Source organism: Zavarzinia marina, from assembly GCF_021568905.1.
GTDB lineage: Bacteria > Pseudomonadota > Alphaproteobacteria > Zavarziniales > Zavarziniaceae > Zavarzinia > Zavarzinia marina.
The window spans coordinates 1-55728 of record NZ_JAKGSB010000004.1 but is presented as its reverse complement, the minus strand read 5'-3'; the positions used below and the strand labels follow the sequence as shown (position 1 = coordinate 55728).

At 68.4% G+C, this 55728-nt stretch carries 56 protein-coding genes (1 of these 56 only partly in view); 25 read left to right on the top strand and 31 right to left on the bottom strand.

Annotated elements, in window-relative coordinates:
• The 3 genes from L2U69_RS11445 to L2U69_RS11435 form a co-directional block, all read right to left on the bottom strand.
• Nucleotides 1-661: the 5' portion of an NADP-dependent isocitrate dehydrogenase gene (locus L2U69_RS11445; RefSeq protein WP_236106981.1), read on the bottom strand. It extends 554 nt beyond the left edge of the window; the window shows 661 of its 1215 coding nt (coding positions 1-661); the start codon lies at nucleotides 659-661; its stop codon lies off the left edge, out of view.
• Nucleotides 662-770: 109 nt separating this feature from the next.
• Complete coding sequence (locus L2U69_RS11440) at nucleotides 771-1358, bottom strand: LOG family protein (protein WP_236106979.1); 588 nt, start codon at nucleotides 1356-1358, stop codon at nucleotides 771-773.
• A gap of 152 nt (nucleotides 1359-1510) precedes the next feature.
• Nucleotides 1511-2158, bottom strand: coding sequence for a TetR/AcrR family transcriptional regulator (locus L2U69_RS11435; protein WP_236106977.1), 648 nt, complete (start codon nucleotides 2156-2158; stop codon nucleotides 1511-1513).
• A gap of 119 nt (nucleotides 2159-2277) precedes the next feature.
• Between L2U69_RS11435 and L2U69_RS11430 the strand changes: the two genes are divergently transcribed.
• The 6 genes from L2U69_RS11430 to L2U69_RS11405 all read left to right on the top strand — a co-directional run bounded on the left by L2U69_RS11430 (nucleotide 2278) and on the right by L2U69_RS11405 (nucleotide 6938).
• Complete coding sequence (locus tag L2U69_RS11430) at nucleotides 2278-3288, top strand: NAD(P)H-dependent flavin oxidoreductase (RefSeq protein WP_236106975.1); 1011 nt, start codon at nucleotides 2278-2280, stop codon at nucleotides 3286-3288.
• Between the two features lie 64 nt (nucleotides 3289-3352).
• Nucleotides 3353-4162: a crotonase/enoyl-CoA hydratase family protein gene (locus L2U69_RS11425; RefSeq protein WP_236106972.1), complete on the top strand. Its 810-nt coding sequence runs from the start codon at nucleotides 3353-3355 to the stop codon at nucleotides 4160-4162.
• Nucleotides 4163-4333: 171 nt separating this feature from the next.
• Entirely contained in the window at nucleotides 4334-4714 is a 381-nt protein-coding gene (locus tag L2U69_RS11420; RefSeq protein WP_236106970.1) for a YciI family protein, read from the top strand.
• The gene (locus L2U69_RS11415) at nucleotides 4711-5973 is read left to right on the top strand and encodes an RNA polymerase sigma factor (RefSeq protein WP_236106968.1); all 1263 of its coding nucleotides are present in this window, start codon (nucleotides 4711-4713) and stop codon (nucleotides 5971-5973) included. Before L2U69_RS11420 ends, L2U69_RS11415 begins: the two co-directional genes overlap by 4 nt.
• Nucleotides 5974-6042: 69 nt before the next feature.
• Nucleotides 6043-6477 carry a VOC family protein gene (locus L2U69_RS11410; RefSeq protein WP_236106966.1) on the top strand — a complete coding sequence of 145 codons (435 nt, stop codon included), beginning with the start codon at nucleotides 6043-6045 and terminating at the stop codon, nucleotides 6475-6477.
• Nucleotides 6474-6938, top strand: coding sequence for an SRPBCC family protein (locus L2U69_RS11405; RefSeq protein WP_236106964.1), 465 nt, complete (start codon nucleotides 6474-6476; stop codon nucleotides 6936-6938). Before L2U69_RS11410 ends, L2U69_RS11405 begins: the two co-directional genes overlap by 4 nt.
• A gap of 34 nt (nucleotides 6939-6972) precedes the next feature.
• Here L2U69_RS11405 and L2U69_RS11400 read toward each other — a convergent pair whose 3' ends face one another.
• The 3 genes from L2U69_RS11400 to L2U69_RS11390 form a co-directional block, all read right to left on the bottom strand.
• A complete protein-coding gene (locus L2U69_RS11400; protein ID WP_236106962.1) occupies nucleotides 6973-7668 on the bottom strand; it encodes a glutathione S-transferase family protein in 696 nt (231 codons plus the stop codon).
• A gap of 17 nt (nucleotides 7669-7685) precedes the next feature.
• Nucleotides 7686-8681: a glutathione S-transferase family protein gene (locus tag L2U69_RS11395; protein ID WP_236106960.1), complete on the bottom strand. Its 996-nt coding sequence runs from the start codon at nucleotides 8679-8681 to the stop codon at nucleotides 7686-7688.
• 63 nt (nucleotides 8682-8744) lie between these two features.
• Complete coding sequence (locus L2U69_RS11390) at nucleotides 8745-9455, bottom strand: TetR/AcrR family transcriptional regulator (RefSeq protein WP_236106958.1); 711 nt, start codon at nucleotides 9453-9455, stop codon at nucleotides 8745-8747.
• A 147-nt stretch (nucleotides 9456-9602) separates the two neighbouring features.
• On the opposite strand from L2U69_RS11390, the gene L2U69_RS11385 reads away from it, so the two are divergent.
• Together L2U69_RS11385 and L2U69_RS11380 are read left to right on the top strand one after the other, a co-directional pair.
• The gene (locus L2U69_RS11385; protein WP_236106956.1) at nucleotides 9603-10706 is read left to right on the top strand and encodes an MBL fold metallo-hydrolase; all 1104 of its coding nucleotides are present in this window, start codon (nucleotides 9603-9605) and stop codon (nucleotides 10704-10706) included.
• 8 nt (nucleotides 10707-10714) lie between these two features.
• On the top strand, nucleotides 10715-12007 hold the full coding sequence (locus L2U69_RS11380) for a 2-hydroxychromene-2-carboxylate isomerase (RefSeq protein ID WP_236106954.1): 1293 nt from the start codon (nucleotides 10715-10717) through the stop codon (nucleotides 12005-12007).
• Nucleotides 12008-12023: 16 nt separating this feature from the next.
• On the opposite strand, the gene L2U69_RS19265 is transcribed toward L2U69_RS11380, so the two are convergent.
• Nucleotides 12024-12563: an HU family DNA-binding protein gene (locus L2U69_RS19265; RefSeq protein ID WP_408065813.1), complete on the bottom strand. Its 540-nt coding sequence runs from the start codon at nucleotides 12561-12563 to the stop codon at nucleotides 12024-12026.
• Between the two features lie 234 nt (nucleotides 12564-12797).
• On the opposite strand from L2U69_RS19265, the gene L2U69_RS11370 reads away from it, so the two are divergent.
• Entirely contained in the window at nucleotides 12798-13259 is a 462-nt protein-coding gene (locus L2U69_RS11370; protein WP_236106952.1) for a group II truncated hemoglobin, read from the top strand.
• A 30-nt stretch (nucleotides 13260-13289) separates the two neighbouring features.
• On the opposite strand, the gene L2U69_RS11365 is transcribed toward L2U69_RS11370, so the two are convergent.
• Together L2U69_RS11365 and L2U69_RS11360 are read right to left on the bottom strand one after the other, a co-directional pair.
• The gene (locus L2U69_RS11365) at nucleotides 13290-13817 is read right to left on the bottom strand and encodes an MOSC domain-containing protein (protein ID WP_236106950.1); all 528 of its coding nucleotides are present in this window, start codon (nucleotides 13815-13817) and stop codon (nucleotides 13290-13292) included.
• 174 nt (nucleotides 13818-13991) lie between these two features.
• On the bottom strand, nucleotides 13992-14231 hold the full coding sequence (locus tag L2U69_RS11360; protein WP_236106947.1) for a hypothetical protein: 240 nt from the start codon (nucleotides 14229-14231) through the stop codon (nucleotides 13992-13994).
• 350 nt (nucleotides 14232-14581) lie between these two features.
• On the opposite strand from L2U69_RS11360, the gene L2U69_RS11355 reads away from it, so the two are divergent.
• The 4 genes from L2U69_RS11355 to L2U69_RS11340 all read left to right on the top strand — a co-directional run bounded on the left by L2U69_RS11355 (nucleotide 14582) and on the right by L2U69_RS11340 (nucleotide 17665).
• Nucleotides 14582-15115, top strand: a complete 534-nt coding sequence (locus L2U69_RS11355) for a sigma-70 family RNA polymerase sigma factor (RefSeq protein WP_268967367.1) — start codon at nucleotides 14582-14584, stop codon at nucleotides 15113-15115.
• Nucleotides 15102-15890 carry an anti-sigma factor family protein gene (locus tag L2U69_RS11350; RefSeq protein ID WP_236106942.1) on the top strand — a complete coding sequence of 263 codons (789 nt, stop codon included), beginning with the start codon at nucleotides 15102-15104 and terminating at the stop codon, nucleotides 15888-15890. Before L2U69_RS11355 ends, L2U69_RS11350 begins: the two co-directional genes overlap by 14 nt.
• A gap of 47 nt (nucleotides 15891-15937) precedes the next feature.
• On the top strand, nucleotides 15938-16657 hold the full coding sequence (locus tag L2U69_RS11345; RefSeq protein WP_408065812.1) for a Bax inhibitor-1/YccA family protein: 720 nt from the start codon (nucleotides 15938-15940) through the stop codon (nucleotides 16655-16657).
• Between the two features lie 120 nt (nucleotides 16658-16777).
• Complete coding sequence (locus L2U69_RS11340; protein WP_236106940.1) at nucleotides 16778-17665, top strand: LysR substrate-binding domain-containing protein; 888 nt, start codon at nucleotides 16778-16780, stop codon at nucleotides 17663-17665.
• Here L2U69_RS11340 and L2U69_RS11335 read toward each other — a convergent pair.
• On the bottom strand, nucleotides 17646-18248 hold the full coding sequence (locus L2U69_RS11335; RefSeq protein WP_236106938.1) for a 2-hydroxychromene-2-carboxylate isomerase: 603 nt from the start codon (nucleotides 18246-18248) through the stop codon (nucleotides 17646-17648). The genes L2U69_RS11340 and L2U69_RS11335 overlap by 20 nt on opposite strands.
• The gene (locus tag L2U69_RS11330) at nucleotides 18245-18745 is read right to left on the bottom strand and encodes a cupin domain-containing protein (protein WP_236106936.1); all 501 of its coding nucleotides are present in this window, start codon (nucleotides 18743-18745) and stop codon (nucleotides 18245-18247) included. Before L2U69_RS11330 ends, L2U69_RS11335 begins: the two co-directional genes overlap by 4 nt.
• A 142-nt stretch (nucleotides 18746-18887) precedes the next feature.
• Between L2U69_RS11330 and L2U69_RS11325 the strand changes: the two genes are divergently transcribed.
• On the top strand, nucleotides 18888-19331 hold the full coding sequence (locus L2U69_RS11325) for a PaaI family thioesterase (RefSeq protein ID WP_329605395.1): 444 nt from the start codon (nucleotides 18888-18890) through the stop codon (nucleotides 19329-19331).
• A gap of 16 nt (nucleotides 19332-19347) precedes the next feature.
• On the opposite strand, the gene L2U69_RS11320 is transcribed toward L2U69_RS11325, so the two are convergent.
• The 10 genes from L2U69_RS11320 to fdhD all read right to left on the bottom strand — a co-directional run bounded on the left by L2U69_RS11320 (nucleotide 19348) and on the right by fdhD (nucleotide 30606).
• Nucleotides 19348-21117 (bottom strand): OFA family MFS transporter, encoded by a 1770-nt coding sequence (locus L2U69_RS11320; protein ID WP_236106934.1) that lies wholly within the window; start codon nucleotides 21115-21117, stop codon nucleotides 19348-19350.
• A gap of 153 nt (nucleotides 21118-21270) precedes the next feature.
• A complete protein-coding gene (locus L2U69_RS11315) occupies nucleotides 21271-21486 on the bottom strand; it encodes a formate dehydrogenase subunit delta (RefSeq protein WP_236106933.1) in 216 nt (71 codons plus the stop codon).
• 134 nt (nucleotides 21487-21620) lie between these two features.
• Nucleotides 21621-24467 (bottom strand): formate dehydrogenase subunit alpha, encoded by a 2847-nt coding sequence (gene fdhF / locus L2U69_RS11310; RefSeq protein ID WP_236106932.1) that lies wholly within the window; start codon nucleotides 24465-24467, stop codon nucleotides 21621-21623.
• Between the two features lie 10 nt (nucleotides 24468-24477).
• On the bottom strand, nucleotides 24478-26025 hold the full coding sequence (locus L2U69_RS11305; protein WP_236106931.1) for an NADH-ubiquinone oxidoreductase-F iron-sulfur binding region domain-containing protein: 1548 nt from the start codon (nucleotides 26023-26025) through the stop codon (nucleotides 24478-24480).
• Nucleotides 26022-26495, bottom strand: a complete 474-nt coding sequence (locus L2U69_RS11300; protein ID WP_236106930.1) for a formate dehydrogenase subunit gamma — start codon at nucleotides 26493-26495, stop codon at nucleotides 26022-26024. Before L2U69_RS11300 ends, L2U69_RS11305 begins: the two co-directional genes overlap by 4 nt.
• 107 nt (nucleotides 26496-26602) lie before the next feature.
• Nucleotides 26603-27502 carry a LysR family transcriptional regulator gene (locus L2U69_RS11295; RefSeq protein ID WP_236106929.1) on the bottom strand — a complete coding sequence of 300 codons (900 nt, stop codon included), beginning with the start codon at nucleotides 27500-27502 and terminating at the stop codon, nucleotides 26603-26605.
• Nucleotides 27499-28092, bottom strand: coding sequence for a molybdenum cofactor guanylyltransferase MobA (gene mobA, locus L2U69_RS11290; RefSeq protein WP_236106927.1), 594 nt, complete (start codon nucleotides 28090-28092; stop codon nucleotides 27499-27501). Before mobA ends, L2U69_RS11295 begins: the two co-directional genes overlap by 4 nt.
• On the bottom strand, nucleotides 28089-29288 hold the full coding sequence (locus L2U69_RS11285) for a molybdopterin molybdotransferase MoeA (RefSeq protein WP_236106926.1): 1200 nt from the start codon (nucleotides 29286-29288) through the stop codon (nucleotides 28089-28091). The genes mobA and L2U69_RS11285 overlap by 4 nt, the downstream gene beginning before the upstream one ends.
• Entirely contained in the window at nucleotides 29285-29782 is a 498-nt protein-coding gene (mobB, locus tag L2U69_RS11280; RefSeq protein WP_236106925.1) for a molybdopterin-guanine dinucleotide biosynthesis protein B, read from the bottom strand. Before mobB ends, L2U69_RS11285 begins: the two co-directional genes overlap by 4 nt.
• The gene (gene fdhD, locus L2U69_RS11275; RefSeq protein ID WP_236106924.1) at nucleotides 29779-30606 is read right to left on the bottom strand and encodes a formate dehydrogenase accessory sulfurtransferase FdhD; all 828 of its coding nucleotides are present in this window, start codon (nucleotides 30604-30606) and stop codon (nucleotides 29779-29781) included. Before fdhD ends, mobB begins: the two co-directional genes overlap by 4 nt.
• Nucleotides 30607-30799: 193 nt before the next feature.
• Here fdhD and aqpZ point away from each other — a divergent pair, with 193 nt between their 5' ends.
• The gene (gene aqpZ, locus L2U69_RS11270) at nucleotides 30800-31492 is read left to right on the top strand and encodes an aquaporin Z (RefSeq protein ID WP_236106923.1); all 693 of its coding nucleotides are present in this window, start codon (nucleotides 30800-30802) and stop codon (nucleotides 31490-31492) included.
• A gap of 22 nt (nucleotides 31493-31514) precedes the next feature.
• Here the strand turns inward: aqpZ and L2U69_RS11265 are convergent, their stop codons facing one another.
• Complete coding sequence (locus L2U69_RS11265; RefSeq protein ID WP_236106921.1) at nucleotides 31515-31715, bottom strand: heavy-metal-associated domain-containing protein; 201 nt, start codon at nucleotides 31713-31715, stop codon at nucleotides 31515-31517.
• A 139-nt stretch (nucleotides 31716-31854) separates the two neighbouring features.
• Between L2U69_RS11265 and L2U69_RS11260 the strand changes: the two genes are divergently transcribed.
• From L2U69_RS11260 to L2U69_RS11245, 4 genes are all read left to right on the top strand, one after another.
• Nucleotides 31855-33987 carry a heavy metal translocating P-type ATPase gene (locus tag L2U69_RS11260; protein WP_236106920.1) on the top strand — a complete coding sequence of 711 codons (2133 nt, stop codon included), beginning with the start codon at nucleotides 31855-31857 and terminating at the stop codon, nucleotides 33985-33987.
• Between the two features lie 15 nt (nucleotides 33988-34002).
• A complete protein-coding gene (cueR, locus tag L2U69_RS11255; RefSeq protein ID WP_236106919.1) occupies nucleotides 34003-34407 on the top strand; it encodes a Cu(I)-responsive transcriptional regulator in 405 nt (134 codons plus the stop codon).
• A 117-nt stretch (nucleotides 34408-34524) separates the two neighbouring features.
• Entirely contained in the window at nucleotides 34525-34944 is a 420-nt protein-coding gene (locus tag L2U69_RS11250) for a GFA family protein (protein WP_236106918.1), read from the top strand.
• Between the two features lie 50 nt (nucleotides 34945-34994).
• Complete coding sequence (locus L2U69_RS11245; protein WP_236106917.1) at nucleotides 34995-35831, top strand: enoyl-CoA hydratase-related protein; 837 nt, start codon at nucleotides 34995-34997, stop codon at nucleotides 35829-35831.
• 16 nt (nucleotides 35832-35847) lie between these two features.
• Here L2U69_RS11245 and panC read toward each other — a convergent pair whose 3' ends face one another.
• Nucleotides 35848-36708, bottom strand: a complete 861-nt coding sequence (panC, locus tag L2U69_RS11240) for a pantoate--beta-alanine ligase (protein ID WP_236106916.1) — start codon at nucleotides 36706-36708, stop codon at nucleotides 35848-35850.
• Between the two features lie 92 nt (nucleotides 36709-36800).
• On the bottom strand, nucleotides 36801-37277 hold the full coding sequence (locus L2U69_RS11235) for an SRPBCC family protein (RefSeq protein WP_236106915.1): 477 nt from the start codon (nucleotides 37275-37277) through the stop codon (nucleotides 36801-36803).
• A gap of 126 nt (nucleotides 37278-37403) precedes the next feature.
• Between L2U69_RS11235 and L2U69_RS11230 the strand changes: the two genes are divergently transcribed.
• The 6 genes from L2U69_RS11230 (at nucleotide 37404) to L2U69_RS11205 (ending at nucleotide 43621) form a co-directional block, all read left to right on the top strand.
• Nucleotides 37404-38465 (top strand): NAD(P)H-dependent flavin oxidoreductase, encoded by a 1062-nt coding sequence (locus L2U69_RS11230; protein WP_236106914.1) that lies wholly within the window; start codon nucleotides 37404-37406, stop codon nucleotides 38463-38465.
• Between the two features lie 61 nt (nucleotides 38466-38526).
• On the top strand, nucleotides 38527-39366 hold the full coding sequence (locus tag L2U69_RS11225) for a division plane positioning ATPase MipZ (protein ID WP_236106912.1): 840 nt from the start codon (nucleotides 38527-38529) through the stop codon (nucleotides 39364-39366).
• Between the two features lie 108 nt (nucleotides 39367-39474).
• Complete coding sequence (galU, locus tag L2U69_RS11220) at nucleotides 39475-40353, top strand: UTP--glucose-1-phosphate uridylyltransferase GalU (RefSeq protein WP_236106911.1); 879 nt, start codon at nucleotides 39475-39477, stop codon at nucleotides 40351-40353.
• Nucleotides 40354-40390: 37 nt separating this feature from the next.
• Nucleotides 40391-41710 (top strand): UDP-glucose dehydrogenase family protein, encoded by a 1320-nt coding sequence (locus L2U69_RS11215; RefSeq protein WP_236106910.1) that lies wholly within the window; start codon nucleotides 40391-40393, stop codon nucleotides 41708-41710.
• A gap of 19 nt (nucleotides 41711-41729) precedes the next feature.
• On the top strand, nucleotides 41730-43118 hold the full coding sequence (pgmG, locus tag L2U69_RS11210; protein WP_236106909.1) for a phosphoglucomutase/phosphomannomutase PgmG: 1389 nt from the start codon (nucleotides 41730-41732) through the stop codon (nucleotides 43116-43118).
• Between the two features lie 92 nt (nucleotides 43119-43210).
• Nucleotides 43211-43621 carry a phosphomannose isomerase type II C-terminal cupin domain gene (locus L2U69_RS11205; RefSeq protein WP_236106908.1) on the top strand — a complete coding sequence of 137 codons (411 nt, stop codon included), beginning with the start codon at nucleotides 43211-43213 and terminating at the stop codon, nucleotides 43619-43621.
• 162 nt (nucleotides 43622-43783) lie between these two features.
• On the opposite strand, the gene L2U69_RS11200 is transcribed toward L2U69_RS11205, so the two are convergent.
• The 7 genes from L2U69_RS11200 to fghA all read right to left on the bottom strand — a co-directional run bounded on the left by L2U69_RS11200 (nucleotide 43784) and on the right by fghA (nucleotide 55567).
• Nucleotides 43784-44242, bottom strand: coding sequence for a DUF983 domain-containing protein (locus L2U69_RS11200; protein WP_236106907.1), 459 nt, complete (start codon nucleotides 44240-44242; stop codon nucleotides 43784-43786).
• 26 nt (nucleotides 44243-44268) lie between these two features.
• Complete coding sequence (gene rnr, locus L2U69_RS11195; RefSeq protein ID WP_236106906.1) at nucleotides 44269-46560, bottom strand: ribonuclease R; 2292 nt, start codon at nucleotides 46558-46560, stop codon at nucleotides 44269-44271.
• Between the two features lie 5 nt (nucleotides 46561-46565).
• Nucleotides 46566-49253: a type I DNA topoisomerase gene (topA, locus tag L2U69_RS11190; protein ID WP_236106905.1), complete on the bottom strand. Its 2688-nt coding sequence runs from the start codon at nucleotides 49251-49253 to the stop codon at nucleotides 46566-46568.
• 166 nt (nucleotides 49254-49419) lie between these two features.
• Nucleotides 49420-50532, bottom strand: coding sequence for a DNA-processing protein DprA (dprA, locus tag L2U69_RS11185; RefSeq protein WP_236106904.1), 1113 nt, complete (start codon nucleotides 50530-50532; stop codon nucleotides 49420-49422).
• A gap of 74 nt (nucleotides 50533-50606) precedes the next feature.
• A complete protein-coding gene (locus tag L2U69_RS11180; protein ID WP_236106903.1) occupies nucleotides 50607-53516 on the bottom strand; it encodes an HD domain-containing phosphohydrolase in 2910 nt (969 codons plus the stop codon).
• Between the two features lie 152 nt (nucleotides 53517-53668).
• Nucleotides 53669-54652 (bottom strand): bile acid:sodium symporter family protein, encoded by a 984-nt coding sequence (locus tag L2U69_RS11175; RefSeq protein WP_236106902.1) that lies wholly within the window; start codon nucleotides 54650-54652, stop codon nucleotides 53669-53671.
• Between the two features lie 78 nt (nucleotides 54653-54730).
• Nucleotides 54731-55567, bottom strand: a complete 837-nt coding sequence (gene fghA, locus L2U69_RS11170; RefSeq protein ID WP_268967366.1) for an S-formylglutathione hydrolase — start codon at nucleotides 55565-55567, stop codon at nucleotides 54731-54733.
• Nucleotides 55568-55728: the final 161 nt, after the last annotated feature.

Sequence of the window (55728 nt, the reverse complement as noted above, 5' to 3'; positions counted from 1 at the left end):
GGCCGTCATAGGCCTTGAGAATCGTGTTCTTGGTCGAGAGATAGACCGGCCACTTGCGGATGAGGCCGTAGTTCATCGAGGCGCGGGCGAAATCGCGGATCGAGTCGTCGAGGTTGTACATCGCCATGGCGACGCCGGCGCCCGGGAAGTCGTAGACGTCGTGCTCGATCACGGTGCCGTCGTCGCCGACGAACTTGATCGTCATCTTGCCCTTGCCCGGCACCTTGAAGTCGGTGGCGCGATACTGGTCGCCGAAGGCGTGACGGCCGACGACGATCGGCTTGGTCCAGCCCGGCACCAGGCGCGGCACGTTCTGGCAGATGATCGGCTCGCGGAAGATCACGCCGCCGAGGATGTTGCGGATGGTGCCGTTCGGCGAGCGCCACATCTTCTTCAGCTTGAATTCCTCGACACGGGCCTCGTCGGGGGTGATGGTCGCGCATTTGATGCCGACGCCGACCGCCTTGATGGCGTTGGCGGCATCGACGGTCACCTGATCGTCGGTCTGGTCGCGATACTCGATCCCCAGATCGAAATACTGAATGGGGAGGTCGAGGTAGGGCAGGATCAGCTTGTTCTTGATGAAGGTCCAGATGATCCGGGTCATCTCGTCGCCGTCGAGTTCCACGACCGGATTGGCGACCTTGATCTTGGCTACCATGCAACCCATTCCTTCCATTGAGGCGCTGTTGTTATGCGCCGCACAATACACAAGGGAAGGGGGCTGTTCAGCCCCCTAATCGTCGAAGTCTTCAACTCTTCCGCGATACTCACTCGGCGACCGGCATGGAGACCGGCTCGGCGCTGATCCGCATCTGCGACAGGGTCGGCAGGATGTCGTCGACGCCGGGGACCACGGTCACGAAATCGCGGGTGTTGGGGCGGGCGAAACCATTGGTGATCACATGTTCGATCAGGCTGGCGAAGGGTTGCCAGTAGCCGAGCACGTCGACCAGCAGGATCGGCTTCTTGTGAAGCTGGAGCTGGGCCCAGGTGATCATCTCCACCGTCTCGTCCAGGGTGCCCATGCCGCCGGGCAGCACCGCGAAGGCGTCCGAGCGTTCGAACATCAGACGCTTTCGCTGATGCATGGTCTCGACCTCGATGGTCTCGGAAATGCCTTCCAGCTTGGCTTCGATCTTGGTCAGGAAATGGGGAATGATGCCGGTGACCTTGCCGCCGTTGTCGCGGGCGGCGCGGGCGACCGTGCCCATGAGGCCGAGGGCGCCGCCGCCGTAGACCAGTTCGATGCCGTCCGCCGCGAGCTTCCTGCCGAGCAGTTCGGCGGCATCGAGGAAACGGCTGTCGGGCGGGGTGGAGGCACCGCAGAAGACGCAGAGACTGTTGATGACGGGCATGATTCTCTCAGATTGGCCGGCGTCGTCGATCGGGCGACGCCGGCGTGACGGGTTCGTGCCGCCGGCGCCGGACGCGCGACGGTATTCCGCCTGACCATACACGGGCCCCGCACCAAAGCCAAAGGCAAGTGGCGCCTCGGGCGGCGCGGATTTCAGGTCGTCGCGGCGGTCTTGCGCAGCCCCGGGGGCAGGGGCACGGCGAAATGGTTCAGGACCGCGATCAGCGTCTCGTCGAACAGGCGGTCCGCCATCTCGCGGCCCCCGATCAACTGGCGCAGCTCGAGGCTGACGATGCCGTGCATGGTGGCCCAGATCGCGCGCATGACGAAATCGGCCTCCTCGGCCGTCATGCCGGGCTTGCATTCCATCAGGGTGTGGCGCATGGGTCGCGTGGTGTTCCAGGCGTGGCGCCGGCTCTCGGCCGAGGGCGAGAAGCCGGTGGCGGCATCCCCGAACATGACGGCATAGCGATCGGGCCGGGCCAGCGCATAGGCGCGATAGCCGCGCGCCATGGCCAGCAGGCGTTCCGGCGGGGCGCCGATCGCGGCGCTTTCGGGCGCGAACACCTCGAGCCCGTCGAAGGCATCGAGATAGAGCGCCTCGAGCAACCCTTCCTTGCCGCCGAACAGGGTATAGACCGCCTTGGTCGAGACGTTCACCCGCTCCGCCAGACGGCGCAGCGTCAGCGCGCCGAGGCCGTCCTCCGACAGGATCCGGGCGGCGGCCGCCAGAAGCGCGGCGCGCAGATCCTCCCGCATGTCGGCCCTTTGCTGGCGCGCGTCGAAACTCGCCGTGGTCAAGCTCGCATTCCCGATTCGATGATGTCCGTGGGACTTGTGGAAACGATGTTTCTCATGGTAACAGTGTTTCCATAGTCACGCAAAACCAAATCGGACCTACGGATCCACGGAGAGGAAGCATGATCATCGACCGTACCGACGGCATTGCCAATGGCCTGCGCCGCCGTCTCAGCCTGCCCGCGATCGCCGCCCCGCTGTTCATCGTCTCCAACCCGGATCTGGTGATCGCCCAGTGCAAGGCCGGTATCGTCGGCTCGTTTCCGGCGCTGAACGCGCGGCCGGCGGCCCAGCTCGACGAATGGCTGCACCGCATCACCGAGGAACTGGCGGCCTTCGACCGCGATCATCCGGACACGCCCTCGGCGCCCTTCGCCGTCAACCAGATCGTGCACCGCTCCAACGACCGGCTGCAGCACGACGTCGAGATGTGCGTGAAATACAAGGTGCCGCTGATCATCACCTCGCTGGGCGCGCGGGAGGACGTGAACGCCGCCATCCATTCCTATGGCGGCGTCGTCATGCACGACATCATCAACCAGACCTTCGCCAGGAAGGCGATCGAGAAGGGCGCGGACGGCCTGATCGCGGTCGCCGCCGGTGCCGGCGGCCATGCCAGCCAGCTCTCGCCCTTCGCCCTGATCCAGGAGATCCGCGCCTGGTTCGACGGTCCGCTGGCCCTGTCGGGCTGCATCGCGCGGGGCGATGCCGTGCTGGCGGCCCAGGCCATGGGCGCCGATTTCGGCTATATCGGCTCCGCCTTCATCGCGACCAGGGAGGCCAATGCCGCCGTAGCCTACAAGCAGGCGGTGGTCGATTGCGGGGGCGAGGACATCGTCTACACCAATCTCTTCACCGGCGTGCACGGCAACTACCTGCGTCCCTCCATCGTCAATGCGGGTCTGGATCCGGAAAATCTGCCGGAATCCGATCCCAGCAAGATGAACTTCGGCTCGGGCGGCAATACCGGCGCCAAGGCGTGGCGCGACATCTGGGGTTGCGGCCAGGGCATCGGCGCCGTCGACGCCGTGCTGCCGGCGGGCGAGTTGGTCGCGCGCCTGCGCCGCGAATATGACGCCGCCCTTGATCGCCTGAACGGTCTCGCCGCCGTGAAGCGCGCCCGCGCGGCCTGATATTGACCTCGCGGCGCCGCGTGCCATCCTTCCCCCTCGCCGACGAGAGCGCGAGGGGGAAGACGTGTCCGAGGAAGCCGCCGTTCTGTTCGATCTCGATGCCGAAGGCATCGCCACCATCACCCTGAACCGGCCGGCGGTCCGGAACCCGATTTCCGATCCGGACGTGATCGAGGCCCTGCTCGGCGTGCTCGACCGGATCGAACGGGACATGACCGTCCGGGTCGCCATCCTGACCGGCGCGGGCAGTGCCTTTTCCTCCGGCGGCAATCTGAAGGCCATGGGGGAGGCGGGCGGCCTGAACGATCCCCTGCCGGCCCAGACGCGGCGCAACTACCGCCACGGCATCCAGCAACTCCCGCTCGCCTTCGAGGCCCTCGAGGTGCCGGTGATCGCCGCCGTCAACGGCCCCGCCATCGGCGCCGGCTGCGACCTGACCTGCATGTGCGACCTGCGTATCGCCGGCGAGAGCGCGCGTTTCGCCGAGAGTTTCGTGAAGGTCGGCCTGATCCCCGGCGATGGCGGCGCCTGGCTGCTGCCCCGGATCGTGGGGTTCGCCCGGGCCGCCGAAATGGCCCTGACCGGCGACGCCGTCGATGCCGCCGAGGCCCTGGCGATCGGCCTCGTTTCCCGGGTCGTGCCGGACGACGAACTGATGATCGCGGCCCACAGCCTGGCGCGCCGCATCGCCGCCAATCCGCCCCATGTGGTGCGCATGACCAAGCGCCTGTTGCGGCTCGCCTGGCGCAGCGACCTCGGCACCGTGCTCGACACCTCGGCCGCCATGCAGGCGTCGGCTCACGCCACGGCCGATCACAAGGAAGCCGTCGCCGCCATGCTGGAGAAGCGAAAGCCCGTGTTCACGGGGCAGTGAGCCTCCCTTGGCTCGTCGCCCCGGCGAAGGCCGGGGCCTCGTGACCAGAAGGCGGCCGTCCGTCGAAAGATCCCGGCCTGCGCCGGGATGACGATTAGGGGGGCGAAAAAATCTCAGGGCCGGTGTCGGTTTCCGGCCGGCCGAACCGTCCTCGGATCAAGGGGGAAAGCGATGCTCTACACCATTCTCTGCTATCACGAGGAAGACGTCGTCTGGTCCTGGTCCGAGGAACAGGAGGCGGCGGTCATGGCGCGGCTGGCGGAGGTGCAGGCGCCCTTGATCGCGTCCGGCAAGATGGGGCCGTCGCTCCGCCTTTTGCCGACGACGACGGCGACGACGCTGCGCAAGACCAAGGATGCGCCCCTGGTGATCGACGGCCCCTTCGCCGAGACCAAGGAACAATTGCTCGGCTTCTACGTCGTCGACGTCGCGGATCTGGAGGAGGCGCTGGCGATCGCCCGCCAATTGGCGGGCGCCAATCCCGGCGGCGCCTATGAGCTGCGGCCGGTTGCCCTCTACAATGCCGACGCCAGGGCGGATCCCGCGCCGTGACCACCGATCCCGCCTGGATCGAGAATGCCATCGTCGGGGCGCGACCCCGGGCGGTCGGCGCGCTTCTGCGTTATTTCCGCGATCTCGACCTCGCCGAGGAAGCGTTTCAGGAAGCCTGCCTGCGCGCCCTTCGTCTCTGGCCCGAGAAGGGGCCGCCGCGCGATCCCGCCGCCTGGCTGATCATGGTCGGGCGGAACGCCGCCCTGGACGTGCTGCGCCGCAAGTCGCGCGACGTCGCCCTGCCGGACGAGGCGGCGATCTCCGATCTCGACGACGTGGAAACGCCGCTGGCCGAACGCCTCGACGAGTCCCGGTTTCAGGACGACGTGCTGCGTCTCATGTTCACCTGCTGCCGGCCGGAACTCATGGCGGTGCAACAGGTGGTGCTGGCGCTCCGCGTCGTCGCGGGCCTGACGGTCGCTCAGATCGCCCGTGCCTTCCTGGTCTCGGAAACGGCCATGGAACAGCGCATCACCAGGGCCAAGCGCCAGATCGCGGTGATGGGCATTCCCTTCGAGACGCCGGACGATACGGCCCGCGCGGAGCGTCTCGCCGCCGTCGCGGCGATGATCTATCTGGTCTTCAACGAAGGCTATTCCGCCGCCGACGGCGCCTATCGCGCGCGCCTCTGCGACGATGCCATCCGCCTCGGCCGGCTGCTGCAGCGCCTGTTCCCGGCCGAGCCGGAAGTGATGGGCCTGACCGCCCTCATGCTGCTTCAGCACGCGCGCCACGCCGCGCGTTTCGACGACGCGGGCGAGATCATCCTGCTCGAGGATCAGGACCGGGGGCGCTGGAACCGCAAGCTGATCGCGGAAGGCCTGGCCCTGACCGAAAAGGCGCTGCGCCACCGCGCCCCCGGACCCTATCAGATCCAGGCCGCCATTGCCGCCCTGCACGACAAGGCGGCGACGCCGGCGGATACCGACTGGGGCCAGATCGACCTGCTCTACGGCGTTCTCGAACGCCTGCAACCCTCGCCCGTGGTGACCCTGAACCGGGCCGTCGCCGTCTCCAAGTCGCGCGGGCCCGAAGCCGCCCTCGCGATGGTGGAAGGGCTGGGCGACAGCCTGGCCGGCTATTTTCATTTCCACGGCGTGCGCGGCGGCCTGCTCTGGCAGCTCGGCCGCCGGCTCCAGGCGCGCGCCGCCTTCGGCAAGGCGATGGCGCTGGCCAACACGGCGGCGGAGGCGAGTCATATCCGCGCCCATCTCGACCGTCTGAAGGCGGAAGCCGAGGCGGCGGGGGAGACCGGCTGATTTTTTCCGCGCCGTGTCGGATCGCGCGCCCCTCATCCGTCCTAGGAGCGGCAAGCGAAAGGAAACGCCATGTCCGAGACAGCAACGACCATGCCGCAGCCCGAAGTGAAGGGCGGCTTCGTTCCCTATCTGATGATCGACGGTGCCCTGAAGGCGGCGGATTTCTACGTACGCGCCTTCGGCGCCGAGATCGTCGCCAGCATTCCCCCCGACGAGAAGGGGCGGACCATGCATGTCCACCTCTATCTCAACGGCAGTTCCCTGATGCTGGCCGACGCCTATCCCGAGCACGGCGCGCCCCTCGAGATGCCGCAGGCCTTCGAACTGACGATCCAGGTCGACGACATCGATCCCTGGTGGGACCGCGCCGTCGCCGCCGGCGCGACGGTGCTGATGCCGGTGCAGACCATGTTCTGGGGCGCGCGCTACGGCCGGCTGCGCGATCCCTTCGGCGTCAGCTGGTCCATGAACCAGCCGATCGAGGGCGGGGGAGACAGGCGATGACCGCGACCGGCGAACGCAGCCTCGTCCTCGACCGGCTGCTGCGCGCGCCGCGCGCCGCGATCTTCCGCTGCCTGACCGAGCCGGCGCTGCTCAGCCGGTGGTTCGCGCCGCATCCGCACACCATAACGCGGGCGGAACTGGACGTCGCTCCGGGCGGGGCCGCCTTCATCGTCATGAAGCTGGAAGGGGGCGAGGAGATGCCGCTCCATTTCACCTATCTCGAAGTGGTCCGTGATCAGAAGCTGGTCTTCACCGATGCCTTCACCAGCGCCTGGGAGCCTTCGGCCAAGGCCTTCATGGCCGTGACCATCACCCTCGACGACGAGGGCGCGTCCACGCGTTACGTCGCGCGTGCCGCGCATTGGACGGCGGAAGACCGCAAGGCCCACGAGGACATGGGCTTTCACGAAGGCTGGGGCCTTTGCGCCAGCCAGCTCGAGGTGCTGGCCGCCGGACTTTGACGCGCTGGCGGCCGTGACGGCCCGTCGGCGCCGGCTATGTCTTGTCGCTTCCGGTGACGATGCTGCGGGCGGCGGTGGCGAAGTCCTCCGCCTCCTGGCCGCCCCGGAACAGGGCCGAGATATCGACCGGGACCTTGACGCCGCGGTCGACCGCCGGACGCTCCTCGATCGCCGCCAGCCAGCGTTGCAGATGGGGCAGGTCGTCGACCGGCACGCCCGACCAGGCGTGGATGCGGGCCCAGCAGAAATTGGCGATGTCGGCGATCGAATAGTCGCCGGCCAGGAATTCACGATCGGCGAGGCGTGTGTCGAGCACGGTCAGCAGGCGCTTCGATTCCTGCTGATAGCGGTCGATCGCGACCTGGATCTTCTCGGGCATGTAACGATAGAAGACATTGGCCTGGCCCATCATGGGGCCGACGCCGGCCATCTGGAACATCAGCCACTGGATGACGGTCGAGCGGCCCTTGGCGTCCGTCGGCATCAGGCGCCCGGTCTTTTCCGCCAGATAGATCATCAGGGCACCGGATTCGAAGACGGCGAAATCGCCTTCGTCGCGATCGACGATGGCGGGGATCCGGCCGTTGGGATTGATCGCCAGATAGTCCGGCGTCTTCTGCTCCCCGGTCATGATGTTGATCGGATGCACCTCATAGGGCAGGCTCAGTTCCTCCAGCGTGACCGAGGCTTTCCAGCCATTGGGGGTGGGGGCGGTGTAGAGATCGATCATCTTGTCCTCCCAGGCCGTCAGTCGGCGAGAATGGCGATGGCGCCTTCGCCCAGCACACGGGCGAGGCGGTTGCGGGATGCGGTGTCGAGGGCGGCGAAGGCCCCGCGCAGCGCGGCGAGGCATTTCACCTGATATTTGAACACCGGCTGGCGATGCTCGCTGCCGAGAATGTGAACCGACAGGTCCTCTTCCCCCGCCGCGATCGCGCGCGCATTGGCGGCGAGGAAGGGCAGATAGACTTCGGCCACCAGCCGGGCGAGGGCGGTGACGGCCGGATCCTCGTCGGCCGGGGTCGCCATCCAGTCACCGTCGAGGCCCGAGGTATCGTCGACGATCATCAGCCAGCGCCACAGCAGGGGCGCCTCGTGGCGCATGCGCGCGGCCGGCGTCGGGTCGATGCCGAGCTGCGACAATTGCCCGAACAGGCCGAAATCCGCGAGCGAGGGGCGCGAGCCGAAGAGGAAGCCGCGATCGGGCACCATGGCCTCCATGATCTCCATCACCCTGCCGTAGGTGGTCGCTAGTTGCGGCGCCTGTTCGGCGCCGCAGCCGACCAGATGCATGCGCCCGACCTGGCGTTCGCGGAACTGGGCGGCGCCGGCCTCGACGGCGGCGCGGCCGTGGCCCCGCACCCGGTCGTAGACGATGGCCTCGCTCATCACCCGCTGGTCGATCTCCGCCGTCCAGCGGTAGTGGAACATGACCTTGGTCATCCATTCGTCGGCGAAATCCTCGATCAGCAGGCAGAGGAAGCGGGCGACCGGCTCCTCCGGCAGAAGGGCGCGGCCGGCCGGCGCCTCGGCGCTGAAACGGATCAGCAGCGGTGTCGAATCATTGGCCAGGCTGCCGTCCGGGAACTCCACGATGGGGATCACGGCGGGCTTGATCCTGGTCAGCACCTCGCCGTGTTCGAGCCCCATCTGGACCCAGCCGTGGGGCACCCGCAGCCAGCGCAGCGCCGCCCGCACCTTCATCGAATAGGGCGACGCCAGCGCCCCATAGAGTTTCAGCATGTCTCTCCCCCTATGCGTTTCCTTCGCCGCCCGGTCTTTGCCGGTTGCACGGCCTTCTGGTGATCAGGGCGGCGCCGTCGCCGCCAGGCTTCGGTGCAGGGCGCGGCAGGCGGCGACGGCGGCGGCGATGAAGCCTTCGCGATCGAAGGCCTCCACGCCTTCACCCCGCCACGCCGAAAGCAGGGTCACCGTGATCTGCAGCATCACGCCGATGGCGAAGCCGCGCCGTGCCGGCGCGACATCGCCCAGATGGCGTTCCGCCTCGACGATCAGGCGCTTCATGCCGGGATAGTCCAGCGTGCGCGAGACTTCGAGAATGTCGAAACCGGGCCGCGACGTGAACTGGCGCAGGAAGCGCAGATAGGCCAATCCCTCGGGCCCGTCGCCGACCTCGTCGATCAGGGGCTCGATCAGGGCGCGCAGGCAGGTGACGAAGCTCGGCCGCGCCGTCGCCGAAAGGATGGCGAGGCGCCTCTCGTCTATGGGCCGCAGATAGCTTTCGAGCAGCGCCTTGTAGAGCCCCTCGCGCGAGCCGAAGTGGTATTGGAGCGCCGTCTGGTTGCGCTGGCCGGCGGCTTCCAGGATCTCGGCGGTGCTGACACCCTCGAAGCCGCGATCGCCGAAGAGTTGCAGCGCGCAGGCCATGATCGCCTCGCGCCCCGAGGCGGATTTTCGCGCGCCCGCCGCGTCCCGCTCGGCGGCGGGAGTCTTCGGCTTCCGGGCGCCGCGCCGTGGCCGCGCGACCTTGTCCCTGCTGTCGGTGGCGCCGTCCATGGCTCTGCGTCCCGTCCTCCTCCCCATCAGGAATAATGGACACCATTATGATGCGCAAGCGTTTAGGATGCCGTCGGCCATTGTAGCGCTTGCCAGCGCCGGACACGTCATTTAATGTCTTCGATTAATAAGGACATGGAGGAAGCGATGGCGCGCGGGGTTTACGTCGGCAGGACGTTCAGGGTCGTCATGTCGCTGGTGGTCGGTTTGGCGGTCCTGGCGGCGGCGGTCTGGCTCGTCGCGGGCGATCGCGTCGTGCTGGCGCTCGCCGGGCGCATGGCGGCGCAGAACATGGCGGCCGACCGGGCCGCCGAATTGCCCGACGGGCTGCACCTCGCCGTCTGCGGCGCGGGCGGGCCGATGCCCGATCCGCTGCGTTCCGGTCCGTGCCAATTGGTCATCGCCGGGCGTTCCGTCTTCATGGTCGATGCCGGTTCCATGGGCGCGCGCAATATGGTGCGCATGGGCATCCGCCCCGGCGGTCTGACCGCGATCTTGCTGACCCATTTCCATTCCGATCATATCGACGGGCTGGGCGAGGCCATGATGCTGCGCTGGACCGGCGGCCCGGCCAAGGTGCCGGTGCCGGTCTATGGCCCGCCGGGGGTGGAACGCGTGGTCGAGGGCTTCGATGCCGCCTATGCCCTCGATGCCCAATATCGGACCGCCCATCACGGCCCGGACGTGGTGCCGCCCGGCGGCGCCGGCGGCATCGCCCATGCCTTCGTCATGCCCGGACCGGGCGAGGGCACGACGGTCTATGAAGCGGACGGCGTGAAGGTCACCGCCTTCGCCGTCGACCACGCGCCGGCGGCGCCGGCGGTCGGCTATCGCTTCGACTATGGCGGGCGCAGCCTGGTGCTCAGCGGCGATACGGCGCCCAGCGCCAATCTCGAAGCCTTCGCCGAGGGCGCGGACCTGCTGGTTCACGAAGCCCTGTCGCCCCGCCTCGTCGCCATGCTGGGCGAGGCAGCGGGAGCGGCGGGGCGCGGCAATCTGGTCCATGTCATGGAAGACATTCCGGGTTACCACACGGCCCCGACCGACGCGGCGGCGATCGCCGCCCGCGCCGGGGTGCGCCGGCTGGTTTTCGTCCATGTCACGCCGCCGCTGCCGAATGCGCTGCTTCACGGCGTCTTCCTCGACGGCGTGGCGGATATCTTCGACGGACCGGTCGACATCGCCCGCGACGGGCTTCTCCTCTCCCTGCCGGCAGGCAGCGACGAGATCCTGTCCCGGCACTTGCTCTAGGTGCGGCGATGACCCTGAAAGCCCGGATCGGCACGGCCGTGTCCAGCCTGATCACCAGCGAGACGGGCGCGCGCCGCCGCCGCAAACTGCGCGAATGGCGCCGGCGCCTGTCGGGACACCCCCATGTCGTCCACTACTTCCACGACGTCACCGATCCCTATTCCCTGCTGACGGCCTTGGTCCTGCCGGACCTGGCCGACCGCGCGGGGGTTGCGATCGAGACCCATCTGGTGTCGCCGCCCCCCGACTGGGCGGCCCCGGAACGCCGCCTGCTGGACGATTATTCCAGGCGCGACGCGGCGGCGCTGGCGGCCCGTCTCGGCCTCGAGGTGCCCTCTTTCGCCGAGGCCCTGGAACCGAGGGCGGTACAGGCGGCGCTCGGGCGTTTGGCGGCGGCCCTGGCGCGCGGCGACTTCATCGAGCGGGCGGCGGCGATCACCGCCGGTGCGTGGCGGGGCGAAATCGCCGAGGACCGGGCCGACGGCGTCGCGGCGGCGCTGGCGGCGGGCGATGCGCTGCGCGAGCGCCTGGGTCATTATCTGGGCGCCACCTTCTTCTATGCCGGGGAATGGTATTGGGGGCTCGACCGGCTGCATTATCTCGAAAGCCGGCTCGACGACCTGGGGGCCGTCGGCGGCGCGCCGTCACCGCATTTTCCGCGCCATCGCCCGACCCTGCCGGCGGATTGCGCGGGCCGTCTCGCCGGGCGCGGGCCCGATCTCGAGCTCTTCTTTTCCTTCCGCTCGCCCTACAGCTACATCGTGCTGCCCCGGGCCTTCGCGCTCGCCGATCACTACGGCGCGCGGCTGCGGCTTCGCTTCGTGCTGCCCATGGTGACGCGGGGTCTGCCTGTACCGGCGGCGAAACGGCTCTACATCGTGCGCGACACCAAGCGCGAGGCGGTTTCGGAAGGCATGCCGTTCGGGCGTATCGCCGATCCGCTGGGCCGGCCGGTCGAACGCGGCCTCGCGGTCCTCGCCGGGGCGATCGGTCTCGACGAGGGCAAGGCGCGGCGCTTCGCCCTCTCCTTCCTGTCGGGTGTCTTCGCGGAAGGGGTGGATGCCGGCACCGACGACGGCCTGACACGGCTGATCGCGCGCGCCGGGCTCGATCCCGCGATGACGAAGGCCGCGATCGCCGACGAGACGTGGCGCATCACAGCCGAGGACAACCGCCGCGCCATGGTGGGCGCGGGGCTCTGGGGGGTGCCGTCCCTCAGGTACGACGATGTCGCCACCTGGGGTCAGGATCGCCTGTGGCTGATCGAGGACGCGATGGCGGCGATGGCGCGCGGCGGCTGAAACCAGCCGCCGGACGTCACTTCTTCTTCTTGGCGGCGGGCTTCTTCGCCTTGGGCTCGGCCGCCTTGGCCTTGGGGGGCGCGGCCTTCGCGGCGGCGGCCTTCGGCTTGGGGGCAGGGGCCGCCTTCGGCTTGGGCGCGGCGGCCACCTTCGGCTTGGGCGCAGCCGCGGCTTTCGGCTTCGGCGCAGCCGCGGCCTTCGGCTTGGCCGGCGCCTTCGGCGCGGGTTTCTTCGCGGCGGGCGCGGGCTTGGCGGCCGGTGCCGTCTTCGCCTTCTTGGGCGCCGGTGCCGCGACGGCCAGCGTGGCGGCCGGGCGGAAGGTCAGGCGCGAACTGGCCTTGATCTTGATCGCTTCGCCGGTCTGCGGGTTGCGGCCCTTGCGCGCGGGGCGCTTCTTCACCTCGAAGGTGCCGAGGCCCGGCAGGCGGATCTTCTCGCCCTTCGAGGTCCGGGTCGCGACGTATTCGATCACGCCGCGCAGCGCCTTGTCCGCCACCTTGGGCTCGAGCCCGGTGTGGGCGGCGTAGTCGTTGATGATGTCTTTGAATGTCGCCAATTGACCATCTCCTCCCAGAGACGCGACTCGGTGAATCATTTCATTCACCGGGACTGCATATTACATGCGTTTGTCATGTTCCAAAGCGCCCTATTGTGTGTCGGGTGACAGGAAAACCCGTGCCGCGGGGATTTCGGAACCGGCGGTGCCACCCTGTGACGAAAAGTGCGCTTCGCCGGGCGCCGCGATCTGCTAAGCAGTCGGCAGGATGAACCGCCGTCCGGGAGACCCGCGATGCAGCAGACGCCCTATGAACAGATCGGCGGCGAGGCCGGCGTGCGCCTTCTGGCGCGGCGCATGTACGAAGCCATGGACATCCTGCCCCAGGCCGCCGCCTGCCGCGCCATTCACCCGCCGGACATGAGCCGCGCGGAAGAGAAATTCTTCGAATACATGACCGGCTGGCTGGGCGGGCCGCCGCTCTATACCAGCAAATACGGCCATCCCATGCTGCGCCGGCGCCATCTTCACGCGCCGATCGGGCCCGAGGAACGCGAGGGTTGGCTTCTTTGTTTCGCCACCGCCTGGGCCGAGGTCGCGGCCAAGGCGCCGGCGCGCGATTTCGTCATGCGCAAGGTGGTCGAACTCGCCCATCACATGCAGAACACCGACGGCCGGCAGGCCGACGCCGGCTGCGGCCACGGCGGGGACGGCCATGGCCATGGCGCCTGCCACGGGGCGCATTCGGGCCGCTGATCGGATTTCGCGAGCGCCAGATCGGGAACGTCAAACCGGGCGCAGCGGCACATGGGCCGCCGGCGCCAGAATCGCCAGCCGGTCGCCCGGCGCGACCGTGCCGTCGGCCGTGACCACCGCCATTACGCCGGCCTTGCGGATCAGGCCGCCGTCGGCGTCGCGCCCCAGCACCGCCTGGGTCAGGCCGGGCAGGAAGGCGTCGAGCTGGGCGCAGGGGTTGCGCAGGCCCGTGATCACGATCTCGGCGCCCGAGGGAAAGCGCAGCCGCGTGCCTTCGGAGAGATCGAGCAGGGCGATGCCGCGCGTGGTGATGTTCTCGCCCATGTCGGCCGGGCCGACGGCGAAGCCCTTGGCGCGCAACTCGTCGTGCAGTTCGCCGTGGATGAGATGGACCTGGCGCAGGTTGGGCTGGCCCCGGTCCCGCGCCACGCGGGAACGGTGCTGCACGTTGACGCCGGCATGGGCATCGCCGACCACGCCGAAGCCGGCCATCAGGCGGATGGCGGCCTGTCGCTGCTTGCTGAAGCCATGACGCACGCTGACCGCAACGGCGGCCACGAACGCCGCACCGGATCCATCGACTTCAGGTCTGCCTGCCACGCCGTCCCCTCCCTGATCGCGGCCGAAGCATGAGGCCGCGCGGGCAAGGGATCAACGCGCCTTTCGTCGCTGGATCACGGGTGTGGATCATCCAGCCCGGGGATCCGGGCTGGGCATGTCGCGCGGGACCCGTCAGTTCAGGGTCCAGATGTTCCAGGCCCCGTCGTGGGAATGCAGGACGCCCCGCTGACGCAGGTCCGCGAGGGCGCGGGCAACGAGGTCGCGGGCGTGATGTTCGTCGCCTTCGTACATGGTCAGGCTCTTCACCGCGGCGTCGATGATCACTGGGCGATAGGGCAGTTCACCGAGGGCCTGGACGTCCATGATGGCGGTCTTGATGGCCTTTTCGGCATCGCGAAGAGTGGCGGGCATGGCAATCTCCTTTCCTGGTGACGAATGCACGGCAACGGCGCCGGCGCGACGGACACATGGCGGGAAACGGCACATACTCTCGAAACGTTGACCGCCGATCCTGGTGAAACCGTGACAGGGTGAAACCGTGGCGGGTTGAAACCGTGGCGGGGCCGGTACCGTTGCAGCCATGGTTTATATTTGGTGTCGGTCGGCTGCCGGCTGCGCTGCGATGGATCAATTCCCGTCCCTGGTGGACAATCGGTCGCAGCGGCACGGTCGAAATTTTGCGCTTTCGGTCCCTTGCGGGGCAAGCCGGAAATTTTTTCGCGGGCCCGGATTAAAACCGGGGACCGCGCCGTATACAGGATATGACGCGCGAGAGAACAGGCTTGAACGTCGCCGACGAAATCGGCCCCATGCGCCGCTATGCCCGTGCCCTGACGCGGGATGCGGCGCTTGCCGACGATCTGGTGCAGGAGGCGCTGCTGCGCGCCATCCAGGCCGCCGACGGCGTGCGCAAGGGCGCGCCGCTGCGGCCGTGGCTGCTGGCGATCGTCCACAATTGCTTCGTCGACGCCCTGCGCGCGGACCGGGCCGAAAGCCGCCGCCGCGACGCCCTGGCGACCGACGGCACGGTCGCGCCGTCGCAGGAACATGCGGTGCGTCTCGGCCAGGTGGCGGAAGCCTTCATGGCCCTGCCGGACGAACAGCGCGCGGCGCTTCATCTGGTCACCGTCGAGGGCCTCGCCTATGCCGAGGCGGCGGCGGTGTTGGATGTGCCGCTCGGCACCTTGATGTCGCGCCTCGGCCGCGCCCGGGCGGCGCTCCGCGCGATGGAGGATGCGGGGGACGGCGCCCGCCGGCTCCGCCTGGTGAGAGGGGGAAGCGATGGCACCGACTGATCCGATCACCGATTTCGATCTCGCCGCCTATGTCGACGGTCAATTGCCGCCCCAGCGGCGCGTGGAAGTCGCGGCCCATCTGGCGAAAGATCCCCGGACGGCGGCGGCGGTCATGGCCGATATCGCCCAGCGTGACGCGCTGCGCCTTGCATTCCGGGGGCCGGACGCCCATCTCTCCGTCGACATGGTCCCTCTCGACATGGTCGACGCGGCCGACATTCTTTCGCACAAGCTGAGCCGGCGGGCTCGGGGCGGGCGTCTGCGCCGCATCGCCGCCGTCTTCATGGTCGGTGCCCTCGGCTGGGGCCTGCATGGCGCGCTCGGGCCGCTGGCGATTTCGGACAGTGTCGCCTCGGTGCCGGCGCCCGCCTTCGTCGGCGATGCCATGCGCGCCCATCAGACGGCGGTGCTGCGGGCCGGCGCCCATGCCGCGCCGGACGGGACCTGGCGGCCCGAGGACATTCGCGCGGCGACGGCGATCACCCTGCCGCGCCTGCCGGACGACTGGCGGGTCCACGACCTGCAGATCTTCCCCTCGACCTATGGTCCGAGCGTCGAGATGACCCTCGATGCCGCCGAATTCGGCACGCTGTCGCTCTTTGCCGTGCGCCCCGGCGATTTCGCCGTGACGCCGGTCAGCGCCGCGCCGGCGACGGCGGCGGAAACGCCGGCGGCCTATTGGCAACTCGGCGAGGTCGCCTATGCCCTCGTCGGCGGGGCCGACGGTGAAGCCCTGAACCAGGCCGCCCGCGGCCTGTCGGAAAGCCTGTTCTAACGACGCCTGTCACCAAGTACCGACGTCATCTTCAGGAGGAGTATGCCGTGAACAACCCGAATCTCTATGGCTGGCAGCAGACCGGGGCCCAGACCCGGACCGCTCAGTTCGACCTGGGCCTGCGGCAGCACATGCTGCGGGTCTACAACTACATGGGCCTCGGCCTCGTGCTCACGGGCCTCGTCGCCGCCGTGGTGGCTTCGACGCCGGCGATCTACATCCCGATCTTCACCACGCCCCTGAAGTGGGTGGTGATGCTGGCGCCGCTCGCCTTCGTGATGTTCTTCTCGTTCAAGCTCCAGTCCATGTCGGCGTCGACGGCGCAGACCGTGTTCTGGCTCTTCTGCGGCGTGATGGGCCTGTCCATGGCCTCGATCTTCCTGGTCTTCACCGGGACCTCGATCGCGCGCACCTTCTTCATCGCCGCCGGCATGTTCGGCGCCACCAGCCTCTACGGCTATACCACCAAGCGGGACCTGTCGAAATTCGGCTCGTTCCTGGTCATGGGCCTGATCGGCCTGATCATCGCGATGGTGGTGAACATGTTCCTCGCCTCGACCATGATGCAGTTCATCATTTCGGTCGTCGGCGTGCTGATCTTCGTCGGCCTGACCGCCTATGACACCCAGGCGATCAAGGAACAATACGCCGAATACCATGACGGCGAGACCCGCCAGAAGCTGGCGGTGTTCGGCGCCCTGTCGCTCTATCTGAACTTCATCAACATGTTCCAGCTCCTGCTCTCCCTGACGGGCGAGCGCGAGTAAGGCGCGAACACGACAAGACGTTAAGTCACAAGGGCTCGCACAGGACGGGACGGCGGCTTTAAGCTGCCGTCCCGTTTTCTTGTGGCTTAAGCTGCCGCCCCGTCTTCGTTCGAGGTTCCCTTGTCGAGCCCTCTTCCCGCCAGCCGCATTCCCGTTCCTCTCAACGCGCTTCGCGCCTTCGAGGCGGTCGCGCGTCATCTCTCCATCCGGGACGCGGCGGCGGAACTGGCGGTCACGCCCTCAGCCGTCAGCCACCAGTTGCGCGGGCTGGAGGAGGCGCTGGGCATGGATCTCCTGCGCCGGGCCGGCAATCGCCTGGAACTGACCGACGCCGGCGCCCGTCTCGCGCCCGAACTGGCGGACGGTTTCGGCCGCATCGCGCAGGCGGTCGGTGCCCTCGGCGCCGGGCGGGGCAAGGGGCCGCTCCGCCTCTCCATGCTGCCGACCTTCGCCGTCCATTGGCTGTCGCCGCGCCTGATCCGCTATCCCTTCGAGCGCCAGGGCTTCGAACTGCTGATCTCCACCACCCAGGCCACGGTCGATCTGGGCGGGGGCGAAGCGGACGCCGCCATTCGCCATGGCGCCGGGGCCTGGCCGGGGCTGCGCGCCGATCTCCTGTTCGAGGAGACGGCGGATCTCTTCGCCGGGCCGGCGCCGGTCGCGGTCGAGGGGGCCAATCTGTTCCTGTCGCAGCACCGCCGCGACCTCTTCGCCGCCTGGAACGCCACCCTGCCGGGCGGGCCGCTGCGGCCGGCATCGGTGACCACGGTCGAATCCACCGGGCTCGCGCTCAGGGCGGCGGCGGACGGCGCCGGCATCGCCTTCGCCGGGGTCGAGATGGCGGCGGCGGATGTCGCCGCCGGGCGCCTGCGCAGTCTCTGCCATCGCCCGATCGCGGCCGGCGGCGGCTATTGGCTGGTCTATCCCGACCGGCTGAAGGGCGACCGGCGCCTCGCCAACGTCCGGCGCTGGCTGCTGGCCGAAGCCGCTACCAGCCGCCCCGGTTGATCCATTCCTCCATCATGGCCATGCGGTCGTGGCCCCAGAACGGCTCGCCGTCGACGAAGAACCAGGGGGAGCCGAAGACGCCGCGCGCCACCGCTTCCTCGCCCGCCGCCGTGGCCCGGGCCTTCACGGCCGGATCGGCGCAGCCCTCGGCCAATGCCGCCGCGTCGAGCCCCAGATGGGCGCCGAGGTTGGCGACGGCCCCCGCATCGGCGGTGTCGAGGCCGACGGTGTAATAGGCGTTGAAGACGGCGCGGGCGAAGGCGGGCGCGCTTGCCGGCGCCTTGTCCTCGATCCAATAGAAGGCGCGGGTGGCGGCCAGGGCGATCCGCGGATGGCCGTCGGGCAGGCGGAAGGGAATGGCGCCGAGGCGGGCGAGGCGGGCCCAGTCGCGGTTTGCGTAATCCTTCTTCAGGGGGGTGGACGACAGGCCGCGCGCCCCCGTCACCTTGAAGGCGGTGCCCAGCATGAAGGGCCGCCACCGCACGGCGCGGTTGGTCCGGGCGGCGAGCGCGTCGATCTCGCGCGCCGCGAAATAGGCATAGGCCGACGAGAAGTCGAACCAGAATTCGATCGCCGCGCTCATGCTTCGCCATCCCAATAGAACGTCCCGTCGGCCAGCCGCCCGACATGGTTGAAGCTGCGCGCCGCCAGATCGCCGCCCGGAGCGCTGCCGGCGACGACCATGAATTTGCCCGAGTCCGGATATTCCAGGACGTCCGGCTCGCGCATCGACGACAGCGCCAGGAAGCGCAGCGGTCCCTCGGCCCCGGCGCGCAGCTGATGCGCGCCCTCCATCCCGCCGGCCGGGCAGACGACGACATCGCCGGCCCTGATCGGGTGCTCCGCCGCGCCGAGGCGCAGCACGCCGCTGCCGGCCAGGATGACGAAGACTTCGTCGTTGGCATGGTGATTGTGCAGCGGCCAGGCGCGCCGCCCGGCCGGAATCTCCACCAGCCGCCCGCCCAGGTGCCTTGCGCCCAGGGGCGCCAGCACCGGCGCCGCGCGGGCGGCGAAGACCGGCCCGTCGTGCAGGGTTTCGAGCGTCAGATCGTCGAGGTGGACGACGGGATTCCTGTCCATGGCGCGCCTCCATTGTTCGGGGCCATGGAAGCGCGCCGCGCCATGAACGGCAATTGAGTTTCCGTCATGGGGCTTGAGCCGATCTCAATCGCGCCGCCCGCCGGGCAAGGGCAGAATGACCGAAAGCAGGAAGGAGGATGCCTTGGAAGATACGCGCATGGTCCACGACAGTTTCGATCGCCAGGGCCTGATGCATCACCTGGGGGCCGTACTCGACGTGGTGGAGCCGGGCTTCGTCCGCATCCGCCTGCCTTACGGCGACCACCTGACCCAGCAGCACGGCTTCTTTCACGCCGGCGCGACCACGGCCATCGCCGATTCCGCCGGGGGCTATGCCGGGCTCAGCCTGTTTCCCGAGGGGTCCTCGGTGCTGACGGTCGAATTCAAGGTCAATCTGGTGGCACCCGCCAAAGGCGAATGGCTGGAAGCGGAGGGCCGCGTGGTGCGCAGCGGCCGCACCCTCACCATCTGCCAGCTCGAGGTCTTCGGCGTGACCGGGGGCGAGCGCAATCTCGTCGCCCTCGGCCAGCAGACCCTGATGCGGATCGATGCCCGGGCGGAACGCCCGCCCGGGCTCGGGACCTAGAAGCCGGGCGCGGGGATCATTCCCCCGCCGCCGGATGGCCCGCGGGCGTGGCGCCGGCGGGCCGGACGGGGCTCGGGCTCGGTGCCGGTTCCTCGTCCTTCATGTGGTGATGGGCCTTCACCGGGCTGACCAGCGCATTGGCGATCAGGCCGATCACCAGCAGCCCTGCCATGGCGTACATGGTGGTGTTGTAGAGGTTCGGCGTCGGATCCACCGTGCCCTCGGGCGCGATCGCCATCAGCTTGGCCACCGTCACCGTCTTCGCCGCCACCAGTTCGTCCAGCTTGTCGACGCCGGCACCGAAGGCCGCCTGGAAGCGGGCCGGATCGACCTTGGCCGAAAGGTCGCGCAGCGCCGACGCCAGCGAGCTTTCGCGCAGGCTGGTGATCGCCAGCGGGCCGAGGACGCCCGCCGTGCTCCACGCCGTCAGCAGGCGGCCGTGGATGCCGCCCACGTATTTCGTGCCGAAGACGTCGGCCAGATAGGCGGGGATGGTGGCGAAGCCGCCGCCATACATGGTGAAGATGATCATGGTCGCGGCATAGAACATGATCAGCCAGGTCACCACCGGATCGGCGCTGACCGCCTGGGCGGAATAGGGGATCGAGAGATAGAGCGCGATCCCGAGGACGAAGAAGCAGTAATAGGTGTTCTTGCGCCCGATGTAATCCGACGCGCTCGCCCAGATGAAGCGTCCGCACATGTTGAAGACGCTGATCATCAGCACGTAGGTCGCGGCGAAGGCACCGTTCACGATCAGCGGCAGTGTGGTGCCGAAGATTTCCGTCATCATGGTCTTGGCGACACCGATCACGCCGATGCCGGCGGTCACATTGGTGCACAGCACGATCCACAGCAGATAGAACTGCGGCGTCTTCAGGGCCTGGTCGATGTGGACGTGCTTCCGCGTGATCATCTTCTTCGACGCGGCATCCTCCGCCGGCGGGGTCCAGCCCTTGGGCAGCCAGCCTTCGCGCGGCACGCGATAGGAGAAGGCGGCAATCATCATGACGACGAAATAGCCGATGCCCAGCGCGATGAAGGTCTCGAGGGCGCCGGTCGATCCGGTGCCGACGACATAGACGCCCTCGGGCCCCGGCACCGCCATGCGCGCCGCCTCGGCGGCACCGATGACGACGACCTCATGCATGGCGCCGCCGACTTCCGCCAGCCGGCGGCCGCCCTCGGTGACCATGCTCACCGCATCCGTCGTGCCGAGATATTGGGGCGCGACGTAGAACATCTTGAGCAGCCATTCCTTCAATGGCGCGCCGATCATGGCGCCGCCGCCGAAGCCCATGATGGCCATGCCGGTCGCCATGCCGCGCCGGTCCGGGAACCATCGGATCAGGGTCGAGACCGGCGAGACATAGCCGAGCCCGAGGCCGCAGCCGCCGAGCACGCCGTAACCCAGATAGATCAGCCACAGCTGATGGGTCGAGATGCCGACGGCGGAGACCAGGAAGCCGCCGCCCCAGAGGGCGGCCGCGGTTACACCCACCATGCGCGGGCCGACTTCCTCCAGCCATTTGCCGGCGAAGGCGGCGGAAAGGCCGAGGAAGACGATGGCGACGGAGAAGATCCAGACGACGGAGCCGAGCGACCAATCCTCCGGCGCGCCGGCGACGACGCCCAACTGGCGGGTCAGCGGCGGATTGAAGATACTCCACGCATAGACCGAACCGATGCAGAGATGGATGGCGATCGAGGCCGGCGGAACCTTCCACCGGTTGAAATCGTCATGTGCGACGATGTGCCTCTTGTGAAGCGACGCTGTGATGCCCATTGTACCCTCCCGTGGTCATTCTCTGTTGTGCCTTAAGGGGATTGATCGTCGGGGATGTCGCGGTGCCGATCAGGCACGGCTCTCCCCTCGCGGCCGGGATCGTTTCCGCCCGGGGCCGCGCGACAGGCGCGCTTTTCCTTCGATTGGTTTTCGTCAGCTCTTACGCGGTAGCAACTCCATGGCTTGACGGGCGAGCGGATCGAGACCCGCGCCGCCCTGATCGACATAGGCAAGGATGTCGCGGCGCATCCGCGGATCCCAGAACTTCACCAGATGATCGGCGATCTCCGCCGGGGCCGAGGTCTGGCCCTGCGCCTTGAAGAAGTCGGCGATCTGATTGGCCATGCGCACCAGCTTGTCGGGCTGCATCAGATAACTCCCGCCACCATGAGCGTCATCCCGGCGAAGGCCGGTATCTCTCGGGCGTAGGGCACGGTGCCCTTCCGTCGAAAGGTCCCGGCCTGCGCCGGGACGACGGGATTGGTACGAAGGGCGTTCATCGCTTACTCCGCCGCCTGTTCGGGGACGGCGATGCGCCGGCTCAGTTCCGTGTGCTCGCGATAGTGTTCCTGCCAGTCGCTCGGCCCGTTGGAGGGGGCGACCTGGACCGCCGTCACCTTGTATTCGGGGCAATTGGTCGCCCAGTCCGAATAATCGGTGGTGATGACGTTGGCCTGGGTCAGCGGGTGATGGAAGGTGGTGTAGACGACACCCGGCGCCACCCGGTCGGTCACCTTGACCCGCAGCGTGGTCTCGCCCGCCCGGCTTTGCAGGCGCGCCCAATCGCCCTCCTTCAGGCCCCGGTTCTCGGCGTCATGGGGGTGCATCTCCAGGAGATCCTCGGGGTGCCAGGCGGTATTCGCCGTCCGCCGCGTCTGGGCGCCGACGTTGTATTGGCTCAGAATCCGGCCGGTGGTCAGCAGTAGCGGGAAGCGCGGGCCGGTCTTCTCGTCGGTCGGGACATATTCGGTGATGACGAATTTGCCCTTGCCGCGCGCGAAGCCGCCGATATGCATCACCGGCGTACCGTCCGGCGCCTTCTCGTTGCACGGCCATTGGACCGAGCCGGCCTCCTCCAGTTTTTCATAGGAAACGCCGGCGAAGCTCGGCGTCGTTGCCGCGATCTCGTCCATGATCTCGCTGGGATGGCCGTAGGTCATGGCCATGCCCATCGCCTGGGCCAGCTTCTGGGTCACTTCCCAATCCGCATAGCCGTTCTTCGGCGCCATCACCTTGCGCACCCGGTTGATGCGGCGTTCGGCATTGGTGAAGGTGCCGTCCTTCTCGAGGAAGGTGGAGCCGGGCAGGAAGACATGGGCGTAATTCGCCGTCTCGTTCAGGAACAGGTCGTGGACCACCACGCATTCCATGGCCGAGAGGCCGGCGGTGACATGTTTCGTGTCGGGGTCCGACTGCACGATGTCCTCGCCCTGCACGTAGAGGCCCTTGAAGGAACCGTCCAGCGCGGCGTCGAACATATTGGGGATGCGCAGGCCGGGCTCGTTCGACAGCGGCACGCCCCACAGCTTCTCGAAAATCTCCCGCGTCGCATCGTCCGAGACATGGCGATAGCCGGGGAATTCATGGGGGAAGGAGCCCATGTCGCAGGACCCCTGGACATTGTTCTGCCCGCGCAGGGGATTCACGCCGACGCCGGGCCGTCCCAGGTTGCCGGTGGCCAGCGCCAGATTGGCGATCGCCATCACCGTCGTCGTGCCCTGGCTGTGCTCGGTGACGCCGAGACCGTAGTAGATCGCGCCATTGCCGCCGGTCGCGAACAGGCGCGCCGCGCCCCGGATCGAGGCGGCGGGCACGCCGGTCAGCTTCTCCACCGCCTCGGGCGCGTGGCGCGGATCCGAGACGAAAGCGGCCCAATCCTCGAATTCCGACCAGTCGCAGAAGTCGCGGACGAATTGCTCGTCCACCAGGCCTTCGGTCACCACGACATGGGCAAGGGCGGTGACCACGGCGACATTGGTGCCGGGGCGTAAGGGAAGGTGATAATCGGCCTCCACATGGGCGCTCTTCACCAGATCGATGCGCCGGGGGTCGATGACGATCAGCCGCGCGCCCTGGCGCAGGCGTTTCTTGAGGCGCGAGGCGAAGACGGGATGGCCGTCGGTCGGATTGGCGCCGATGACGATGACGACGTCGGTCTCCTCGACCGAGTCGAAGTCCTGGGTTCCGGCCGAGGTGCCGAAGGCGGTCTTCAGGCCATAGCCGGTGGGCGAATGGCAGACCCGGGCGCAGGTGTCGACATTGTTGTTGCCGAAACCGGCGCGGATCATCTTCTGAACCAGATAGGTCTCTTCATTGGTGCAGCGCGACGAGGTGATGCCGCCCACCGCCTCCTTGCCGTATTGGCCCTGGATGCGGCGGAATTCCTTGGCGACATGGGCGAAGGCTTCCTCCCAGCTCACCTCCTGCCAAGGGTCGGTGATCCTGGCCCGCACCATGGGTTTCAGGATCCGGTCCTTGTGGGTGGCGTAACCCCAGGCGAAACGGCCCTTCACGCAGGAATGACCCCGGTTTGCCTTGCCGTCCTTGAAGGGGACCATGCGCACCAGTTCGTCGCCGCGCATTTCCGCCTTGAAGGAACAGCCGACGCCGCAATAGGCGCAGGTGGTGACGACCGAATGTTCGGGCTGGCCGATCTCGACGATCGACTTCTCGATCAGGGTCGCGGTCGGGCAGGCCTGGACACAGGCGCCGCAGGACACGCATTCCGACGAGAGAAAGTCTTCATGGGCGCCGGGGGAGACCCGGCTGTCGAAACCGCGCCCCTCGATCGTCAGGGCGAAGGTGCCCTGGGTCTCCTCGCAGGCGCGGACACAGCGCGAACAGACGATGCATTTCGAAGGATCATAGTCGAAATAGGGGTTCGACCGGTCCTTCTCCATATGGGTGTGGTTCTCGCCCTCGTAACCATAGCGGACTTCGCGGAGGCCCACGGCGCCCGCCATGTCCTGAAGCTCGCAGTCGCCATTGGCGCCGCAGGTCAGGCAGTCGAGCGGATGGTCGGAGATATAGAGTTCCATCATGCCCCGGCGCAGGCGCTTCAGGCGTTCGGTCTGGGTCCGTACCTGCATGCCGTCCGCGACCGGGGTGGTGCAGGAGGCGGGCGTGCCCGGCCGGCCCTCGACCTCCACGAGGCACATGCGGCACGAGCCGAAGGCCTTCACGCTGTCGGTGGCGCAGAGCTTCGGCACCTTCGTGCCCATCTCGGCCGCCGCGCGCATGATCGAGGTGCCGGCGGGCACGGTGACGGCCTCGCCGTCGATGGTCAGGGTGACGGTGGTGGCGGATTTCACCGCCGGGGTGCCGTAGTCGTTTTCTTCGACGAGGGACATCAGGCGTCTCCTATTCCGCGGCCTGCGCCGTCTGGCGCGCCACGAAGTCGTCCGGGAAATGGTGCAGGGCGCTGAGCACGGGATAGGGCGTGAAACCGCCGAGCGCGCAGAGCGAGCCGAATTTCATCGTCTCGCACAGATCCTCGACCAGTTGCAGGTTGGCGGCGACGTCGCGCCCCGCCGCGATCTTGTCGATGGTCTCGACGCCACGGGTGGAGCCGATCCGGCACGGCGTGCATTTGCCGCAACTCTCGACGGCGCAGAAATCCATGGCGAAACGGGCCTGTTGCACCATGTCCACGGTATCGTCGAAGACCACCACGCCGCCATGGCCGATCAGGCCGCCGGCCTTGGTGAAGGCTTCATAATCGAAGGGCGTGTCGAACAGGGCCGGCGGGAAATAGGCGCCCAGGGGGCCGCCCACCTGCACCGCCTTCACCGGCCGGCCGGTCATGGTGCCGCCGCCGATCTCATTCACCAATTCGCCAAGCGTGATGCCGAAACCGACTTCGAACAAGCCGCCATGGCGCAGATTGCCGGCCAGCTGGATCGGCATGGTCCCGCGCGACCGCCCGAAGCCGACCTCGGCATAGGCCGCGGCGCCCTTGTCCAGGATGAAGGGCACGGCGGTCAGGGACAGGATGTTGTTGATCACGGTCGGGCGGCCGAACAGGCCCTCGTGGGCCGGCAGCGGCGGCTTGGCCCGGACCTGGCCGCGCTTGCCCTCGATGCTTTCGAGGAGTGCCGTCTCCTCGCCGCAGACATAGGCGCCGGCGCCGGTCCTGATCTCCATGTCGAAGGCGCGGCCCGAGCCCATGACCGACGGCCCGAGGAAGCCGGCATCCCGCGCCAGGCCGATCGCCGCCTCCATCACCGCGATGGCATGGGGATATTCGGAGCGGGTGTAGAGGTAGCCATGGGTGGCGCCGACCGCCATGCCGGCGATCGCCATGCCCTCGATCAGGTGGAAGGGATCGCCCTCCATCAGCATGCGGTCGGCGAAGGTGCCGCTGTCGCCCTCATCGGCATTGGCGACGATGTATTTCCGGTCCGCCTTCGCCTCCAGCACCGTCTTCCACTTGATGCCGGTCGGAAAGCCGGCGCCGCCGCGCCCGCGCAGGCCCGATCTGGTCACCTCGTCGACGATTTCGGCGGGGGGCAGGGTGATGGCGCGGGCCAGCCCCTTCCAGCCGTCCATGGCCGCGTAGTCGCTCAGGGACAGCGGCGCGATCACGCCGCAGCGCGCGAAGGTGAAACGGGTCTGCGCCTTCAGGAAGGGAATCTCCTCGGTCGGGCCCAGGCCGCCGCGCCCCTCCGCCATGCCGGCATCGAAGAGGGCGGGCACGTCTTCCGCCTCGACCGGGCCGAAGGCCATGCGCCCCTCGGGCGTCGCCACTTCGACCAGGGGTTCCAGCCACAGCATCCCGCGCGAGCCGTTGCGGATGATGCGGGCGGCGATGCCGCGCTTGCCCGCCTCGATCCGGATCGCCTCGGCGACGGCGTCGGCGCCGACCGCAAGTGCGGCCGCATCCTGGGGGACATGGAAGGTGACGCTCATGACAGGGTCTCCGCCACGATGCGCTCCGCCTTGTCGGGCGTCAGGCGGCCGCACAGGCGCTCGTCGACCATGGCCGAGGGCGCGGTGGCGCACAACCCCAGGCAGTAGACGTTCTCCAGGGTCACGCCGCCATCCGCCGCCGTCTCGCCGAAATCGAGGCCGAGGCGGCTGGAAATCCGTTTCGCCACCGCCTCGCCGCCCATGGCCTGGCACGCCTCGGCCCGGCACACCTTCACCACATGGCGGCCGGCCGGGGCCTGGCGGAAATCGTGATAGAAGGTGACGACGCCGTGGATCTCGGCGCGGGAGCGGTTCTCGGCATCGGCGATCATCTGGATCGCGGCCTCGGGGATGAAACCGAACGCCTCCTGAATGGCGTGCAGGGTCGGCAGGGTCGGGCCCGGCATGTGGCCATGCGCGGCGATGATCGCCCCCAGGCGCTCCAGATCGATGGAATCCCTTGCCGTCACCGCGTCTCCACCCTTCGTTAGAGGCTTTCCAATCGCAGCCTCCGCCGATCGCCGATGGTGATCAAGGGGGTGGTCCCCATGCTGCAATAGACAAAATCTATTAAAAATCACTCATCGGCCGCAATTGCCGGGGCGACGGACTCGGCGGTTTTGACCAGGGCGGCGGTCAGGGGGGTCATGGGGCCGTGGTGGGGGACGACGAGGCCGATGGTGTGGGCGGCGTCGGGCTCCTGGATCGGGATCGAGCGGACGGTTTCGGGCAGGCCCAGGGTGGCGGCCAGTTTGGCGGGCATCACGCTCGCCCATTTGCCGGTCCGGACATGGGCGAAGAGGGCGATCATCGAATTGGATTCGAGGGTCGGGCTGACCTTCACGCCGGCGCCCTGGAGCAGGCGGTCGATGATGCGGCGGTTCTGCATGTCGGGGGTCAGCAGGCACAGCGGCACCTTGCCGACCTCGGCCCAGGTGACGCTGCGGCGATGGCCCAGGGGGGCGTCGGGCGCCGTCAGCAGGCGATAGCGTTCGCGATAGAGCGGGACCACGGTGACCCGGCCCAGCGGTTCGTTGTCGATATAGGTGAGGCCGGCATCGACATCGAGAGTCTCGAAATGGCGCAGCATCTCGATCGACGACATCGATTGAATGGTGAAATGCACGCCCGGATGCTGGGCGCGATAGGGTGTGGTCAGGCTCTGCACCATGGGCAGCGCGGTCGGGATCGCGGCGATGCGCAGGTGTCCGACCAGGCCCCGGCGCATGGCGTCGACATCCTGGCGCAGCCCCCGGTCGTCGGCGACGATGCGCCGGGCCCAGGTCAGCACGCGCTCGCCCTCCGGCGTCAGGCCCTGAAAGCGGGAGCCGCGCTGCACCAGGCGCACCCCCAGTTCCGCCTCGAGCTGCTTGATGCCGGCGGAAAGCGTGGGCTGCGTCACGTCGCAGGCTTCCGCCGCGCGGCCGAAATGTTTCTCGCGCGCGAGCGCCAGCAGGAAGCCGAGCTTGTTGATCATGGCGCGCCCATGAAGCTCTCCGCCCGGGCCAGATCCTCGGGCGTGTTCACGTTGAAGAAGGGATCGGGCGGGCCCTCGTGGAAATCGACGCCGCAGGCGGAATGGCGGGCGACGAAATCGCGGATGCGGGTGATGCCGTCGACGCGCAGCGCGCGTTCCAGATCCTCGACGATCGGCGGCGACCACAGTGCCGCCAGCCAATGGCTGCGCCCGCCCGAGCGGGCGAAGGCGATGACGTCATGAGCCGCCGTCAGGCGCGGCGCCAGATCGCGCGGCACGAAGGGCTCGTCCACCGTCACCGTCAGCAGGGGGCGGTTCGGCGCTTCCCGCGCCAGCCAGCGCAGTCCCGCCAGCACGCCCGCCAGCGGCCCCGGATAGCCGGCGACCGTATCGGGCACCACGGGCAGGCCGAAGCCGGTAAAGTCACCGGCGTCGCCGTTCAGGTTGAGGGCCAGGGGGCCGCATTGCGGCGCCACCCGCTCGATCACATGGGTGAGGAGGGGCCGGCCGGCGAGGGGGGCGAGGCCCTTGTGGCCGCCGCCGAAGCGCAGCGACCGGCCGCCGGCCAGGATCAGACCACCAGGGATCATGGCAGGACTCCCGAAAAGGGCAGGAAGGCGACGGGATCGCCGGGGGCGATGCGTTGCGTGGCCTCCGCGATCTCGATGAAACCGTCGGCGCCCACGGTCCAGGCCAGATTGCCGGCGGCATTGCGCGCGACCCGCTCGATACCCCGCGGGCCGAGGCGGCCGGGCAGCAGGGCGCGGTCGCCCGCCGGCTTCTCGTAGGAAAAATCGGCGGGCAGGGTCAGCCGGGGCAGGGGACGCGGCATTTCCCCCGCCAGCAGGCGGACCAGACATTGCCCGATCAGGGCGAAGGTGACGGCGACCGCGCCGGGATTGCCCGGCAGGCCGAGCACGGGTGTTCCCCCGATCAGGCCGAGGCCGACCGGCCGCCCCGGCTTCAGGGCGACGCGGTGGAACAGCATGGTGCCGGCGGCGCGGATGACGGCGGGGATGTGATCCTCCTCCCCCACCGACATGCCGGCGGTGGTGATCACAAGGTCGTTCTCGGCGGCGGCCATGGTCAAGGCGTCGGCGATGGCCGCCCGGTCGTCCGGCAGGATCGGCCATTCCCTGAGGTCGCAGCCGAGCCGCGTCAGGAGACCGCGCATCAGGGGCCGGTTGCTGTCGATGACCTGATGGGGGGCGACCGGGCTGCCCGCCGGGCGCAATTCGTCGCCGCTGGACAGCAGCGCCACCCTGAGCGGCGCCCGGACGGCGAGGTGCGTGCAGCCGATGTCGGCCAGCAGCCCGAGATGCAGGGCGCCGATCCTGAGGCCGGCGGGCAGCACCACATCCCCGGGTTTCAGCACTTCGCCCGCCCGGCGGATGTTGGCGCCGGGCGGCGGTGGCGGCTCGGGCACCACCAGGGCCCCGTCCAGCCGGCAGCATTCCTGCATCGCGACGCGAAGGGTGCCTTCGGGCACGACGGCGCCGGTGAAGATGCGCGCGGCTTCGCCTTCACCGAGGGGCCCGGCCAGGGGATGGCCGGCGGCGGAACGTCCCACGATCCGGAACGGCCCGTCGCCGGGGCCGAGGGCATAACCGTCCACGGCCGAATTGTCCGCCGCCGGCAGGGGCGCCGTCGCCGTGACTTCGGCGGCCAGCACGCGGCCCGGGGCGCTCGCGCTGTCGACCTCGACGGAGGCGGTCGCGGGGCCGAAGCGGGCGGCGATCAGCGCCAGCGCATCGTCCAGGGTGATCATGGGCAGGCGACGGCTCAAACCAGATCCCTTTCGATCAGAAAGGCGAGAACGGCGTCCAGATCGTCGAGCGGCAGATGGGGCACCGGCACGCCGGCGAGCGGCGCCGGGCTCGCCACCGCGACGATATGGGGATCGTCCGGCTGCAGCAGGGGCTTTCCCACCTCGGGCCGATGGACCTCGATCTTGGGGATCGGGTCGCGCTTGAAACCTTCGACGATCACAACGTCGACCGGCGCCAGTTTCGCGATCAGGGCGTCGAGCGTCAGTTCGGGCTCGCCGCGATATTCATGCATCAGGGCGAAGCGCCGCGACGAGGCGACGAGGACTTCATGGGCGCCGGCCATCCGGTGGTCGTGGCTGTCCTTGCCCGGCTGGTCGACGTCGAAATCGTGATGGGCGTGCTTGACGGTGGAGACGCGGCGCCCGCTTTCGATCAGGGCGGGGATCAGGCGTGTGACCAGGGTGGTCTTGCCGCTGCCGCTCCAGCCGGCGAAGCCGATCAGCTTGGTCATGGACGGATCCGTTCGGCATGGCTGAAGATCGTATGGCGCGGCCCGCGCGCGAAGGCGACCAGGGTCATGCCGAGTCCCTCCGCCAGTCGGACCGCCAGCGCCGTCGGGGCGGAAACGGCGCAGACCACGGCAATGCCGGCGCGCGCCGCCTTCTGGACGATTTCATAGGAACAGCGGCTGGTCACCACCATGAAGCCGGCGGCGGGATCGAGGCCGGCGCGGGCCATGGCACCGGTCAGCTTGTCGACCGCATTGTGACGCCCGACGTCCTCCCGGATCAGACGCACGGCACCGTCGGGCCCGGCGAAACCGGCGGCATGGACGGCGTGGCTCTCCCGGTTCAAGGCCTGGCCGGCGGCAAGTCCCGCCATGGCGGTGGCGATCACATCGGCGCCGATGGTCGGGCCGGCCGGCACCGTGCCGGGGCGGATCAGGTCCAGGGCCTCCAGGCTCTCGATGCCGCAGAGGCCGCAGCCGGTGCGCCCGGTCAGGCTGCGGCGTCGTTCCTTCAGGCCGGCGAAGCGCGCGGGCGCGATTTCGATCGTCAGTTCGATGCCGGCATCGTGGTCGATACGCTCGATGTCGCGGATCTCGGCCGCGCGCTCGACGATGCCCTCGGCCAGCGAGAAGCCGATGGCGAAATCCTCCAGATCGGCCGGGCTCGCCATCATCACGGCATGGGAAATGCCGTTGTAGACCAGGGCCACCGGCACTTCGTTCGCCAGCACGTCGTCGATCGTCGAGCACCCGCCGTCGTCGTCGCGGCGCAGGCCCGGGTGGCGCAACAGCGTCGGATGGGGCGGGGGGCACGTCTCGTCGGGCATCGGCCTCTTCTCCTCGGTCCCGACTGTTGTGGACCTAGCGGCGCGGAAGCGTCAACAGGCCGCGCCGACGGGTGGCGCGGCATGGAAATCCGACGATTTACCATTTCGTAGGAAATCCGGCCGTAAAGCCTTGCATGCGGCGGCGCAACAACAATTCATGCGTGCCGATCCGTCATCGAGGAGAGAAACCCACATGTCCCTTTCGCGTCCCCTGGCGGCCGAATTCATCGGCACCTTCTGGCTGGTGCTTGGCGGTACCGGCAGTGCCGTTCTCGCGGCCGGCGTGCCCGACCTCGGCATCGGCTTCGCCGGCGTCTCGCTCGCCTTCGGTCTGACCGTGCTGACTGGCGCCTTCGCCTTCGGCCATATCTCGGGCGGCCATTTCAATCCGGCCGTCACCCTCGGCCTCGTCGCCGGCGGCAAGTTCGAGGCCGGCCGCGCCGCGCCCTATATCGTCGCGCAGGTGCTGGGCGCGATCGTCGGCAGTACCGTGCTCTATGCCATCGCGACCGGCATTCCCGCCTTCGATGTCGGTGCTGGCTTCGCCTCCAACGGCTACGGCGAACATTCGCCGGGCGGCTATTCCCTGGGGGCCGCCGCCGTCACCGAAGTGGTGCTGACCTTCGTCTTCCTGATGATCATCCTGGGCTCGACCAGCGACCGCGCGCCCAAGGGCTTCGCGCCGATCGCCATCGGCCTCGCCCTGACCCTGATCCATCTGATCAGCATCCCGGTCACCAATACGTCGGTCAATCCGGCGCGCAGCACCGGCCCGGCGCTCTTCGCCGGGGATTGGGCGCTGGCGCAACTCTGGCTGTTCTGGGTCGCCCCCATCGCCGGCGCGGTGATCGCCGGCATCGTCCACCGCTGGCTCGACCGCCGCTGATCGCGGTCAGTCAGGTCGCCGATCAGGCCGCGGGCTTCGCCTCGAAGCCCGCGCGCTCGATCGCGGCGATCACGGGCGCCGGATCGACACCGTCGGCGAAGCTTACCTTGCCTTCGGCCAGATCCACGGTGATGGCGAGGTCCGGCGCCGCCTTTGCCACCGCCTTCTCGACCGATTTGACGCAGCCACCGCAGGTCATGCCGGTCACGTTCAACACTTGCATGGTCGTTCTCCTGTCTCGACACGCTCCCTATGTGGGGCTTCCCACAGTGGGAAGGTCAAGGGTGCTCGATGCTGCATTTTGCCGCTTGACCTTCCAACGATGGGAAGGTGTTGGCTGTGGTCATGAAAGGTGAAGAACCATGACCACATCCAGAACCGCCACCCTCAGAATCGAGGGCATGACCTGCGCCTCCTGCGTCGCGCGGGTCGAGAAAGCCCTGAAGGCGGTGCCCGGCGTCGCCGACGCCACCGTCAATCTCGCGACCGAAATCGCCCGCGTGGCGGGCGACGCCCCCACCGCCGCCCTGATCGAGGCGGTGGAGGATGCCGGCTATGACGCCACCCCGGCGACGGATGAATTCGCCCCCGGGCCCGAACACGGCGGTCCCCGGCTCTGGGAAGTCGTGGCGGGCCTCGTGCTGGCGGCACCGCTGGTCCTGCTCATGCTGGTGCCGGGCGCCATGCTGCCGGCCTATGTCCAGCTTGCCATCGCCAGCGTCGTCCAGGCCGGGCTGGGCTGGCGCTTCTACTGGCATGGGTTCAAGGCGCTTCGGGCCGGGGCCGGCAATATGGACGTGCTGGTCGCGCTCGGCACCTCGGCCGCCTATGGCCTCAGCCTCTATCTGATGGTCGCCCATGGCGGCGGACACCTCTATTTCGAAGCCTCGGCCTCGGTGATCGCGCTGGTGCTGCTCGGCAAATACATGGAGGCGCGGGCGAAGCGCGAGACCGGGGCGGCGCTGCGGGCCCTGGCCAGATTGCGGCCCGACCGCGCCATCCGCCTCGATGCCGACGGGCGCGAGACCGAGGTTCCGGCCGACAGCCTGAAACCGGGGGACCGCATCGTCGTCCGCGCCGGGGCCCGGCTGCCGGCCGACGGCGAGATCGAGGACGGCGCCTCCGCCCTCGACGAATCTCTGCTGACGGGCGAGAGCCTGCCGGTCCAGAAGCAGGCCGGCGATCCGGTGGTGGGCGGTTCGGTGAACGGCGAGGGCCGGCTGATCGTCCGCGTGACGGTGATGGGGGAAGGCTCCTTCCTCGGCTCCGTCATGCGCATGGTGGCGGATGCCCAGGCCGCCAAGCCGCCGATCCAGCGACTGGTCGACCGGATCGCGGCGATCTTCGTGCCCGTGGTGGTGGCCATCGCCGTGATCACCATGGCCGGCTGGTTCATCGCCGGCGTGCCGGCGGAGACGGCGATCATCCACGGCGTCGCCGTCCTCGTCATCGCCTGTCCCTGCGCGCTGGGTCTCGCGACGCCGGCGGCGATCATGGTCGGCACCGGGCTGGCGGCGAAACACGGCATCCTGATCCGCGATCCCGCCGCCCTCGAGGAGGCGCGGCGCATCGACCTCGTGATCTTCGACAAGACCGGCACATTGACCGAAGGCAAGCCCCGCCTCGTCGCCATGAAGGCGCTGGAGGGTTCGGAGGACGCGGCGCTGGCCGTCGCCGCCGCGCTTCAGGGATCGAGCGACCATCCCCTCGGCCTGGCGCTGCGTCAGGCGGCGTCGGATCGCGGCCTCGCCCTGCCGGCGGTGGCGGAAGGCCGCAACATCGCCGGGCGCGGCGTCGCCGGCAAGGTGGGGGAGACGGACTATCTGCTCGGCTCCGCCCGCGCGGCGGGGGAGGCGGGGATCGCCGAGCCCGAGGACGATCTCGCCCCCGGCGCCACCGAAAGCCTGCTGCTGGCGGGCAATCGCCTGATCGCGCGTTTCGCCTTCGAGGACAGTGACCGGCCCGGCGCCGCCGAGGCGGTGGTGGAACTCGCCGCGCGCAAGATCGACAGTGCCATGCTGTCCGGCGACCGGGCGGCGGCGGCGCGGACCATCGCCGCGCGCCTGAACATCGCGGACGTCACGGCGGAAGTGCTGCCCGGCGACAAGGCGGCGGTGATCGGCGAAAAGCGGAAGGCCGGCCACCGTGTCGCCATGGTCGGCGACGGGCTGAACGATGCGCCGGCGCTGGCGGCCGCCGATCTCGGCATCGCCATGGCGGGCGGCGTCGATGTCGCCATGGCCAGCGCCGGCATCACCCTGATGCGCCCCGATCCGCTGCTGGTGCCCGCCGCCCTCGATCTCGCGGCGGCGGTCGCCGCGAAGATCCGCTCCAACCTGTTCTGGGCCTTCGCCTATAATGTGGTGGGCATCCCGCTGGCCGCCTTCGGCCTGCTGTCGCCGGTGGTGGCAGGGGTCGCCATGGCGGCGAGCAGCGTCAGCGTGCTCGGCAATGCCCTTCTGCTGCGGCGCTGGCATCCGGCGCGCAAGGCTTGAGAAGCGGAGGTAACGATGAACATCGGACAGGCGGCCGAAGCTTCCGGCGTTTCGGCCAAGATGATCCGCCATTACGAACAGATCGGCCTGCTGGCGCCCGCCAGCCGCTCCGACGCCGGCTATCGGCGCTATGGCGCTTCCGATGTCGATACGCTGCGCTTCGTGCGCCGTGCGCGTGACCTCGGCTTCTCCCTCGATGCCATCGGCGAGTTGCTGGATCTCTGGCGCGATCGCAGCCGCGCCTCGGGCGAGGTGAAGGCGCTGGCGCTCTCCCATGTCGAGACCCTGGAGGCGAAGATCGCCGAATTGCAGTCCATGGTCCGTACGCTCCGCCATCTGGCCGAAGCCTGCCATGGCGACGATCGGCCGGATTGTCCCATTCTCGACGACCTCGCGGGCGGGCATCATTGTCACGGCTGAGTCGGCGGCGCGGACATCAAGTCGCCCGAATGCAAATTGCCGGAATGCAAATCGAATTAGATTCAATTTGCATTCCGTGCCGTCATGGCGAACATGGCACCGGTGGGAGAGAGGCATATGGACGAACGGGACAAGATCCTTCACGGCGCCTGCCTGTGCGGGGCCGTGCGTTTCCGCGCGCAAGGGCGCTTCGGTCCGGTTTCCGTCTGCCACTGCTCCCAGTGCCGGCGCTGGCACGGCGCGCCGGGGCCCTATACCTCGGTCCGGCGCGACCGCCTGACCTTCCTGAACCAGGGCGGTCTCGCCTGGTATCGCTCCAGCGCGAGGGCGAAGCGCGGCTTCTGCCGCGAATGCGGCGCCTCCCTGTTCTTCGATGAAGTGGGCGGCAATTACGTCGGCATCGCCATCGGCGTCCTCGACATGCCGACCGGGCTTCGCCAGCAGCACCATATTTTCGTAGCCGACAAGGGCGACAGTTACGACATCGCCGACGGCCTGCCCCAATGGCCGGACGGCAATGTCCCAACGGCGAAATGACGACAGCAAGATGACGGGGCCAACCCCGCCGCTCTCAACGAGGAACCAGCATGAGTACCGAACCTTCCGACGTCGCCCCCGGCATGGCGCTGCCCGAACTCGAGGCGGGCGTGCACCTCAGCTTCTCGCCCTCCGGCCTCGCCGTCGTCACCCTGGCCAAGCCGGAGAAGCACAATTGCTTCGACGAACTGACCATCGACCGCCTGTCGACCATCTTCGCCGACCTGGCGAACCAGGAAGGCGTGCGCGCCCTGATCATCCGCGCCCAGGGCAAGAGCTTCTCGGCCGGCGGCGACCTCTCCTGGATGCGCCGCCAGGCGGTGCAGGTCTATGACGAGAATCTGACCGACGCCAAGGCGCTGGCCACGCTCTTCGCCCGTCTCGACCGCCTGCCGATCCCGACCATCGCCATGGTCGACGGACCGGCCTATGGCGGCGGCGTCGGCCTCGTCGCCTGCTGCGACATCGCGCTGGCGACGCCCAAGGCGGCCTTCTCGCTCTCCGAGGTGAAGATCGGCCTGATGCCGGCGACCATCGCGCCCTATGTCATGCGCGCCATCGGGGCCCGCAACGCGCGCCGCTATTTCCAGACCGGGGAGCGTTTCGACGCGGCGGAGGCGCTGCGCATGGGCCTGGTGTCGGAAATCCTGCCGGACGAGATCGCCCTCGAACATCGCGCCGACAAGCTGATCGAGGCGATCTTCCTGAATGCGCCCGGTGCCGTCGCCCGCGCCAAGAGCCTGGTCGCCGAACTGGAATTCCTGCCCATCGACGACGACATCAACGATCTGACCGCGACCGCGATCGCCAAGCGCCGCGCGACCGAGGAAGCCAAGGAAGGCCTCTCCGCCTTCCTCGAAAAGCGCCGCCCCTCCTGGCAGGGCTGATTCCGGGCAGGGCCGATCAGACCGCGACGTTGTCGATCAGGCGGGTGTTGCCGAGTCTGGCGGCGACGAGAAGGCGGGCCGGGCGGTCCGCCTTTTCGATCGGGGCCAGCGTCGTGGCATCGGCGAGGTCGAGGTACTGGACCTCGGCGAAGCCCGCCTTCAGGAGACGGTTGCGCCCGGCCTCCAGCAGGGGGCCCGCTTCCGCCCCGGTGCGAAGCTGGGTGGCGACGAAATTGAGCACCGAGGGCAGGGACGCGGCCACGGCCCGGTCGTCGTCCGAGAGATAGGCGTTCCGCGACGACATGGCGAGGCCGTCGGCCTCGCGCACCGTCGGGCCGGGCACGATGTCGGTGTCGATGTCGAGATCGGCGACGAGGCGGCGCACCACCAGCAGTTGCTGGTAATCCTTCTCGCCGAAGACGGCGACATGGGGCTGCACCTGGTTCAGAAGCTTGGCGACGACGGTGGCGACGCCGTCGAAATGGCCGGGGCGATAGACCCCTTCAAGGCGATCGGTCACCTTGCCGACGGAAACGACGGTCGAGGCGCCCGCCGGATACATTTCCTCGACCTGCGGCGCATAGAGCAGGTCGACGCCGAAGGCGGCGAGGCGGGCGGCGTCGGACGATTCCTGGCGGGGGTATTTGGTGAAATCCTCGTTCGGGCCGAACTGGGTCGGGTTCACGAAGATCGACACCACCACGCGGTCGGCGCGGGCGCCCGCCATTTCCACCAGCGACAGATGCCCGGCATGAAGCGCCCCCATGGTGGGCACGAAACCGATGCGAAGGCCGGCCGCGCGCCAGGCCTGGACGGTCCGGCGCAGATCCGCGACGGAACGGGCCACGGGCAGCGGCAGGGTGGCGGTCTCGGGCATGGGGCGGCGTTCCTCGATAGGCTTCATCCGATCGCGTCGGATTTCGCCCCGCGAGTAGGGCACTCGGCCTTGCGAGTCAATCTTTACGGGCTTTACGGGGCCGCGATCGCCCCGAAACGCCGGGCAAGGCGCCGGTGCCGGTGGCGGAACAAGGCACCGACGATCCTGCGCGCGACCCCCGCCGTGCCCGGCAGGCGCGGCGCGAACGCCAGGCGGTCGGTCACCCGCGTGCCGCCCGGCACATCCTCCAGCCGGCGGTCGTGGTGCCAGACCTTCAGGCTGCCCATGGTGGAGCGTTCGGCGAAGCCCGAGCCGGCGGCGATATGGGCAAAGCCGATATGGTCGTAGTCGACGGGCAGCACGCCGAAGAGCAGCAGCCAGCTCCGGAACAGCGGCCGGTCCAGGGGCAGGCTCTCGTCCAGTACCGCCGTCGTCGCCGGATGGCTCATGCGGACCAGGGGGCCGAGTTCGTCGTTCACGCCTTCGAAGGTCGAGACATGGGCCCAGACCGCGGCACGCGGCGCCGCGACGACGGAAGAGACGGTGACGACGGTAAGCTCGGCTGGCATCGCGCCCTCTCGCGGCCCTGCAATCCGCGCATCATGCCATGCGGTCCTGCGGGCTTGCAGTGCCGGCGGCGCTCGCATTCCCTGATCGCACAAAAGGGCCTGGTCGAAACAACAGGGGAGGTGGTCATGTCCGAAGATCTGCTGTCGCGTCTCGGGCTTTCGGTGCCTGTCGTCCAGGCGCCCATGGCGGGCGGGGCGACGCCGCCCGCCTTCATCGCCGAATGCCTGCGCCTCGGCCTGCTCGGCTCCCTCGGCGCCGCCTATATGAAGCCGGACACGATCGCGGCCCAGGCGGCGGAAATCCGGGCGCGGGCGTCCGGCCCCCTGAACATCAACCTGTTCCTGCCCTGCGCGGTGCCGCCCGCGCCCGGCGTGGTCGAGGCCATGCTCGACTTCATGGCGCCGCTGCACGCCGAAGCCGGCCTCGCGCCGCCCCATGTCCCCGATCCGCCCCATCCTGATTTCGCCGGACAGATGGAGGCGCTGCGGGCCGCGCGGCCCGAAATGGCCAGTTTCGTCTTCGGCTGTCCCGACGCCGGTCTGGTCGCGGCCCTGAAGGCCGAGGGGATCATCGTGGTCGGCGCCGCCACCCATCTGGCGGAGGCCGAGGCGGTGGCCGCCGCGGGCGTCGACGCCGTGGTCGCCCAGGGGGCGGAGGCGGGGGGCCATCGCGCCACCTTCATCGGCAGCTTCGAGGCGGGCCAGGTGCCGACCCTCGATCTCGTCGCCCGGATCGCCGGGCGGCTCGACATTCCGGTGATCGCCGCCGGCGGCCTGATGGACGGGGTCGACGTGCGCGCCGCCCTCGATGCCGGCGCCGCCATGGTGCAGATCGGCACCGCCCTGCTGCGCACCCCGGAATGCGGCCTGCCGGCGGCGCATCGAGATGCGCTGGGCGCCGGTGCCGGGGCCACGACCGCACTGATCCGCGAATGGTCCGGGCGGGCGGCGCGCGGCCTTCCCAATCGCTTCACGCGTGCCGTCGAGGATGCCGGCCTCGCGGTACCGCCCTTTCCGGTGCAGAACGCGATCACCCAGGCGCTGCGCGGAAAGGGGCGCGCGGTGGGCGACCCGGACCGGCTCGCGCTCTGGTGCGGCACAGGATATAGTCGTGCCAAAGCGGTACCACTAGCAGATGTTGTGGCCGAAATGCTGTTCGAGGCGGGTCTGACGAGTCCGAATCATTGACGAAGGCCCGGGACGGCTCGACCATGGAAGCCATCGGGACGTGTATTTGGGCAGGTGGGGCATGAACGACGGACGGCGGGCACATATCATCGTCCTCGGCAACGAGAAGGGCGGGTCGGGCAAATCGACCAGCGCCATGCATCTCGTCGTCGCCCTGCTGGAACAGGGCCGAAGGGTCGCCACCATCGACCTCGACGGCCGCCAGCGCACCCTGACCCGCTATCTGGAGAACCGGGCCCGCGCGGCGGCGGAGGGGGCCAATCTGCTGCTGCCCTCCTACGCCGTCGTCACCCGCAGCGAGATCGCCGATTTCCACGGCGCCCAGGCGGACGAGCGCCAGCGCTTCCTCTCGGTGCTGGAGGATTACGTCGGCCGCCACGATGTGGTGATCATCGACTGTCCGGGCTCCGACAGTTTCCTGTCGCGGCTCGCCCATGGCTGCGCCGATACGCTGCTGACGCCGATGAACGACAGTTTCATCGACCTCGACCTGATCGCCCGGGTCGATCCCGACGATCATTCGATCCTCGGCCCCAGTCTCTATGCCGAACTGGTGTGGGAAATGCGAAAGCGCCGGGCCCTGACCGGCGGCACGGTCGACTGGCTGGTCATGCGCAACCGGGTCGGCCATCTCGATGCCCGCAACAAGCGCCGCGTGTCCGAGGTTCTGGCCCGTCTCGCCAAGCGAATCGGCTTTCGCGTCGTCGCCGGTCTTTCCGAGCGCGTCACCTATCGCGAACTCTTCCTCCAGGGCCTGACCATGCTCGATCTCGGGCGCACCGGCTCGTCGCTGACCATGTCCGAGGTCGCGGCCCGCCAGGAGGTGCGTACCCTGGTCGCCTCCCTCGACCTGCCCCCGGTCGGCCGCAGCGCCGCCCCCCTGGTTTCCGCCGCCGAATAGGGGCCGTTTCGGAACTACCCGGCCATTGGGCCATTGTAACGGTCACGGCTGTCGTGGCATGAACGTCCGGCAAACGCCGGATCTCAAGTCAGACAGAGTTTTTTCATAATGACGAAAAAGATACGCAAGGCCGTGTTCCCCGTCGGTGGACTGGGAACGCGCTTTCTTCCCGCGACCAAGGCCATGCCGAAGGAAATGCTGCCGGTCGTCGACAAGCCGCTGATCCATTACGCCATGGAAGAAGCGCGCGCGGCGGGCGTCGAACATTTCATCTTCGTGACGTCTCGTGGCAAAGGCGCCCTCGAAGATCATTTCGATCGTCATTTCGAACTGGAGGAAACCTTGTCGCGCCGGGGCAAGACGGCGGAGCTCGAGGCCCTGCTCGGCTGGCAGCCGGCGATGGGCGAAGTGTCCTACGTCCGCCAGCCCGAGGCTCTCGGCCTCGGTCACGCGGTGCTCTGCGCCAAGCATCTGGTGGGGGACGAGCCCTTCGCCGTCATCCTGCCCGACGATCTGGTGCTGGCCGAGAAGCCCTGCCTCGCCCAGATGGTCGATGCCCATGCCGGCGTCGGCGGCAATCTGGTCGCGGTCATGGACGTGCCGCGCGAACACACCCAGCGCTACGGCGTGCTGACCCCGGGCAAGGCGGAAGGCGCCCTGACCGAGGTTAAGGGCCTGGTCGAGAAGCCGAAGCCCGAGGTCGCCCCCTCCACCCTGTCGGTGATCGGGCGCTATATCCTCGAATCCGCGATCTTCGGCCATCTCGAGACGCAGGAGCGCGGCGCCGGCGGCGAGATCCAGCTCACCGACGCCATGGCCAAGATGATCGGCGAAGTGCCCTTCCACGGTTTCACCTTCGACGGCACGCGCTTCGACTGCGGTGACAAGGTCGGCTTCCTGCAGGCCAATGTCGCCTTCGCGCTGGCCCGGCCGGACATCGGGCCGAAGCTTGCGCCCTTCCTGGCCGAGACGGCGGCCAAACTCTGATCGGGCCCGGGCTCCGATCCGTCACTGAGAGGTAGTCATGCGCGTCACGATGGTGGGTACCGGCTATGTCGGCCTGGTCTCCGGCGCCTGTTTTTCCGAATTCGGCCATACGGTCACCTGCGTCGACAAGGACGCGCGCAAGGTCGAGGCCCTGCGTCGGGGCGAGATCCCGATCTTCGAGCCGGGGCTCGACAAGCTGGTGGCGGAGAATGCCGCCGCCGGCCGCCTCAGCTTCACCACCGATCTCGCCGAGGCGGTGGTCGGGGCGGATGCCATCTTCATCGCCGTCGGCACCCCCAGCCGGCGCGGCGACGGCCACGCCGACCTGTCCTATGTCTATGCCGCGGCGGAGGAGATCGCGGCGGCGCTGACCGATTATGCCGTGATCGTCACCAAGTCGACGGTGCCGGTCGGCACCGGCGCCGAGGTGGAGCGCCGCATCCGCGCGGTCCGCCCCGATCTCGACTTCGACGTCGCCTCCAATCCCGAGTTCCTGCGCGAAGGTTCGGCGATCGAGGATTTCCGCCGGCCCGACCGTGTCGTCGTCGGCGCCGAGAGCGATCGCGCCCGTGCCGTCATGCGCCAGCTCTACCGCCCGCTGTTCCTGGCCGAAACGCCCTTCGTGTTCACCGCGCGGGAAACCTCGGAACTGATCAAATACGCGGCCAACGCCTTCCTCGCGACCAAGATCACCTTCATCAACGAGATGGCGGATCTGTGCGAGAAGGTGGGCGCCGACGTGCAGGACGTGGCGCGCGGCATCGGCCTCGACGGCCGCATCGGGCGGAAGTTCCTCCATGCCGGGCCCGGCTTCGGCGGCTCCTGCTTCCCGAAGGACACCCTGGCCCTGGTTCGGACCGCGCGCGACTATGAGGCACCGTCCCGGATCGTCGAGGCGGTGGTGGCGGTCAACGACGCCAGAAAGGAAGGCATGGCGGCGCGCGTGGTCGCGGCCGCCGGCGGCGATCTCGCGGGCAAGACCGTCGCCGTCCTGGGCGTCACCTTCAAGCCCAATACCGACGACATGCGCGACGCGCCCTCGCTCGAGATCCTGCCGCGCCTGGTCGCGGCCGGCGCCCGGGTCAGGGCCTATGATCCGGAAGGCATGAAGGCGGCGGCCGGGCTGGTCGACGGCATCGAATGGGTGGCGGGCGCCTATGACACCATGCCCGAGGCGGACGTCCTCGTCATCATCACGGAATGGAACGAGTTCCGTGCCCTCGATCTCGGCCGCATCGCGGGGGCGATGAAGCGGCCGGTCGTGGTCGACATGCGTAACATCTACCGTCCCGAGGAAATGGCGGAGGCGGGTTTCAACTATTACTCGGTCGGCCGCGCGCCGGTCGTTTCCTTTTGAAAAAAGGGGGGATTTCATCGTGAGCCTGGCCCATTCGTTCCATCCGTCGATCCTGCGCGAATACGACATTCGCGGCATCGTGGGCGAAACCCTGCACGAGGCGGATGCCCGCGCGCTCGGTCGCGCCTTCGCCACCATCGTCGCCCGCTCGTCGGGCAAGGCGGCGCCGGTGATCGTGGTCGGCCGCGACGGCCGCGTCTCCTCGCCCATGATGGAGGCGGCGCTGGTCGACGGCATGGTCTCGACGGGCGCGGAGGTGATCCGCATCGGCACCGGCCCGACCCCCATGCTCTATTTCGCGGCCACGGTGCTCGGCACCGACGGCGGCATCCAGGTGACCGGCAGCCATAACCCGCCGCATCACAACGGCTTCAAGATGATGCTGGGCAAGAAGTCCTTCTTCGGCCCGCAGATCCAGGAGGTCGGCCGCATCTCCGCCGCCGGCGACATCGCCGTGGGCAGCGGTTCGGCGCGGGAAGAGGATATCTCCGAGCGCTACGTCGCCCGTCTTCTCGAGGAAGCGGTCGACAATGACGTCGCCGTCGGCTGGGATCCGGGCAATGGCGCCGCCGGTGCCGTGCTGGGCCGCGTCGTCGCCGGGCTCAAGGGCCGTCACATGATCATCAACGAGGCGGTGGACGGCACCTTCCCGAACCATCACCCCGATCCGACCGAGCCCGAGAACCTCGAACAGCTCCAGCACCTTGTGGCCGAGAACAAGCTCGACATCGGCATCGCCTTCGACGGCGACGGCGACCGCATCGGCGCCATCGACGCCAAGGGCCGGATCATCTGGGGCGACCAGCTCCTCGCCATTCTCGCTCAGGACCTGCTGGCGGAGCGCCCGGGCGCCACCATCATCGCCGACGTGAAGGCGAGCCAGGTGCTGTTCGACGAGATCGCCCGCATGGGCGGCAAGCCGCTGATGTGGAAGACGGGCCATTCCCTGATCAAGACCAAGATGCTCGAGACCGGCGCCCCCCTCGCCGGCGAGATGTCGGGCCACATCTTCTTCGCCGACCGCTACTACGGTTTCGACGACGCCCTCTACGCCGGGCTGCGCCTGATCACCGCCGTGGTCCGGGCCGGTGTTTCCCTGACCGAACTGCGCGACCGGCTCCCCGACACGGTCAATACGCCGGAGCTTCGCTTTCCGGTTGTGGAGGAGGAGAAGTTCGGAATCGTCGACAGGGTCAAATCCGCTCTTGCGGCGGAAGGCGCGGAGGTGAACGATACGGATGGCGTCCGCGTCAAGACGGCGGATGGATGGTGGCTTTTGCGTGCCTCCAACACCCAGGCGGTGCTGGTGGCCAGGGCAGAAGGGCACGATTCGGCGGCTCTCGAACGTTTGAAGGCTTCCCTGACCAAGGCGCTCGTCGCGGCCGGCGTCAGCCCTCCCTCCTTGTGATGGCGATCACGTTTTTTAGCGTCCGTATGGATTGACAGATGACTGCATTGTGCGGTGCAATGCGGCCTGAAATTCGAGTGGGGGACTTTAGTATGGCTACCAATCTGAAGTTGAGCACAACCCAAGGCGCTGTAGCCGATGGGGATGTCGTTCAGTATTCGGTCGGTGACAGCGACACCCGCCCGTGGGGGGATTGGGCGGTTCTCGATGTCGGCGCCGGCTATGTCGTGAAGCGGATCCGCGTGTCCGGCGGCCACCGCCTGTCGCTGCAGTTCCATCATCACCGGGCCGAGGATTGGACCGTGATTTCGGGCAGCGGCGTGGTGGAGATCGACGGTGTCGCGATCCCCGTCTCGGCGGGCAGCCACGTCCATATCCCGGCGCTGGCGACCCATCGTATCGCCAATACGGGCACCGCGGCCCTGACCTTCGTCGAGATCCAGCGCGGCGCCGTGCTGGACGAGACGGACATCGTCCGCCTGACTGACGACTACGGCCGCTGAGGCGGCCGGCCGCCGCTGGATCCGGGGGGGACCCGGCGGCGCTCCAAGGAATGAGCAACCCCGCCGCGCGGTGACGCGGCGGGGTTTCTCGTCGTCTCGCGCGGTCGCTGTCTCGTGTGCGCGGTGTCTCGTGTGTGCGGTGTTTCGTGCGCTCGGTCCGGCTCAGGACGCGTCGGCGATCTTGGCGGCGGGATCGGGCATGGGCTCGTCGGCGACGACGCCGAAGCCATGCATGCGCAGCGCCCATTGCAGGCCGATCAGGGCGCCCTTCACGCGGGGCAGCAGGATCAGGGACAGGATCAGGCACAGGGGCAGCCAGATGACCGCATGGATCCATTCCGCCGGCGAATAGACCTGTTCCACGATCAGCAGCGCCGGCACCACGATATGGGCGACGATGGTGATGGTGAAATAGGGCGGCGCATCGTCCGCCTTGTGGAGGTCCAGCACCTCGCCGCAGGACGGGCAGGCGTGATTGACCTTGAGGAAGGCGTTGAACATGCGGCCCTCGCCGCAATGGGGGCAGCGCAGCAGGGCACCGCGCTTCACCGCCGGCTGCCAGGGTCGCGGTTCCGGCTCGCCGTTGCCCGCTGCGCCGCCGGCCTTGATTTCGATTGGCATTGCTGATCTCCCGTTTCGGGAGTGTATTAAAAACGCTTCCTGGACTTCTTCAAGGGAGCGCGACCCCGTGCCGCGCCACCGCCGCGCCGGAAGCGGGGGCCGGGCCGGCTCATGGCGGCCTCGAAATCATCGTCCTCATCCTCGCCGCCGCGCGCCAGCGCGAACACCAGGCCGCCGGTGATCGGCGTCGCCTCGCGCAGCACCACGGTCACCGCGTCGCCAAGCGTATAGCGGTTCTTCGGGTTGCGGCCGACCAGGGCGTGGGCCGCCTCGTCGTGGCGGAAATAATCGTTGCCCAGGGAAGATATGGGGATCAGGCCGCTGGCGCCGGTCTCGTCCAGGGTGATGAACAGGCCGAAGCGGGTGACGCCGTTCACGCGGGCGCCGAAGCGCGCGCCGACGTGATCCTGCATGTATGCGGCGAGATAGCGGTCGGTCGATTCCCGTTCAGCCGCCATGGCCCGGCGCTCGGTCGTCGAGATATGTTCCGCCGTTTCCTCGAACAGGGGCACTTCATCGTCCGACAGGCCCCCGGTGCCGAGCTTGCCGCCCCGGATCAGGGCGCGGTGCACCAGGATGTCGGCATAGCGCCGGATGGGCGAGGTGAAATGGGCGTAGCGCGTCAGTGCCAGGCCGAAGTGGCCGATGTTCTCCGGGCTGTAGACCGCCTGGGCCTGGCTGCGCAGCACGATTTCTGAAACCGCGCGGGCATGCGGCCCGTCGGCGGTGCGCGCCAGGATGCCGTTGAACTGGCGCGGGCGCAGCACCTGCCCCTTGGCCAGCCTGATGTCGATGGTGCGCAGGAATTCCGCCAGGGCGTCCAGCTTGGTCCGCGTCGGCTGATCGTGGACGCGGTACATGCAGGGCTGACGCTTGGCTTCCAGTTCCTCCGCCGCCGCGACATTGGCGAGGATCATGAATTCCTCGATCACGCGATGGGCGTCCAGGCGCTGGCGCGGCACGATCGATTCCACATGGCCGCTCGGCCCCAGCCGGATCACCCGCTCGGGCGCGTCGATCTCCAGGGGCTCGCGCTTGGCCCGCGCCACCATGACGGCGTTCCAGGCCGCCCACAGCGGCTTCAGGACGGGTTCGAGGAGGCCGGCGGTCATCTCGTCCGTCCGGCCCTCGATGGCGTCCTGGGCCTGGGTGTAATGGACCCCGGCGGCGATCCGGATCAGGGCGCGGCGGAACTTGTGGCGGATCTTGTTGCCCTTGGCGTCCAGCCACATGTGCACCGCCAGTGCCGCCCGGTCGTGGCCCTCGATCAGGGAACAGAGGTCGGTCGACAGCTCCTCCGGCAGCATGGGCACCACGCGGTCGGGGAAATAGGCCGAATTGCCGCGTTCCTTCGCCGCCCTGTCGAGGGCGGAGCCGGGGCGGACGTAATGGGCGACATCGGCGATGGCGACGATGACGTGATGGCCGCCCGGGTTCTTCGGATCGGGGTCCGGTTCGGCGAAGACCGCGTCGTCATGGTCGCGGGCATCGGCCGGGTCGATGGTGATCAGGGGCAGGGGGCGCAGGTCCTCCCGCTTGCCCAGCGCCACGGGCTTCGCCTTCTTCGCCTCGCGCACCGCCTCGGGCGGGAAGGCGACGGGAATGCCGTGGCCGTGGATGGCGATCAGGCTGATCGACTTGGCGTCGCCCAGATCGCCCAGGCGTTCGCGCACGCGGACCTTGGGCAGGCCCATGGGGCGGCCCGGCAGGGTCTCGGTCCAGACCAGTTCGCCATCCCTGGCGCCGTTCAGATCCGCCGCCTCGATCCGGAAATCGCCCTTGGCGCGGCGGTCGGTCGGCACCAGCCGCGCCTCGCCCGATTTCTCGAAGCGGACGAGGCCGAGCACGCGATCGGCCTGGCGGCTGAGGGCGCGGATCACCTTGGCCTGATAGCGGGCCTGGCCGTCGTTGTCCTCCACCCGCTCGATCCGGGCGAGGATGCGGTCGCCGACGGTCGGGGCGGGGCCGGCATGGCGGCCGGGCATGACGTCGATCCCGGGCGCCTGCAGGCCGTCCGGCCATTGCACCGGGCGGGCCTGCATCTCGCCGTCGTCGGGCACCGCGATCACTTCGAGCACGGCGACGGAGGGCAGGGCGCCGGCGGCGACCAGGCCCTTCCGCCGTTCGCGGCCGATGGTACCCTCGGTCTTCATCTCGGCCAGCAGGCGCTTCAACTCGATGCGGGCATCGCCGGTCACGCCGAAGGCCCGCGCGATCTCGCGCTTGCCGGCCTTGCCGGGATGTTCGGCGAGGAAACGGGCAATCTCTTCCTTCGTGGGCAGTTGGGCGCCCGACGGTTTCGAGGGGCGCTTTGCCACGCCCGTCAGTCCGACGCGCCGGCGGATTTGGCCGCCGTCTTCTTCGCCGCGGTTTTCTTTGCAGCGGGCTTCTTCGCCGGGGCCTTCTTCTTGGGCGCGGCCTTCTTCTTCTCGGCCGTCTCGGCCTCGGCCGCTTTCGCCGTCTTGCGCGGGGCCTTCTTCTTCGGCCCGCCGCCCTTGGCGACCTTGGCCGCCAGCAGGGCCAGGGCTTCGTCCTGGGTCAGGCTCTGGGGATCGGTACCCTTGGGGATCGTCGCGAAGACGCCGTTCCACGAGACATAGGGTCCGAAGCGCCCGTTCATGACGTTGACCGGCTTGCCGTCCTCGGGATGCTCGCCGAACGCCTTCAGCGGCTCCTGCGCGGCGCGGCGGCCGCGTTTCGGCGGTTCCGCCAGCAGGGCGACGGCGCGGTTCAGGCCGATGGTGAAGACTTCGTCCGAGGTCGGCAGGTTCACATAGCGCTTGTCGTGGACGATATAGGGGCCATAGCGCCCGATGCCGGCCTGGATCGGCGTCGAGGTCTCGGGGTGCAGGCCCACCTCGCGCGGGAGCGACAGCAGGGCCAGGGCCTTTTCGAGGTCGATGGTGTCGGGCGGCATGTCCTTCGGCAGGCTGGCGCGCTTCGGCTTCTCCGCCTCGCCCAGTTGAACATAGGGGCCGAAACGGCCGGAGCGCAGCGAGACCTTCTCGCCGCTCTCGGGATCCTCGCCCAGGATCTTGATGCCGTCCTCGCCGATGGCGGTGCCCTGGCCATTGTCGTTGGCGACGCCGAACTGCCGGGTGAAGCGGCATTCGGGATAGTTGGAACAGCCGATGAAGGCGCCGAACTTGCCGAGCTTCAGCGACAGGCGGCCGTTGCCGCAGGACGGGCAGACGCGCGGATCCTTGCGCTCGCCGTTCTCGTCCGGCTCGCCCTCGGGGAACAGATGGGGGCCGAGCAATTGGTCGAGCTGCTCGATGACGTCCGAGATCTTGAGATCCTTGGTGCCCTCGATCGCCGCCGCGAAATCGCGCCAGAAGTCGCGCAGCACTTCCTTCCAGCCGATCTTGCCGGCGGAGACGTCGTCCAGCAGTTCCTCGAGCCCGGCGGTGAAGCCGTATTCGACATAGCGCGCGAAGAAGCTTTCCAGGAAGGCGGTGACCAGCCGGCCCTTGTCCTCGGGCAGGAAGCGGTTGCGGTCCATGGTGACATAGGCGCGGTCGCGCAGGGTCGACAGGATCGAGGCATAGGTCGACGGCCGGCCGATGCCCAGTTCCTCCAGCTTCTTGACGAGGCTCGCCTCCGAATAGCGCGGCGGCGGTTCGGTGAAATGCTGGGCGATGGTGACCGGGCCGCGGCGCAGGCCCTCGTCCTTCATCATGCGCGGCAGGCGGCCGCCGTCCTCGTCGTCCTTCGAACGGTCGTCGACGCCTTCCTGATAGAGCGCGAGGAAACCGTCGAACAACACGACCGAGCCGGTGGCGCGCAGGATCACCTGGCGGTCCTTGGCGGCGACGTCGACCGTGGTGCGCTCCAGCCGCGCCGGGTTCATCTGGGAGGCCAGCGCCCGCTTCCAGATGAGATCGTAGAGCCGGCGCTGGTCCGGATCCAGGCGGTGCAGGCGCTCGGGCGTGCGGGCGAAATCGGTCGGGCGGATCGCCTCGTGGGCTTCCTGGGCGTTCTTCGCCTTGGTCTTGTAGATGCGCGGGCTGTCCGGCAGATAGGCGCCGCCGAACTGATTGCCGATCAGGTTGCGCGCTCCCTGGATCGCCTCCGAGGCCATGGAGACACCGTCGGTCCGCATATAGGTGATCAGGCCGACGGTCTCGCCGTCGACGTCGATACCCTCGTAGAGCCGCTGGGCGAGCTGCATGGTGCGCTGGGCCGAGAAGCCGAGCTTTCGGGCCGCTTCCTGCTGCAGGGTCGAGGTGGTGAAGGGCGGCGCCGGGTTGCGCGTGCCGGGCTTCGATTCGACGGAGTCGACATGGAATTCGCGGCGCTCGATCGCGGCCTTGGCCGCTTCCGCCTTCTCGGCGGAATTGATGTCGAACTTGTCGAGCTTCCTGCCGTCGAGATGGGTCAGGCGGGCGTCGAAGCCCATGCCGTCGCCGGCGATGAAATGGCCGAGAACGGACCAATATTCCTGCGACTTGAAGCGCTCGATCTCGAGCTCGCGCTCGCAGATCAGGCGCAAGGCGACCGACTGCACGCGCCCGGCCGAACGCGCGCCGGGCAGTTTCCGCCACAGCACGGGGCTCAGGGTGAAGCCGACCAGATAGTCGAGGGCGCGGCGCGCCAGATAGGCGTCGATCAGCTCCTGGTCCAGCATGCGCGGCGCCTTGATCGCGCCGGTCACCGCCGATTTGGTGATCTCGTTGAAGGTGATGCGGCCGACCTCGACCCCCTTCAGGGCCTTGCGGTCGTTCAGGATCTGCAGCACGTGCCAGGAAATCGCCTCGCCCTCGCGGTCCGGGTCGGTGGCGAGATAGAGGCGATGCGCGCCCTTCAGCGCCTTGGCGATGTCGGCGATGCGTTTCTTGGCATCGGCGTCGACTTCCCAGTCCATGGCGAAATCCTCGTCCGGGCGGACGGAACCATCCTTGGGGGGCAGGTCGCGCACATGACCGAAGCTCGCCAGAACCGTGTAGTCGGATCCGAGATACTTGTTGATGGTCTTGGCCTTCGCCGGCGACTCGACGATGACGACGTTCATAAGGTCTCGGTTCTTTCTGGGCCCCGATCACTTGGGCCCCGATCACTTGGGCCCAGGTCACTTGGGCAAAGCGTCACTTGGGCCCAGATCACTTGGGCAATGCGTTGACATTCTAGCGTAAGGGCCGGCTCCACCCGATCGTTCCGCGTGCCGGCACCGGCGTGCTTCAGATCAGTGAAACCCGCCCGCCGGCATGGCGTTGCAGGCGTCCAGCCAATTCCAGTTCGAGCAAAATGGTAAAAACCACGGGTGGAGTCAATTCGGCTTGCCTGAGCAGTTCGTCGACCGCGACGGGCACCGGCGACAGCAGTTCGAACACGAGGGCCCGATTCGCGGCGATTTCCCCTTCGTCGGGCAGGGTCAGGGCAGGGGGGCGGTAATCGCGGCTTTCCGGTTCCGCCAGCGGCCCCTCGGCCATGGGGCGAAGGATCTCCGCCACCTCCGCCCCGGATTCGATCAGCCGCGCGCCCTGGCGAATCAGGTCGTTGCCGCCCCTGGCGCGGGGATCCAGCGGGCTGCCCGGCGCCGCCATCACCTCGCGCCCCTGTTCGAGGGCGAAGCGCGCCGTGATCAGGCTGCCGGACTTCAGCGCCGCCTCGACGACGACGACGCCCAGCGACAGGCCGGAGATCAGGCGGTTGCGCCGCGGGAAATGGCGCGCCTGGGGCTGGGTGCCGACGGGCATTTCGGCGACCAGCAGGCCCTCCGCCGCGATCCGCGCCTGCAACGCCTCGTGTTCGGGCGGGTAGACGATATCGATGCCGCCGGCGACCACGGCGATGGTGCCGGTCGAGAGCGCCGCCTGATGGGCGACGCCGTCGATGCCGCGCGCCAGGCCGGAGACGACGGTAAAGCCCACCCGGCCGAGGTCGCCGGCAATCTCCCGCGCCAGGCGCTGGCCGGCGGCCGAGGCGTTGCGCGCGCCGACCAGCGCCACCGTCGGGCGCGCGGCGAGAAGCGGGTGGCCCTTCACCGTGATCAGGGGCGGCGCCCCCTCGGTCGCGGCGAGCAGGCGGGGGTAGTCCGCCATGCCCCTGGCCAGCAGGCGCGCCCCCGCCCGTTCGATCGCCGCGAGTTCGCGTTCGGCGTCGGCCCGCGTCGGGATGCGCAGGGTGCGGGCGCCGCCCTTCCGGGCGAGGCCGGGCATGGCGTCGAGGGCAGCGCCGGCGCTGCCGTAGAGGCCGAGCAGATGATCGAAGGCGACCGGCCCGACGGAATCCGTGCGGATCAGGCGCAGGCGATCCAGCAGTTCGCTGCGCGGAAAGGTTTTGTCGGACATTGACGCATTCCATTCGGGTTGCGCCGATTGTGGCCAAGCGGATCGTCCGGCTCAAGCCTTCGTTGGCGGCGCGATCAGGCCGTCGCCGCTTCGGGCCGCGGGCGCAGGAAGGCGGTGATGTCGACCGCGTCGATCTGGTCCGGCTCGAGGAAGGCGCGGGCATAGCTTTCGTGGATGCCGGCGCGCAGGAAGAGGTCGAAGACGTCGGGGTCGATGTGATCCTCGTCGCGCATGCGCGCCATGATCTGGATCGCGGCCGACAGGGGCTTCGCCTTCTTGTAGGGCCGGTCGCCGGCGGTCAGGGCCTCGAAGATGTCGGCGACGGCCATCATGCGCGCGGGCCAGCTCATCTCGTCGCGCGTCAGGCGTTTCGGATAGCCGGTGCCGTCCATCTTCTCGTGATGGCCGCCGGCTATCTCCGGCACGTTGCGCAGATAGGAGGGCAGGGGCAGATCGGTGAGCATGCGGATCGTCGCGATCATGTGCTCGTTGATCTTGTAGCGTTCCTCCGCCGTCAGCGTGCCCCGGGCGACGGAGAGATTGTAGATCTCGCCCCTGTTGTAGAGATGTTCCGGCACGTCGACCTTGAAGCCCCAGCGGTTGTCGGGCGCCAGGCGTTCGCCTTCCGGCCGGTCGATGACGTGGTCCGGGCGATCGGCGAGGAGCGGTTCCGAGACCGGCAGCACGGGCGCCGGGGTGCGGTCGCGCCGCTTTCTTTCCTCCCACGACAGGCCGATACGGTCGTCCAGGGTGCGCGTCCAGCGCCGCTCGGCGATCCGCCGCAGGCGCTCGATCCGGTCGGGGGCCATGAATTCGCCGCCCTCGTTGCAGGTGGCGACGAAGGCGAAGTCGTCGTCCAGCCGGCGCCAGATATCGGCCAGGCGGGCCAGTTCGGCGTCGCGCCCGGCGCCGTCGGCAACGGCGCGCCAGCATGCCGCCTCGGCCTCGCGCTTGATCACCTCGAAGCGCATGCGCACCTCGTGCAGGCGGTCGTAGATGGTTTCCAGCTTGGTCGCCTTGTCGATCACATATTCGGGCGAGGTGATCTTGCCGCAGTCGTGCAGCCAGCTCGCGACGCGCAATTCCTCCCATTGCGCCTCGGTCAGGCGGAAATCGCCGAAGACGCCGTCCTCCGCCCGGTCGGCGGCATCCGCCAGCATCTCCATCAGGATCGGCACGCGCTGGCAATGGCCGCCGGTATAGGGGCTCTTGGTGTCGATCGCGCCGGCCAGCAGGGTGATCACGCCGTTGAACAGATTGCGCTGTTCGAGGATCAGGCGCCGCGCCTCGATGCTGACCGCCGCCGTGCCCGAGACCGCCTCGACGAAGCCGATCATCTCCGGCGTCACCAAATGCGCGCCGCCCTCGCCCTCGATCAGCAGCAGGAGGGCGCCGATGATTTCGGCGTCGCGGTTGCGCAGCGGCACGGTCAGGGCGAACAGGCTTTCGTGGTAGTGGATGCCGGGGAAATGGCGTTCCACCTCGTCCCGGGTCAGGCCGTGGATGGCATGGCGGTCCGTCAGGGTCGCGATCACGGGATGATCGAGATCGCGCGAGCGCAGCAGGGTCGGCATCCGCGTGCCGAGGTCGTGGCCCGCCCAGCGTGCCTCGGCCGGCACCAGGCTGCCGTCCGGCTCCGCCAGATAGATGATGCCGCCGCGCGCCTCGGCGATGCGGCCGGTCTCTTCGAGGACGCGGATCAGCAGGCTCTCGAAGTCCTCCTCGCCGGTCAGGGCGGCGGTGATCGACAGCAGTTGCCGGACCGTCGCCGTGACCCCCGACATCGCCTTGGCGAGATCGTCCACCTCGGACAGCGGCGTCGAGACGTCGATCGGGGTCGAGAAGCGCAGGGCCCGGACCTCGTTGGCGAGACGGGTCAATTGCTCGACCGGGCGCGAGGCCCAGCGCGACAGCAGGAGGATCGCCGGAATGGTGAGCCCCAGGGTGATCAGCGCGATGATCAGGCTGCTGTCGCGCAGGCTCTCCGAAACCGCGACCAGCTCGGCGCGCGGCGCGGCGATGCCGGTGAAGAGCGCATAGCCGGCGACATTCACCCGCTGGACCGCCATCATCCATGTGACGCCGTCGATTTCCACCCGCCCGCGGCTCTCGCCGGTCGCCGCCAGGTCGGCCAGCGCGATCCGCAGCGGCGTGTTGACATGCGGCAGATTGATGTTGTGGCCCGCGCGCCCCGGCGCCAGCAGGGGCTCGCCCCGGGTGTCGACGATGACGCGGCGGAACTCGTCGAAGACGAAGATGTCGGCCGAGGCCGTGGGGCGCGCGTCCGCCAGGGCTTCCGACAGGGAGGTCAGCGTCAGGTCGACGCCGGCGACCGCGCCGCCGTTCGGCGCGCGGCTGGCCAGCGTGGTGCCGACTTCCCGGGTGGTGAAGAAGACATAGGGGGCGACGGCCGACACGCCCGCCGTCGTGATCGCCTCCGAATACCAGTTGCGGCGCCGGGGATCGAATCTGTATTCGGGCTCGACCGTCAGGGCGAGGAGGTTGAGATCCTTGTCGTAGAAGCGGAAGGCGCCGGTCAGGCCGGCCCCGCTCCAGGTTTCGATGCTCTGCACGATGAAGGCGGTGAAGGGCGGCACGACCATGTTGCGGGGCACATGATCGTCGTTGGGGCGGACGAGCAGGAAATCGCCGTCGTCATAGCCGACATAGGCCGCCGCGACGCCGAAGGAATCGGCGATCGCGCGCGTGAACAGCGGCAGCGATCTCAGGCGTTCCTCGATCGTCTCCGCCGTCGTGACCCGGGCGGCAGCCAGCAGGTCGGCGGTGCGCGCCGCCGCGTCATAGCGGTTGCCGATCGTCTCGCCGATCTCGAGGCCGATGTGGTCGAACAGAACCTCGGCATCGGCCAACAGCATCGACTGCGTCCGGACATAGTATTGCGCGACGTTGATCGCGGCAAAGGCGATGATCGCGACGATGAACAGGATCGAAATATAATAGCGCAGTCGAATGCGCGGAAACATGACGCCCCCTAGCCGGCCCGTGGCGCTTCCTGCGAACTCGTTTCACGATCGCATCGTGCCGGCTGGAGGCGTTTTTGTCTTCTGTCAAAAATGGAAATCGTGCTTAATTTTTCACTAATGCGTGTAGGGCGGTGGTCGCGGCCGTGAACCCGTCAGGTTACGGCGGCTTCCGCCGTCTGGCCGTGCCGATTGGCGATGAAGCCGACGATCACGAGTTGCAGGAAATGATAGAGCATGATGGGCGCCAGGATCAGGCCCACCTCGGGTCCGGTGCCGAAGATGATGCCGGCCAGCGGCACTCCGGTCGCCAGGGATTTCTTGGAACCGCAGAACAGGGCCGCCACCCGGTCAGCCCGGTCGAAGCCGAGCAGGCGGCAGGGGATGATCAGGAGTCCGTAGACGACGAAGAAGATCGCGACCGACATGACCGCGATCTCGACCAGGAGGCTCGGCTCGTGGCGCTGCCACAGGCCCTCGACGACCGAATTGGCGAAGGAGTTGTAGACGATCGAGAGGATGATCACCCGGTCCAGGATCTTGATGGCGCGGGCGTGGCGGGCGGACCAGCGCGCCAGCGGCCGGTGCAGGATCTGGCCGAGCGCGGTCGGCACCATGACCAGCAGCACGATCTTCAATATGACGTCGCCGAGGGGCAGGGCGGCGGCGCCGGTCTGGCTCAGGTACCAGGCCATCAGGGCCGGCGTCGCGAAGACGCCGATCAGGCTGGACAGGCTGGCGTTGAACAGGGCCGCCGGCACGTTTCCCTTGGCGAGCGAGGTCATGGCGACCGACGACGAGACGGTGGAGGGCAGGGCGGCGACATAGAAGAAGCCGGTCCAGACCGTTGCCGGCAGCAGGGGGCGCGCCGCCGCCTCGGTCGCCAGCATGATCAGGGGAAAGAGCACGAAGGTGCCGAAGACGACGACCAGATGCAGGCGCCAGTGGATCAGCCCGGCACGCATCTTCTCGGGCGCCAGCGTCAGGCCGTAGAGGAAGAAGACGACGGCGACGCCATAGGTCGAGGCTTGCTCGAGATGCAGGAAGCCGCCGCTGCGCCCCGGTTCGGGCCAGGCGACGGCCAGCACCACCATGCCGACGAGGGCGAGCAGGAAGGGATCGGTCAGGGTCTTCTTCATGGAGGGGATCGCACGCTACGGGACAAAGGCGGATCTTTCCCGTAGCGGCGTACCCCTGTCCAGCGGCCTTCGCGCAGATCAGGCCTTCAGGCGCATGGCGTGCCAGGCCAGATGGTCCGCCATGAAGGTCGAGATGAAGTGATAGGAATGATCGTAGCCGTCCTGCAGGCGCAGCGTCAGCGGAATGCCCGCCGCGTCGCAGGCCGACTTCAGGAGTTCGGGCTTCAACTGGCCGTCCAGGAAATTGTCGGCCGTGCCCTGGTCGATCAGGATGTCGGCGACGCGGGCACCATCCTCGATCAGGGCCACGGCGTCGTGGCGGCGCCAATTCGCCGTATCGGGTCCCAGATAGGCGGGGAACGCCTTCCGGCCCCACGGCACCTGCATGGGGGCGACGATGGGCGCGAAGGCGGAGACGGCGCGAAAACGGCCGGGGTGGCGCAGCGCCACGGTCAGCGCGCCGTGCCCGCCCATGGAATGGCCCATGATGCCCTGGCGCGACGGATCGACCGGGAAATGCTCGGCGATCAGGGCCGGGAGTTCCTCGGTCACATAGGTCCACATGCGGAAATGCGGCGCCCAGGGACTTTCCGTCGCGTCGACGTAGAAGCCGGCACCCTGACCCAGGTCATAGGCGTCGTCGTTGGCGACGTCCTCGCCGCGCGGGCTGGTGTCGGGGCAGATCACGGCGATGCCGAGGTCGGCCGCCGCCTTCCGGTATTCCCCCTTGTCCATGACGTTGGCATGGCTGCAGGTCAGGCCCGAGAGATAGGTGACGAAGGGAACGGGCGCGTCGCTCCGGGGCGGCATGAACACCGCGAAGGTCATGGTGCCGCCCGTCGCCGCCGAGCGGTGGCGATAGACCCCCTGGATGCCGCCATGGGCCTTGTGGGTTTCGACGGTCTCGATGGTCATTGCGCTACGCTCCACTCTGCTGTGCCCGCCCCGCGCGCCGTCAGAACGTGACGACGGCGCGGATGGACTTGCCGTCGTGCATCAGGTCGAAGGCGTGGTTGATCTGTTCCAGCGGCAGGACATGGGTGATCATCGGGTCGATCTCGATCTTCTTGTCCATG

Coding starts and splice junctions, on each gene's coding strand:
- L2U69_RS11200 (WP_236106907.1), bottom strand. CDS start 44,242: ATGCCAATCGAAATCAAGGCCGGCGGCGCAGCGGGCAACGGCGAGCCG.
- L2U69_RS11370 (WP_236106952.1), top strand. CDS start 12,798: ATGCAGCAGACGCCCTATGAACAGATCGGCGGCGAGGCCGGCGTGCGC.
- fghA (WP_268967366.1), bottom strand. CDS start 55,567: ATGACCATCGAGACCGTCGAAACCCACAAGGCCCATGGCGGCATCCAG.
- L2U69_RS11390 (WP_236106958.1), bottom strand. CDS start 9,455: ATGGACGGCGCCACCGACAGCAGGGACAAGGTCGCGCGGCCACGGCGC.
- galU (WP_236106911.1), top strand. CDS start 39,475: ATGACGAAAAAGATACGCAAGGCCGTGTTCCCCGTCGGTGGACTGGGA.
- L2U69_RS11430 (WP_236106975.1), top strand. CDS start 2,278: ATGATCATCGACCGTACCGACGGCATTGCCAATGGCCTGCGCCGCCGT.
- L2U69_RS11180 (WP_236106903.1), bottom strand. CDS start 53,516: ATGTTTCCGCGCATTCGACTGCGCTATTATATTTCGATCCTGTTCATC.
- L2U69_RS11295 (WP_236106929.1), bottom strand. CDS start 27,502: ATGATCAACAAGCTCGGCTTCCTGCTGGCGCTCGCGCGCGAGAAACAT.
- L2U69_RS11265 (WP_236106921.1), bottom strand. CDS start 31,715: ATGCAAGTGTTGAACGTGACCGGCATGACCTGCGGTGGCTGCGTCAAA.
- L2U69_RS11335 (WP_236106938.1), bottom strand. CDS start 18,248: ATGAGCGCGGCGATCGAATTCTGGTTCGACTTCTCGTCGGCCTATGCC.
- L2U69_RS11360 (WP_236106947.1), bottom strand. CDS start 14,231: ATGCCCGCCACTCTTCGCGATGCCGAAAAGGCCATCAAGACCGCCATC.
- topA (WP_236106905.1), bottom strand. CDS start 49,253: ATGAACGTCGTCATCGTCGAGTCGCCGGCGAAGGCCAAGACCATCAAC.
- L2U69_RS11380 (WP_236106954.1), top strand. CDS start 10,715: ATGACCCTGAAAGCCCGGATCGGCACGGCCGTGTCCAGCCTGATCACC.
- L2U69_RS11175 (WP_236106902.1), bottom strand. CDS start 54,652: ATGAAGAAGACCCTGACCGATCCCTTCCTGCTCGCCCTCGTCGGCATG.
- L2U69_RS11410 (WP_236106966.1), top strand. CDS start 6,043: ATGTCCGAGACAGCAACGACCATGCCGCAGCCCGAAGTGAAGGGCGGC.
- L2U69_RS11395 (WP_236106960.1), bottom strand. CDS start 8,681: ATGCTGAAACTCTATGGGGCGCTGGCGTCGCCCTATTCGATGAAGGTG.
- L2U69_RS11400 (WP_236106962.1), bottom strand. CDS start 7,668: ATGATCGATCTCTACACCGCCCCCACCCCCAATGGCTGGAAAGCCTCG.
- L2U69_RS11305 (WP_236106931.1), bottom strand. CDS start 26,025: ATGAGCGTCACCTTCCATGTCCCCCAGGATGCGGCCGCACTTGCGGTC.
- L2U69_RS11235 (WP_236106915.1), bottom strand. CDS start 37,277: ATGCCAGCCGAGCTTACCGTCGTCACCGTCTCTTCCGTCGTCGCGGCG.
- L2U69_RS11320 (WP_236106934.1), bottom strand. CDS start 21,117: ATGGGCATCACAGCGTCGCTTCACAAGAGGCACATCGTCGCACATGAC.
- L2U69_RS11245 (WP_236106917.1), top strand. CDS start 34,995: ATGAGTACCGAACCTTCCGACGTCGCCCCCGGCATGGCGCTGCCCGAA.
- aqpZ (WP_236106923.1), top strand. CDS start 30,800: ATGTCCCTTTCGCGTCCCCTGGCGGCCGAATTCATCGGCACCTTCTGG.
- L2U69_RS11355 (WP_268967367.1), top strand. CDS start 14,582: ATGACGCGCGAGAGAACAGGCTTGAACGTCGCCGACGAAATCGGCCCC.
- L2U69_RS11420 (WP_236106970.1), top strand. CDS start 4,334: ATGCTCTACACCATTCTCTGCTATCACGAGGAAGACGTCGTCTGGTCC.
- L2U69_RS11260 (WP_236106920.1), top strand. CDS start 31,855: ATGACCACATCCAGAACCGCCACCCTCAGAATCGAGGGCATGACCTGC.
- fdhD (WP_236106924.1), bottom strand. CDS start 30,606: ATGCCCGACGAGACGTGCCCCCCGCCCCATCCGACGCTGTTGCGCCAC.
- L2U69_RS11350 (WP_236106942.1), top strand. CDS start 15,102: ATGGCACCGACTGATCCGATCACCGATTTCGATCTCGCCGCCTATGTC.
- mobA (WP_236106927.1), bottom strand. CDS start 28,092: ATGATCCCTGGTGGTCTGATCCTGGCCGGCGGCCGGTCGCTGCGCTTC.
- L2U69_RS11250 (WP_236106918.1), top strand. CDS start 34,525: ATGGACGAACGGGACAAGATCCTTCACGGCGCCTGCCTGTGCGGGGCC.
- L2U69_RS11315 (WP_236106933.1), bottom strand. CDS start 21,486: ATGCAGCCCGACAAGCTGGTGCGCATGGCCAATCAGATCGCCGACTTC.
- fdhF (WP_236106932.1), bottom strand. CDS start 24,467: ATGTCCCTCGTCGAAGAAAACGACTACGGCACCCCGGCGGTGAAATCC.
- dprA (WP_236106904.1), bottom strand. CDS start 50,532: ATGTCCGACAAAACCTTTCCGCGCAGCGAACTGCTGGATCGCCTGCGC.
- L2U69_RS11230 (WP_236106914.1), top strand. CDS start 37,404: ATGTCCGAAGATCTGCTGTCGCGTCTCGGGCTTTCGGTGCCTGTCGTC.
- L2U69_RS11205 (WP_236106908.1), top strand. CDS start 43,211: ATGGCTACCAATCTGAAGTTGAGCACAACCCAAGGCGCTGTAGCCGAT.
- L2U69_RS11405 (WP_236106964.1), top strand. CDS start 6,474: ATGACCGCGACCGGCGAACGCAGCCTCGTCCTCGACCGGCTGCTGCGC.
- L2U69_RS11215 (WP_236106910.1), top strand. CDS start 40,391: ATGCGCGTCACGATGGTGGGTACCGGCTATGTCGGCCTGGTCTCCGGC.
- L2U69_RS11440 (WP_236106979.1), bottom strand. CDS start 1,358: ATGCCCGTCATCAACAGTCTCTGCGTCTTCTGCGGTGCCTCCACCCCG.
- L2U69_RS11385 (WP_236106956.1), top strand. CDS start 9,603: ATGGCGCGCGGGGTTTACGTCGGCAGGACGTTCAGGGTCGTCATGTCG.
- mobB (WP_236106925.1), bottom strand. CDS start 29,782: ATGACCAAGCTGATCGGCTTCGCCGGCTGGAGCGGCAGCGGCAAGACC.
- cueR (WP_236106919.1), top strand. CDS start 34,003: ATGAACATCGGACAGGCGGCCGAAGCTTCCGGCGTTTCGGCCAAGATG.
- L2U69_RS11330 (WP_236106936.1), bottom strand. CDS start 18,745: ATGGACAGGAATCCCGTCGTCCACCTCGACGATCTGACGCTCGAAACC.
- panC (WP_236106916.1), bottom strand. CDS start 36,708: ATGCCCGAGACCGCCACCCTGCCGCTGCCCGTGGCCCGTTCCGTCGCG.
- L2U69_RS11225 (WP_236106912.1), top strand. CDS start 38,527: ATGAACGACGGACGGCGGGCACATATCATCGTCCTCGGCAACGAGAAG.